Annotated in this window: 47 protein-coding genes, 1 other RNA gene and 1 CRISPR repeat array; of the genes, 7 read left to right on the top strand and 41 right to left on the bottom strand. The window is 47.8% G+C overall.

Translation table 11 applies throughout. The features are described from left to right. The first annotated feature begins 96 nt into the window (after window positions 1-96). From RDW05_RS08445 to RDW05_RS08425, 5 genes are all read left to right on the top strand, one after another. Window positions 97-783, top strand: coding sequence for a LytTR family transcriptional regulator DNA-binding domain-containing protein (locus RDW05_RS08445; protein ID WP_307978657.1), 687 nt, complete (start codon window positions 97-99; stop codon window positions 781-783). 18 nt (window positions 784-801) lie between these two features. After that, complete coding sequence (locus RDW05_RS08440; RefSeq protein ID WP_307978656.1) at window positions 802-1,299, top strand: hypothetical protein; 498 nt, start codon at window positions 802-804, stop codon at window positions 1,297-1,299. A gap of 269 nt (window positions 1,300-1,568) precedes the next feature. Beyond that, a complete protein-coding gene (locus RDW05_RS08435; protein WP_307978654.1) occupies window positions 1,569-3,185 on the top strand; it encodes a carbon starvation protein A in 1,617 nt (538 codons plus the stop codon). Window positions 3,186-3,318: 133 nt separating this feature from the next. Further along, entirely contained in the window at window positions 3,319-3,564 is a 246-nt protein-coding gene (locus RDW05_RS08430) for a type II toxin-antitoxin system HicA family toxin (RefSeq protein WP_210684405.1), read from the top strand. Window positions 3,565-3,570: 6 nt separating this feature from the next. After that, a complete protein-coding gene (locus RDW05_RS08425; protein ID WP_307978652.1) occupies window positions 3,571-3,945 on the top strand; it encodes a toxin-antitoxin system HicB family antitoxin in 375 nt (124 codons plus the stop codon). A gap of 115 nt (window positions 3,946-4,060) precedes the next feature. Here the strand turns inward: RDW05_RS08425 and codY are convergent, their stop codons facing one another. The 41 genes from codY to RDW05_RS08220 all read right to left on the bottom strand — a co-directional run bounded on the left by codY (window position 4,061) and on the right by RDW05_RS08220 (window position 42,200). Beyond that, window positions 4,061-4,831, bottom strand: a complete 771-nt coding sequence (codY, locus tag RDW05_RS08420; RefSeq protein ID WP_021720820.1) for a GTP-sensing pleiotropic transcriptional regulator CodY — start codon at window positions 4,829-4,831, stop codon at window positions 4,061-4,063. A 21-nt stretch (window positions 4,832-4,852) separates the two neighbouring features. Continuing rightward, window positions 4,853-5,764, bottom strand: a complete 912-nt coding sequence (gene xerC, locus RDW05_RS08415; protein ID WP_307978651.1) for a tyrosine recombinase XerC — start codon at window positions 5,762-5,764, stop codon at window positions 4,853-4,855. Window positions 5,765-6,053: 289 nt separating this feature from the next. Continuing rightward, window positions 6,054-6,683 carry a precorrin-8X methylmutase gene (locus RDW05_RS08410; RefSeq protein WP_293721989.1) on the bottom strand — a complete coding sequence of 210 codons (630 nt, stop codon included), beginning with the start codon at window positions 6,681-6,683 and terminating at the stop codon, window positions 6,054-6,056. A 36-nt stretch (window positions 6,684-6,719) separates the two neighbouring features. After that, a complete protein-coding gene (locus RDW05_RS08405) occupies window positions 6,720-7,250 on the bottom strand; it encodes a cob(I)yrinic acid a,c-diamide adenosyltransferase (RefSeq protein WP_307978650.1) in 531 nt (176 codons plus the stop codon). Then, entirely contained in the window at window positions 7,251-8,783 is a 1,533-nt protein-coding gene (locus RDW05_RS08400) for a cobyric acid synthase (protein WP_307978649.1), read from the bottom strand. Between the two features lies 1 nt (window position 8,784). Then, entirely contained in the window at window positions 8,785-9,912 is a 1,128-nt protein-coding gene (locus RDW05_RS08395) for a hypothetical protein (RefSeq protein WP_307978647.1), read from the bottom strand. After that, a complete protein-coding gene (locus tag RDW05_RS08390) occupies window positions 9,897-10,979 on the bottom strand; it encodes a pyridoxal phosphate-dependent class II aminotransferase (RefSeq protein WP_307978646.1) in 1,083 nt (360 codons plus the stop codon). Before RDW05_RS08390 ends, RDW05_RS08395 begins: the two co-directional genes overlap by 16 nt. Window positions 10,980-10,991: 12 nt before the next feature. Next, window positions 10,992-11,960, bottom strand: a complete 969-nt coding sequence (cbiB, locus tag RDW05_RS08385; RefSeq protein WP_304080991.1) for an adenosylcobinamide-phosphate synthase CbiB — start codon at window positions 11,958-11,960, stop codon at window positions 10,992-10,994. A gap of 36 nt (window positions 11,961-11,996) precedes the next feature. Further along, the gene (locus RDW05_RS08380) at window positions 11,997-13,358 is read right to left on the bottom strand and encodes a cobyrinate a,c-diamide synthase (RefSeq protein ID WP_307978645.1); all 1,362 of its coding nucleotides are present in this window, start codon (window positions 13,356-13,358) and stop codon (window positions 11,997-11,999) included. A gap of 1 nt (window position 13,359) precedes the next feature. After that, on the bottom strand, window positions 13,360-14,583 hold the full coding sequence (gene cbiE / locus RDW05_RS08375) for a precorrin-6y C5,15-methyltransferase (decarboxylating) subunit CbiE (RefSeq protein ID WP_307978644.1): 1,224 nt from the start codon (window positions 14,581-14,583) through the stop codon (window positions 13,360-13,362). 27 nt (window positions 14,584-14,610) lie between these two features. Then, window positions 14,611-15,375: a precorrin-6A reductase gene (gene cobK / locus RDW05_RS08370; RefSeq protein ID WP_307978643.1), complete on the bottom strand. Its 765-nt coding sequence runs from the start codon at window positions 15,373-15,375 to the stop codon at window positions 14,611-14,613. Further along, window positions 15,372-16,103, bottom strand: a complete 732-nt coding sequence (gene cobJ, locus RDW05_RS08365) for a precorrin-3B C(17)-methyltransferase (RefSeq protein ID WP_009144629.1) — start codon at window positions 16,101-16,103, stop codon at window positions 15,372-15,374. Before cobJ ends, cobK begins: the two co-directional genes overlap by 4 nt. Window positions 16,104-16,115: 12 nt before the next feature. Then, entirely contained in the window at window positions 16,116-17,183 is a 1,068-nt protein-coding gene (locus RDW05_RS08360) for a cobalamin biosynthesis protein (protein WP_307978642.1), read from the bottom strand. A gap of 3 nt (window positions 17,184-17,186) precedes the next feature. Beyond that, entirely contained in the window at window positions 17,187-17,972 is a 786-nt protein-coding gene (gene cobM, locus RDW05_RS08355; protein ID WP_307978641.1) for a precorrin-4 C(11)-methyltransferase, read from the bottom strand. Further along, complete coding sequence (cobI, locus tag RDW05_RS08350; RefSeq protein ID WP_021720833.1) at window positions 17,972-18,673, bottom strand: precorrin-2 C(20)-methyltransferase; 702 nt, start codon at window positions 18,671-18,673, stop codon at window positions 17,972-17,974. The genes cobM and cobI overlap by 1 nt, the downstream gene beginning before the upstream one ends. A 4-nt stretch (window positions 18,674-18,677) precedes the next feature. Next, on the bottom strand, window positions 18,678-19,814 hold the full coding sequence (gene cbiD / locus RDW05_RS08345; RefSeq protein ID WP_307978639.1) for a cobalt-precorrin-5B (C(1))-methyltransferase CbiD: 1,137 nt from the start codon (window positions 19,812-19,814) through the stop codon (window positions 18,678-18,680). Window positions 19,815-20,172: 358 nt separating this feature from the next. Then, window positions 20,173-20,805 (bottom strand): NlpC/P60 family protein, encoded by a 633-nt coding sequence (locus RDW05_RS08340; protein ID WP_210684390.1) that lies wholly within the window; start codon window positions 20,803-20,805, stop codon window positions 20,173-20,175. Between the two features lie 125 nt (window positions 20,806-20,930). Continuing rightward, on the bottom strand, window positions 20,931-21,890 hold the full coding sequence (locus RDW05_RS08335) for a glycosyltransferase family 2 protein (protein ID WP_307978637.1): 960 nt from the start codon (window positions 21,888-21,890) through the stop codon (window positions 20,931-20,933). Window positions 21,891-21,977: 87 nt separating this feature from the next. Beyond that, window positions 21,978-22,330: RNase P RNA component class A (gene rnpB / locus RDW05_RS08330), an RNA gene on the bottom strand. A 176-nt stretch (window positions 22,331-22,506) separates the two neighbouring features. Beyond that, window positions 22,507-24,114 carry an AAA-like domain-containing protein gene (locus tag RDW05_RS08325; protein WP_307978636.1) on the bottom strand — a complete coding sequence of 536 codons (1,608 nt, stop codon included), beginning with the start codon at window positions 24,112-24,114 and terminating at the stop codon, window positions 22,507-22,509. Between the two features lie 91 nt (window positions 24,115-24,205). Then, window positions 24,206-25,726, bottom strand: coding sequence for a YifB family Mg chelatase-like AAA ATPase (locus tag RDW05_RS08320; protein WP_307978634.1), 1,521 nt, complete (start codon window positions 25,724-25,726; stop codon window positions 24,206-24,208). A 19-nt stretch (window positions 25,727-25,745) separates the two neighbouring features. Next, window positions 25,746-26,117: a YraN family protein gene (locus RDW05_RS08315; RefSeq protein ID WP_307978633.1), complete on the bottom strand. Its 372-nt coding sequence runs from the start codon at window positions 26,115-26,117 to the stop codon at window positions 25,746-25,748. Then, window positions 26,095-26,934, bottom strand: a complete 840-nt coding sequence (locus RDW05_RS08310) for a ribonuclease HII (RefSeq protein ID WP_374111027.1) — start codon at window positions 26,932-26,934, stop codon at window positions 26,095-26,097. The genes RDW05_RS08315 and RDW05_RS08310 overlap by 23 nt, the downstream gene beginning before the upstream one ends. Window positions 26,935-26,999: 65 nt before the next feature. Next, window positions 27,000-27,860: a ribosome biogenesis GTPase YlqF gene (gene ylqF / locus RDW05_RS08305; protein WP_303707007.1), complete on the bottom strand. Its 861-nt coding sequence runs from the start codon at window positions 27,858-27,860 to the stop codon at window positions 27,000-27,002. After that, window positions 27,857-28,429 carry a signal peptidase I gene (lepB, locus tag RDW05_RS08300; RefSeq protein ID WP_009145923.1) on the bottom strand — a complete coding sequence of 191 codons (573 nt, stop codon included), beginning with the start codon at window positions 28,427-28,429 and terminating at the stop codon, window positions 27,857-27,859. Before lepB ends, ylqF begins: the two co-directional genes overlap by 4 nt. A gap of 192 nt (window positions 28,430-28,621) precedes the next feature. Continuing rightward, window positions 28,622-28,963, bottom strand: coding sequence for a 50S ribosomal protein L19 (rplS, locus tag RDW05_RS08295; protein WP_009145924.1), 342 nt, complete (start codon window positions 28,961-28,963; stop codon window positions 28,622-28,624). 89 nt (window positions 28,964-29,052) lie between these two features. After that, window positions 29,053-29,667, bottom strand: coding sequence for an RNA methyltransferase (locus RDW05_RS08290; RefSeq protein ID WP_307978630.1), 615 nt, complete (start codon window positions 29,665-29,667; stop codon window positions 29,053-29,055). Further along, on the bottom strand, window positions 29,660-30,481 hold the full coding sequence (gene trmD / locus RDW05_RS08285) for a tRNA (guanosine(37)-N1)-methyltransferase TrmD (protein ID WP_021719180.1): 822 nt from the start codon (window positions 30,479-30,481) through the stop codon (window positions 29,660-29,662). The genes RDW05_RS08290 and trmD overlap by 8 nt, the downstream gene beginning before the upstream one ends. After that, window positions 30,478-30,981 (bottom strand): ribosome maturation factor RimM, encoded by a 504-nt coding sequence (gene rimM / locus RDW05_RS08280; RefSeq protein ID WP_009145927.1) that lies wholly within the window; start codon window positions 30,979-30,981, stop codon window positions 30,478-30,480. Before rimM ends, trmD begins: the two co-directional genes overlap by 4 nt. 3 nt (window positions 30,982-30,984) lie before the next feature. Then, window positions 30,985-31,389 carry a YlqD family protein gene (locus RDW05_RS08275; protein WP_021719181.1) on the bottom strand — a complete coding sequence of 135 codons (405 nt, stop codon included), beginning with the start codon at window positions 31,387-31,389 and terminating at the stop codon, window positions 30,985-30,987. A gap of 19 nt (window positions 31,390-31,408) precedes the next feature. Further along, entirely contained in the window at window positions 31,409-31,636 is a 228-nt protein-coding gene (locus tag RDW05_RS08270; RefSeq protein ID WP_009145929.1) for a KH domain-containing protein, read from the bottom strand. 20 nt (window positions 31,637-31,656) lie between these two features. After that, a complete protein-coding gene (rpsP, locus tag RDW05_RS08265) occupies window positions 31,657-31,929 on the bottom strand; it encodes a 30S ribosomal protein S16 (RefSeq protein WP_009145930.1) in 273 nt (90 codons plus the stop codon). Between the two features lie 51 nt (window positions 31,930-31,980). Continuing rightward, window positions 31,981-33,327, bottom strand: coding sequence for a signal recognition particle protein (ffh, locus tag RDW05_RS08260; RefSeq protein WP_307978628.1), 1,347 nt, complete (start codon window positions 33,325-33,327; stop codon window positions 31,981-31,983). A 5-nt stretch (window positions 33,328-33,332) separates the two neighbouring features. Further along, entirely contained in the window at window positions 33,333-33,686 is a 354-nt protein-coding gene (gene ylxM, locus RDW05_RS08255; protein WP_009145932.1) for a YlxM family DNA-binding protein, read from the bottom strand. A 93-nt stretch (window positions 33,687-33,779) separates the two neighbouring features. Then, window positions 33,780-34,334 (bottom strand): GDSL-type esterase/lipase family protein, encoded by a 555-nt coding sequence (locus tag RDW05_RS08250; protein ID WP_307978627.1) that lies wholly within the window; start codon window positions 34,332-34,334, stop codon window positions 33,780-33,782. Between the two features lie 112 nt (window positions 34,335-34,446). Beyond that, on the bottom strand, window positions 34,447-35,274 hold the full coding sequence (locus tag RDW05_RS08245) for an Rpn family recombination-promoting nuclease/putative transposase (RefSeq protein ID WP_307978625.1): 828 nt from the start codon (window positions 35,272-35,274) through the stop codon (window positions 34,447-34,449). A 603-nt stretch (window positions 35,275-35,877) separates the two neighbouring features. Further along, window positions 35,878-36,204: a CRISPR direct-repeat array (repeat unit 35 nt; unit sequence GTTGAAGGCCAGATTACCGCTTGCGGTTTTGTAAC). A 607-nt stretch (window positions 36,205-36,811) separates the two neighbouring features. After that, window positions 36,812-37,243 carry a very short patch repair endonuclease gene (locus RDW05_RS08240; protein ID WP_293722032.1) on the bottom strand — a complete coding sequence of 144 codons (432 nt, stop codon included), beginning with the start codon at window positions 37,241-37,243 and terminating at the stop codon, window positions 36,812-36,814. Further along, the gene (locus RDW05_RS08235; protein WP_307978624.1) at window positions 37,227-38,483 is read right to left on the bottom strand and encodes an LlaJI family restriction endonuclease; all 1,257 of its coding nucleotides are present in this window, start codon (window positions 38,481-38,483) and stop codon (window positions 37,227-37,229) included. The genes RDW05_RS08240 and RDW05_RS08235 overlap by 17 nt, the downstream gene beginning before the upstream one ends. 5 nt (window positions 38,484-38,488) lie before the next feature. Then, window positions 38,489-40,375, bottom strand: a complete 1,887-nt coding sequence (locus RDW05_RS08230; RefSeq protein WP_307978623.1) for an AAA family ATPase — start codon at window positions 40,373-40,375, stop codon at window positions 38,489-38,491. Window positions 40,376-40,500: 125 nt separating this feature from the next. Beyond that, the gene (locus RDW05_RS08225) at window positions 40,501-41,565 is read right to left on the bottom strand and encodes a DNA cytosine methyltransferase (RefSeq protein ID WP_374111026.1); all 1,065 of its coding nucleotides are present in this window, start codon (window positions 41,563-41,565) and stop codon (window positions 40,501-40,503) included. A gap of 314 nt (window positions 41,566-41,879) precedes the next feature. After that, window positions 41,880-42,200 (bottom strand): helix-turn-helix transcriptional regulator, encoded by a 321-nt coding sequence (locus RDW05_RS08220; protein ID WP_307978620.1) that lies wholly within the window; start codon window positions 42,198-42,200, stop codon window positions 41,880-41,882. A gap of 183 nt (window positions 42,201-42,383) precedes the next feature. Between RDW05_RS08220 and RDW05_RS08215 the strand changes: the two genes are divergently transcribed. Together RDW05_RS08215 and RDW05_RS08210 are read left to right on the top strand one after the other, a co-directional pair. After that, a complete protein-coding gene (locus tag RDW05_RS08215; RefSeq protein WP_307978619.1) occupies window positions 42,384-42,818 on the top strand; it encodes a hypothetical protein in 435 nt (144 codons plus the stop codon). Next, the gene (locus RDW05_RS08210) at window positions 42,811-43,008 is read left to right on the top strand and encodes a sigma factor-like helix-turn-helix DNA-binding protein (protein WP_307978618.1); all 198 of its coding nucleotides are present in this window, start codon (window positions 42,811-42,813) and stop codon (window positions 43,006-43,008) included. The genes RDW05_RS08215 and RDW05_RS08210 overlap by 8 nt, the downstream gene beginning before the upstream one ends. Window positions 43,009-43,327 lie beyond the last annotated feature (319 nt).

The raw sequence follows: 43,327 nt of genomic DNA, 5'->3' as shown, positions 1-43,327 counted from the left end.
GATAAATTGATTTTTAGATAATTTATTGTCTCATCATGCATCCTGTGCTATAATTAGAACAATAAAATCAGCGAATGCTAAAAATGGAGGAAAAAAATGACAGACTGGAACAAGTGGCTTAAAAAGAGAAAGCTTTGTGCGGATAATATTCTCTATATCTATCGACGTGACCGCAAAACCATCATCCATCGAGAGGATGGCGAGGAATTTGCGCTGTTCGCTCCCGTATATACACTTTTAGCGCTCTTCCCGGAGGATGCCTTTCTGAACATCAACAAGGGAATTGCCGTGAACAAAGCACGAATCGTAGATATCAGCAGCGATGGCGTCTATACCATATCTGACGGGCAAACCTTTCAGGGACGCAAGCGCAACCTCAGCGCCCACCGCCAGCTGCGCAAGCAAATGGGCATCAATGCTCTGCCGGACGCACAGCCGCAGGCAGCACCCATGAGCTTTCTGGCATATTGCATCATCGAGCTTGTTTTTGATGCCAATGGCCATGGTGTAGACTTTGTCTTCCGTTACTGCAACAAGGAAATGGCACACATTGAGGGAGTTCCCGTAGAAAAAATGTTAAACCGTTCTTTCTATGAGGTTTTTCGCAACGGTGACAAAAAATGGCTGGTAACCTACGCTGATGTGGCCCTCAACGGAACAAAACATCTTATCCACGATTACAGTCCGGAGATAGGCCAACAGCTCAACATTTACTGCTATCAGCCGGAGCAGGGTTTTTGTGCCTGTATCCTGCAGGTTGCTGATAATATTGATCATGAATAACAAAGGAAGTAAGCAATAATGAACGGACAGGAATATTTACAGCAATTGGAGCAGCGCCTTGCTCACTATTACGATAAGAAGCCATTACCGAAGGCTCCGGCGTTCGTCCTTGCGGCAGAGCTGAACGCTGCGGACGAAGGCTATTTCATCATACCTGATTTAAAGACCTACAGTGTGCAGCACAACGAATATCTTTATGCAGCACGCTTCGACAAGCAGCTCACTGCAGAAATGGCTGCGCCCTATCTGCAGTTCACCAAGGATGCTATGGCGGCGCTCAAAACCACTACTGAGCACATGAGCAGCATCTATGCCCTGTTGTTTATCTGCGAAGCAGGAGTTGATGACAAAACTCTTGCAGACCTGCAGAAGCTCAGGCAGCACAAGGACTACTGCTTCACTCTGAAGGGCTGGTCGGACCTGGCTTTATATATTGTAGACATCCCGGCGCAGAGGCTTTATTGCAACAAAGCAGGCGCCAAGGAAAAGGCGCTCTTTGAGTTTGCCAAAGCTTGATTTTTGTCACTTCACACTAGACAAGTTATTCCTCCACGGAAAAAATAAATCGTATACAGCTGTTAAGTATTTGCACATTCTGTACAAATCTTAACAGCTTTTTCTTTTTTTTAAGTTAATAAATAATTCTGTGACAATTCGTTGACATTAGAAGCAAATGTGTTATACTATTTCTATGTTGCACACGAGATATAGAGTGCACTAGTAGTTATTATTTTCTAAATTATTTATTTTGCAATGATGCAAAAGGGAAAGAAAGGATGTTATTTATGAGTGGTTTATTGTTGCTTGTAGGCTCAATGGTTATCTTCTTTGTTGCCTACGTAACCTATGGTTCCTGGCTGTGTAAAAAGTGGGGTGTTGACCCTACCCGTAAGACTCCGGCTGAGAGATTGTGCGATAACGTCGACTATATGCCGACCAAGCCCGCTGTATTGATGGGCCATCACTTCTCCTCCATCGCCGGTGCCGGTCCTATCGTTGGTCCTATCACCGCTGCTGTATTCGGTTGGGTTCCTGTAATGCTGTGGATTTTAATCGGCAGTATCTTCTTCGGCGGCGTGCACGACTTTGGTGCTCTGTACTCCTCCATCCGTTTTGACGGCAAAACTATCGGTCAGATTATCGATGCAACTCTGGGCAAGAGCGGTAAGTTTCTCTTCTCCATTTTCGCATATGTAACTCTGCTGGTTGTTATCGCTGCTTTCGCTAACATCGTAGCCGCTACCTTCGTAGCAAGCCCGCAGGCTGCAACCGCTTCTCTGCTGTTCATCGTGCTGGCTGTTATCTTCGGCTTCTCCGTATATCGCTGTGGCCTGAGCCTCGGCGTAGGCACCGTTATCGGTGTTATCATGCTGGTTGTAGCAATTGCTATCGGCAACATGTATCCGCTGCACCTGTCCAAAAACGTTTGGGTTTGCATCCTGATGGTTTACATCTTCATTGCTTCCATCGCTCCTGTTTGGATTCTGCTGCAACCGCGTGACTATCTGAACTCCTTCCTGCTGTATGCCTGCATCGCCTTCGCTCTGGTTGGTATCGCAATTTATCAGCCGTCCATGCAGCTGCCGGCATTCACCACCTTTGATCCTTCTGGCAAAGGCACCAACCCGATGTTCCCTATGCTGTTCGTAACCGTTGCCTGCGGTGCTATCAGTGGCTTCCACTCCCTGGTATCCTCCGGTACTACCTCCAAACAGCTCGATAGCGAAGGCAATGCTAAGCTCATCGGCTACGGCTCCATGCTGCTTGAAGGCGTGCTGGCTGTAGTTGCAGTTGTTGCTGTAGGCTATGTTGGCGGCGACAAGCTGACCGAGCTGCTGAAAAACGGTGGCCCTGTAAACGTATTTGCTGATGGCGTTGGTACCTTCATGACTAAGCTCGGCTTCTCCTTCGGCGTTGCTAAAGGCTTCGTTGCTCTGACCATCTCCGCTTTCGCTATGACTACTCTGGATACCGCAACCCGTCTGGGCCGCTTCATTTTCCAGGAGCTGTTCACTAAGGTTGATCCGAAAACCGGCGAAGCTCAAGGCAATGTTCTCACCAACCCGTTTGTTGCTACTCTGATTACCGTTGTACTGTCCGGTTATATGTCTCTTGGCTCCTACCTCACCATCTGGCCGATTTTCGGTGCTGCTAACCAGCTGTTGGCTGCCCTCTCCCTGTTGGCTGTCGGTGTATGGCTGAAGAGCGTTGGCCGTGACAACCTGATGGTTCTCATCCCGATGGCATTTATGTTCTGTGTAACCTTGGTTGCATTGGCACAAATCATCTTCGCTAACATGGCAACTCATATCATTACCGCTGCATTGGGTTCTGTACTCTTCATCCTGGCAATTGCACTGTTCCTGGAATCAAGAAAGTATCTCTTCGGTGGTGCAAAATAACCAAATATGCTCTAAGCATTAAACACTGAACGTGTTCAATGGCTGTTACGAATTTCGTAATGAAGTACGTAACAGCCATTTTTTTGTTGATATTTTATACTATATATAGTATCATAAAGAAAGAAGGTATATTATGACATCCCTCGAGAAAAAACTCCGCGCTCTGGCCAACGGCAAGGATTTGCCTTGGGACCAGACCAAAGCTCTTTTAGAAAAGTTAGGAGCCGAAGTTAAACCGCCTACTGGTGGTGGCAGTCATTTTAAAATTCGTTATTCAGACAGGCAATCTTTGAGCATCCCAGTCCATAATGGGAAAATCAAAAAAGTCTATGCTCGTATTATTGCAAATTTAATTGATGATATTCAGAAAGGAGAGTGATTTAACATGAAAAAAGATTTAAATTACTACTTATCTTTAAATTATGCTTCTGAAATCAGCGTTATTCCCGAAGATGAAGGCGGCGGCTATCTCGCCTGCATTCCCCTGCTCCCTGGTTGTATGACCGATGGTGAAACAGTCGAAGAAGCTTATACAAATCTGCAGGATGCTAAACGTGAATGGATTATTGATATGCTCGACCGCGGTTTGCCCATCAACGAGCCAAATATGAAGCCTCGCTTCAGCGGCAGGTTCGTAGTGCGTGTACCTAAAACACTGCACCGCCTGCTGGCCGAAGAATCGGAACGTGAGGGCATCAGCCTGAACCAGTTCGTCAATAACTCGCTGGCCTTTGTTGTTGCCCAAAAGCTTGCACACTAAAAACAGCTCCCCGATACGACCGTATCCGGGAGCTTTAACTTCCATAAGAAAAGCCAGTCTGCCGCAACTACAGTTACAACAGACCGGCTTCATTATATATAATTTATCAAAAAAATTAGGATCTCTTCTTCAGTTCTTCAAACAGCATAGGATTCAGCACGCGGATGTAGGTACCCTTCATGCCCAAGGATTTGGTCTCGATCAGGCCGGCACTTTCAAATTTACGCAGTGCATTAACGATAACGGAACGGGTAATGCCAACGCGGTCAGCAATCTTGGAAGCAACCAGCAGGCCCTCGTTACCGTGCAGCTCACCCATGATGTTGACAATAGCTTCCAGCTCGGAATAGGACAAGGTGGAGAAAGCAACCTGTACAGTAGCCTTCTTGCGGATTTCTTCGGAAACAACTGCTTCGCGGTCATGCAGAATTTCTACGCCCAAAACAGTAGCAGCATATTCTGCCAGCAGCAGGTCGTCATCATTAAACTCTGCATCATATTTAGCAACAATTAAGGTACCAAGACGTTCACCATTGCCATAAATAGGTACAACGGTAGTCATCTTGCCATTGAAAATACATTTTGTATCAGCAACAAAGGAACAGTTTTGGTTCTGATGAGGAATATTAGCTAATGTTTCCTTAACGCTCATGATGAAGCTCAGATAGTCTTCCGGAAAGCGCATATCATCAAGCACCTGCTCACGCATGATGTCGCATTCAAACTCGTGAATCAGCGCGTAACCCTTTACGCCGCCCTTACGGCCTACGATGTAGGTGTTTGCTTCGATAACGTCACGCAGGAGCTGCGCAATAGCGTTAAACTCAACCTTATCTCCCTTTTGTAAAAGCTTGTTAATCTTTCTTGTCTTTTCCAACAATTTCATACTTTTCCCTCCTAAAAAAAATTATGCCCTCGGATGATTCTTCTTATAAACATTAGTCACATGTTCATTTGAAACGTGCGTATAAATTTGTGTTGTTGATAAATTCGCATGGCCTAAAAGCTCCTGTACTGCTCGCAAGTCAGCACCATGCTCCAAAAGATGCGTCGCGAAGGAATGGCGTATCGTATGCGGACTGACATTTTTATGCAGCGCCAGCATATTAATATATTTCTCTAAAATACGTCTTACACTACGGTCCGTAAGCCTGCCGCCGCGGTTGTTGACAAAAATGAACTCATGCTCCTCATGATACTTGAGCATCAGCTGCTGTCGTACGGGATAATAGCTGCTTAGTGCTGCGCAGCAGGTATGTCCCACCGGCACAACTCTTTCCTTATTACCCTTGCCCAGCAAAAGCACAAAGCGATTGCTGAGGTCTACCCTTTCCAGGGTAAGGCCTACAAGCTCAGATACACGGCAGCCGGTTGCATAAAGCATCTCCAGCACCGCCTGATCACGAACGCCTAATACTTTGCTTTTATCAGGCATTATCAGTAGCTCGTTGACTTCAATTTCGTCTAAAAAAACTGGCAGCTTCTTTTCCAGCTTAGGCGTGCGCACCTTGGTCAGCGGACTATATTCAATAACCGCTTCACGCACAAGATATTTGAAGAAGGATCGTAAAGCAGATATTCTGCGTGCAATTGTCCTGCGCGCATACTGCTTTTCGTTAAGCTCTGCGAGATAGCCACGCACATCTAAAGGACCTACCTGTTGCCAGAAAAAATCCTGCTTCGCCTTGCGGCGCAACATAAACTCGGCAAAAGCAGCTAAATCCTTCTGATAGCTTTCAATAGTATGCCAGGAACAATTTTTTTCAACCTCCAGATAGGTTAAGAACCTTTCAGGAAAGTTAATAGTCGTTCTACTCATCTTCTTAAAATACCTTTACTTATTTTATCACACAAAACCGCAAGAATCAAGACAATATTGCTATTCTTTCTAATTTTCTAATAGTTTACTCTCAGTAGAAAAAAACAGTGCCAGAGAAAGCACTGTTTCATCCTTGAACCAGCAGTCATATGTTATAAAATCTATCGTATACCATAAAAACTGATTTGTCAAGTTATTATAAATTATTTTGCTATTTTGTCAAAATTAACGCCATAATTGTAGCTTACTATACAATTATGGCGTATGAATTATAATTCTTAATAAGAATTTATTTGCGAGTCAGCTTATAGATGAGCGCATTGCAGATAGCTGCAGCAACGTTGCTGCCACCCTTGCGACCGCGGGCAACGATATAAGGAATACCGGTCTTCATGATGATTTCCTTGGATTCTACAACGTTAACAAAGCCAACGGGCACGCCGATAACCAGCTCCGGTTTAATCTTGCCTTCTTTTACCAGCTCGTCCAGACGAACCAGTGCAGTCGGTGCGTTGCCTACGGCAATAATTACCGGACCTTCGATGGTGCAGGCCTTTTCCATGCAGGCAGCGGCTCTGGTGGAGCCGGCCTCCTTAGCACGTGCAGCCACGTCAGGATCTGCCATGAAGCAGACAGCCTTAGCGCCCAGCTTGCTCAAGCCCATTTTGTTGATGCCGGTGCAGGCCATATTGGTATCAGTAACAATGGTAGCACCCTTTTGCAGTGCAGCCAGTGCCTTCTCTACTACGCCGTCAGAAAACAGCATATTGCGGGCATAATCAAAATCTGCGGAGGTATGGATAACGCGCTTAACGATATCAATTTTCTCCTCATCGATATGAATTTGGCCTAATTCCTCACCAATAATTTCCATACTGCGTTTTTCAATGTCAGCGGGTAAAACATTTTGTAAATGCATTATTTTACACTACCTTTCTTCATGATATACTGCAAATTATTTTTCAATACCTACGCGCGCCGGAATGCCTCTTTTGAAGGGATGCTTGCGCATGCAGACCTCGGATACATAATCAGCCAGCTCCACCAGCTCAGGCGAAGGGTTACGTCCTGTCATAACAACCTCCAGCTCCTGCGGCTTGTTCTTCAGAAACTCGACCAAAGCAGCCTGGTCAAAAACGCCGGTGTTGCAGGCACCGATGATTTCGTCGAAAATCAACAGATCGATATGCTCGTTAGCGCATTTTTGCTTAACCTTGTCGAAAAGCACCATATGCTCGCGCTTAACCTCAGCCTTTTCCTCATCGTTCATCTGGAAGGTGAATTTCTTGGTTTCCTTGCCGCGCATTACCTCAATATTGGGCAGCAGTGCTAAGCTCGCAAGCTCGCCTGTCGGTCTGCTTTTGAGGAACTGCACAATCAGCACATGGTTGCCATGGCCTGCGCAGCGGATTGACAAGCCCATAGCAGCGGTAGTTTTTCCCTTGCCATCGCCACAGTAAATATGAATCAGTCCACCGTCTTTCATTTAGACACCTGCTTCCAAAATCTCATAAATTTTCTTCATATCCAGGTTCTCACGAATGCTGTCGGCAAGAATATCATATTGCTGACGTTTGTATTCCGCAAAGTTGATGGTTTGGATGTCCTCCATCTTTTTGCCCTTCTTAGCCAGCAGCGCTTCGACAATCTTCACAGCAATGCCGTCGCCATCAAAAACGCCATGTACATAAGTGCCGTAAACATTGAGCTTGCCCTCGGTGTTCTGAGAGCCTTCAGCCATAATCTCACCATCCTCGTGAATCGGGCTGATAGAGGTCAGTGCTGCCTCCTCCGGGAATTCGGTTACACCGGAGTGAATCTCGTAGCCATAAAGCGGCTGACCGCTCAGTGCGGAGAAGATGCCCTGCACCTTGCCGAATTTGCCGGCCATCTGGATGGTACGTTTCTTTTCGATAAAGGTGGTTTCAATGTTCAGCAGGCCCATGCCAGGAGTAACGTTGGCCTTGCCGGTGCCGTCCTCTTCGCCGTACGGATCGGAAATCTGCTTGCCCAGCATCTGGTAACCGCCGCAGACACCGAACACTACGGTACCGCTGTTGGCATGCTTCAAAATAGCAGCCTCCATACCGCTCTGGCGCAGCCATTTCAGGTCGCCGGTGGTATTTTTGGTACCGGGGATAATAATCATATCCGGCTGGCCCAGCTCGCGTACACTTGTTACGTAGCGCAGGGATACGCCGGGAATCAGCTCGAATACGTTGAAGTCTGTATAGTTAGACATACGCGGAATACGTACAACCGCAATATCAATCAGCTTAACCTCGCTGCGGCCGCTGATACGCTCGGAGAGGCTATCCTCGTCCTCGATATCAACCTTCAGCATCGGCAGCACGCCTACGATAGGTACGCCTGTTTTTTCTTCAATCATCTTCAGGCCGGGGCGCAGGATTTCTACGTCACCGCGGAACTTGTTGATGATAACACCCTTAACCATGGCTCTTTCGTCGTCCTCCAGCAGCATCAGCGTGCCGTAGATGGAAGCGAAAACGCCGCCACGGTCAATATCTGCTACCAGCAGCACAGGAGCCTTGGCCATTTTAGCCATGCCCATGTTGACAAAATCGTCCTTTTTGATGTTGATTTCCGCCGGGCTGCCTGCACCCTCGATGCAGACAATATCGAATTGGGACGCCAGCGTATCAAACGCCTTCTGTACTTCCGGACGTAATTTATGCTTCATAGCATAATATTCGCCGGCCTTCATGGTACCGATTGCTTCGCCGTTGACAATAACCTGGGAACCGCTGTCGCTGGTAGGCTTCAGCAGAATAGGATTCATCAGTACGCTGGGCTCAATGTTGGCTGCTTCAGCCTGCACAACCTGTGCTCGTCCCATTTCCGCACCCTCGGCGGTGATAAAGGAATTCAGCGCCATGTTCTGGGATTTGAACGGTGCTACCTTGTAGCCGTCCTGATTGAATACACGGCATAAACCTGCTGTTACCAGGCTTTTGCCTGCATTGGACATGGTACCTACTATCATAAGTGCTTTTGCCACTTTAATCACTCTCTTTCATCAAAAAGTCCAGTATGTCACGATAGCTTTGCAGCCGGATACTGTGACCTGTGGTATTAAGATAGCCTGCAATCACAGGCGTGCAGCCATCACCGTGCTTACCTGTTATCGAGCTGGTAACATGGTCGCCGCAGATGATAAGCTTCAGTGGTTCATGATACTTTGCTGCTATAGTCTGTAAAAACTGGGTATCTATTCTGCTGATAAAATCAGCCTTGCCCTGATAATCATAACGGTGGGCAGCCTCGTCACTGCCGTTGAAATGTGCAATAACGAAATCATCCTGCTGCAGCATAGCAAGCGTTGCTTCAGCCTTCGCCATAATGTCAGTATCAACATCGCCGGTTGCATTCGGCGGTGTTATTACATCCATGCCCAAGGCTTTGGCAATGCCGATGACAATCTCCGCCTTGCACACCGCCCCGCCGCGCAGTCCGTGCAGACTGTCGAAGGAAGGGAGCACCTGGCGGGCTGAAGGTCCCCAGGGATACAGAATATATTGCAGGCCATCACGGGCAAAGGGCTGCAGCCGTTTTGCCGACTCCTGCAAAAAATAGTTAATGGACAAGGACTTACTGCGCAGCTCCTGCAGCAAAGCGCTTACATCCCCGCCTACACTTTCGTGCGGCGGCTCTACAGCGCAGTTCAGCACGCCGGCCTCCTTGTTCATCACTAAAAGATTACGATATTCAGATAGATGGATAAATTCTATATCTTTAAGGATACCGTCACACTGTTTGGCAGCTTGGTGCATCTCCAGCGGCGTCAGCCCCTGCCCGTTAAAGGCAGCAAGACGGCCGGATGCATCAACAGCAGCCAGATTGCAACGCAGCACCATTTCATATTCGGAAATATCACGGTTGTGCGCCAACAGCTCCAGATAAGCACGGTTGTGCGGTATATCCTTTTTATCTACACCCAGAAGCCGCAGAATACAACTGCAGCTTTCGGGAATAATGTCATTTTCACATATGCTGAGGCTCCCAAGTGTCCCGGAAGCAGCCAGCGCATCCATCGCAGGATGCACTGCGTGCTCAAAGGGAGTCTGTCCCTGCCATGCAGGAATCGGGGAATCGCCTAAGCCATCAATTAATACTAATAAAGAGCGCATGTTTTTATTGCTTCCTTAAGTGCTTTAATTAGACCGCGGTTCTGCACTCTCGTTTTGACCGCGATACGGTAATAGCCTGCCTGCAGATTGTGGTAGTTGGCGCATGAACGTATCAGATAGCCACGCTCATGCAACAGCTCCGGAAGATTTTCCGGCTGCGGCAGATAAAAGAAAATATAATTGGCCTCCGAGCCGTATACCTTGGCACCCAAAGCCGTAAGCTGGTTACGCAGATAGCTGCGCTCCTGCTCAATCAGCTTAAAGGATTTAGCCAAATATTCGTGCTCCCTTAAAGCAGCCTTGCCTGCCTCCTGCGCCAGAATGGAAACGTTCCAGTCCTGACCGCTCTCATGCAGCGCTGTGTTCAGCTCATTGCTGCCGCTGAGGCAGTAGCCTAAGCGAATGCCGGGCATCGCAAAGGTTTTAGTGAAAGCCTTAAGGATAACCAGCTCAGGATAGGTTGCCAGCAGATCACGCATGCTGAAGGCCTTTTCCTCACTGACAAAATCCATAAAGCATTCATCTATCAAAAGATGGGCTCCTACCAGACGGCATTTGTCGAGAATCTGCACCAGCAGCTCACGGCTCGTCAGCTGGCCGGTAGGATTATTGGGATTACAGATAACAACTAAATCTGTTTCAGGCGTAATTGCATCGACAATATCATTGTCAGCAGCAAAATCACGCGCCTCCTGCAGATTATAATAGCTTATTTTGCAGTCTACCGTACGCAGAGCCTTTTCGTAATCAGCAAAGGTCGGTGCCAGAAGCAGTGCACGTCCGGGCTTCAAGGCCAGCGCCAGACGGAACAGCACATCGGCCGCACCGTTACCGAAGAAAATATACTCCTGCGGCAGCTGCAGATAGCTTGCGGTCACCTCTGCCAGCTCGCGGCAGAAGGGATCAGGATAGTTGATACAAAGCTTTAAAGCCTGTTGAACGGCCTGCTTTATACCAAGCGGCAGGCCAAGAGGATTGATATTGGCAGAATAATCTACAAAGGGGCAACCATCCTTGGTCAGCTTTTCCGTATAGATATCTCCGCCGTGTTCGTATTTATACATCATCTTCTACCTGCTTCATTTTAAGATAAGACTGTTCACCAAAAAAATCAAGGAAAACAGCAACAGGCTGAGAACAGCCGTCATATACAGTAAATTGTTGGTGGTAACTATATCCTCGGGGCACACCGGGCGGATGTCATCGCCGATGGTTTCCTTGTGGACAAGCTTACCGAAATAAAAATGATCGCCGCCGAGCTGAATGTTCAAGGCACCGGCCGTAACTGATTCCGTCATTGCGGAATTAGGACTGAGATGATGATAGCGGTCGCGCCAGAATGTCTTCCACGCTCTCTTGGCATCAAGATTAAGAAAATAAGATGCCACAATCATTACCAGACCGGTAATACGCGCGGGAATCAGATTGGCCAAATCATCCAGTTTGGCAGCACAGCGTCCAAAATAAAGATACGTGTCATTTTTATAACCGACCATGGAATCCATAGTGTTGATGCCTTTGTATAAAAAGGCCAGCGGAGCGCCGCCGATGAACATATAGAACATCGGAGCGATGATGCCGTCGGCAGTATTTTCCGCAACGGTTTCTACTGCTCCCTTAGTCACCTCTGCAGCATCAAGTTCTTTTGTATCACGCCCAACGATCCATGATAGCTTCAGTCTTGCATCCACAAGATCGTTATCCTTCAGGGCAGTGTATACCTTCATGCTTTCGTCACGCAGACATTTTGTAGCAAAAATCTGGTAGCACATAACGGTTTCCAGAGCAAAACGCAGCCAGGGGTTAACCTGTTCCGCCAGCGTCAGCACAGCATACGGCACGGCAAAGGTAAGAACCAGAACGATTATTACCATCAAGGCACCGCCGAGCAGTAATGCTGTCTCGCCGGGAGCAAGCATACGCCGCAGTTTTTTATCCAGAAATCCTATTAAATTGCCAATTAAGCAGATTGGATGCGGCAACCAATGCGGGTCACCGAAAATCAAATCTAAAATAAAACCTGCTACAATTGCGCCTAAGGTCATCATCTAAGCAAACTCCCCTTTTCAGCAGTCTGTCGACTGCTATTTAGCAGCATACGCTGCACATTGTTTGATAAAGCTGCGGGCAAATTCAGGATTGCCCCACAGATGGATGTGCGGATAACCGGCATAAAGTGTCGGCGTAGTATTCGCGCATTCCCAGCTGCCGCGGCCGGAAGCCTTGGCAGCTATAAAGCTTGCACCATTGTTGGTGCTGTCAGAGTAATGGAACTCGTGTCCGTTGATTGTTCCACCGGCAGGACACAGCAGATTATCCTGCTGCGCCGTCAGGTGTACATATCCGAAGCGCGTCAGCTTTTTAGTCATGGCCGATTCGCCCTTCAATGCACCAACCCAGCTGTAAAGCTTATCGCCGTCACGATAATGCTCCAGCAGATACATGAAGCCGCCGCATTCTGCAAAACAAGGCATACCGCCGTCGATGGCAGTTTTCAGCTCCTGCAGCAGCGTTTTGTTATCCGCTAATTGCTGTGCGTAAAGCTCAGGATAGCCTCCGCCCAATACAAGGCCGCTGATGTTCTCCGGGAGATGCGCATCAGCTATCGGGCTGAAGGGTACGAGCTCTGCACCAAGCTCAGCTAAGAGGTCAAGAGCGTCCTGATAGTAGAAACAGAAGGCTTTGTCCATAGCGACCGCCACACGCATACGTCCGACGGGTTCAAGGCTTACCTCGTCATATGCAAGCGGTGCAGCTTGCGCCGCTACCTGCAGCAGGCCGTCCAAATCGACAGATTTGGCTGCCTGAGCTGCCAGCTTGGCAACTATCTGCTGCAAATCTCCTATTTCCTCGGCTGTAACCAAACCTAAATGACGGCTTTCAAAGTTACAGTCCTGCATCACCGGGAAGTAGCCTAAAAGCTTCACACCGGTTTCGCGTTCAATTACATCCTTATAGAAAAGATAGCTCATCGGATTAACATTGTTCAGAATAGCGCCGACAATGTGGCTGTCACTGCGGAATTCCTTAAAGCCCTTGATGGTCGCAGCAATGGATAAGGCGGCTCCCTTGCCGTTGACAACCAATACTACCGGAACATCGCAGGTGCAGGCCAGCTCGTAAGCACTGGCTTCCGTGGTTTTACCCATGCCGTCGTAAAAGCCCATCGCACCTTCAAAGACAGCTACATCCGCACGGCGTGCATTTTTTGCCACCAGATAACGGGTTGTCGCCTGCCCCAGCATGAACAGATCCAGATTGCGGGATTTTGCTCCGATAACACGAGAATGAAACATCGGGTCAATATAATCAGGTCCTGATTTGAAGGCTGCCACAGACAGCCCTTTTTCCATCAGCGCCTTCAGCAGGCCGCAGACGATAGTAGTCTTGCCACTGCCGCTGCCGGGAGCACTGATCATAAAACGTGGAACTTTTACTTCAGCCATGTTAATCTTCCTTCTTCAATGCAGTCATTACATATACAGGGTTTTGTGCCATCATCAGGTTGTAGCTGCCCAGATGCTTGCTGCGCGCTACAAACACATTGACAATCTCCAGACTGTAATCAGAATGCTCCTTATAATAAGTAGCAACCTCTGCCAGGGTTTCTACCGTAATAGCATTGATTACAATACGGCAGTCACTGTTCTTGGCATAAATTACGTCCAGCATTTCACACAAATCGCCGCCGCTGCCGCCTACGAAAACACAATCGGGAGCAGGCATGGCTTTGATGTTCTCCAAAGCCTCACCGGCAATAACCTCCAGATTGTCAACGCCAAACAAGGCCTTGTTCTTTCCGAGGAGCTCAACGGCAACAGGGTTGCGCTCAAAGGCCCAAACCTTACCTTGGCTGGCAAGCAGAGCCAGCTCAATGGAACAGGAGCCTGTACCGGCGCCGATGTCATAAATAATATCTGTAGCCTTCGGCTGCAGCTTGGACATCGATACGCTGCGTACCTCCTGTTTGGTCATAGGCACCTTGCTGCGCTGGAACAGGTCATCGGCAAGGCCGTGTACGGTAGAGGTAAAGCTTTGCGCATCCTCGTTCAAAATCATCATAACGGACAAGGACGGGAAATCCAAGGCACTAATTTCTTCCGCCGTACCGCTGGTGATTTTTTCTTCGGGATACGAAAGGTTTTCACCGACATAGACCTGAACCTGACCAAGACCATGCTCGCACAGCTGCTCGCACAGCTTTTGCGGAGAATTATCTCCACCGGTCAAGGAAAATACTTTTTTGTTACGGGCAACTGCCGCTACCAGATTTTGTGTGCGTCCGTGCATGCTGACGATTTTAGCGTCATCCCAGGACAGCTGCAGCTTGGAGGAAAAATATACCAGGCTGCTGATGCCGCAGTAGCGGACACATTCACAATCCGGCAGCTTACCGCTGATGGTTTTGGCGAGGCTGAAAAATCCTACATCGCCGGAAACCAGCACCGCCAGCACATCCTTTTCAGGCTGTGCCTGCGCTGCTATTTCAGCAATAGCAGCTGTTTTAATTGTATCATATACAGTTTTGCTGCTGTCTGCAAAAGCAGCCAGCATGCGTTTGTCGCCAATCAGGATATTACTTGAAGCAATAGCCTGACGTGCTTCGCCGGTCAGCAAATCGGGGTTACCGGGGCCGATACCGACGATGTTTACGCGCAATTTTTGCGACATAGGAAGCAAGCCTCCTTTTTATTTATATCAATTACCGGCAGCAAAATGCTGCTTAAGGTAATCAACAATCTCACTATAGCCGGCACCGGTTTCCTCCTGTGCACGGCCGATGACTATCAGCTTGGCGCCGGCAGCTGCCGCTGCCTCCACCTTTTCATCAAAGCCGCCGACAGCACCGGAATCCTTGGTCACCATGAACTTGCTGCCATATTTTTTCAGCATAGCGACATTCAGCTCCTTGCTGAACGGTCCCTGCATACAGATAATATGCGCAGGCTTATAACCAAGCTTCAAAGCAATCTGCAGACTGCTTTCCAGCGGCAGGATACGCAGAACGATACGCTCGGCGTAATCATGCACAGCGGTGAAGTCCGGCAGATTCTTGCTTCCGGTAGTCAGGAAGATGCCGCCGTCCAGATGATTCAGAAGCTCGACGGCTTCCGCAAAATCGTGGACGGTAATGTAATCGCCGCCCTCGCCCGCCGGACGCACCAGGCGCAGATATTCAACCTGCTCGGTGCTGCAGGCCTCCTGCACCGTTGCGGTAACAACGGTAGCATAAGGATGCGTAGCGTCAATAACGCAGGCAGGACGGTGCTCCTGAATAAAGGCACGCATAGCTGCAAGGTCCATACGCTCTGCCATGACGGTCATTCCGGGCTGCGGCTCAATCAAGGACGCACCGTAATCCGTAGCAACAGAAACATACAGCTCCACCGGCAGCTTAGCCAGCTCCTTAATCAGGCGGCGTCCCTCACTGGTACCGCCGATAAGCCAAATTACCGGTTTCATGCCAGCTTGTAACCACGCGGGGTTACCATACGGCCATTGATTACTTCGGTCTGGGTGTTGCCGATAATAACAGTAGAGAACATGTCTACCTGTTTATCGCGCAGCTCTGCCAGAGTAGTCAGCTCAAAGTCCTGACCATCACGGCCGATGTTGCGTACAATGCCTGCAGGAATAGTACCAGGCTGATTTTTCAGCATGATATCGCAAGCCTTTTGCAGGTAATCATGACGCTTGTGGCTGGAAGGGTTATACAGGCAGATGCAGAAATCGCCTTTGGAAGCGCAGTCAAGACGCTTCTCGATTTTTTCCCACGGAGTCAGCAAATCGCTGAGGGAAATCAGGCAGAAGTCGCTGATCAGCGGTGCGCCCAATACAGCAGCGCCGGAGCATGCTGCGGTAATGCCGGGAACAACCTCAATTTCAATTTCAGGGTGGTCCTTGGCAACCTGGCACATAATGCCGGCCATGCCGTAAACACCTGCGTCACCGCTGGAAATCATAGCAACGGTTTTGCCCTTCAGAGCTTCATCCAAAGCCAGCTTGCAGCGGTCAACCTCTTTACGCATGCCGTTGGAGAGGAATTCCTTCTCCTTGAAATCTTCCTTAATCAGGTTAACGTATACATTGTAGCCTGCAATAACATCACAGGACTTCAGTGCGTCGTAAGCTCTTTTGGTCATTTGCTCTACGCCGCCGGGGCCAAGGCCCACAACAAATAATTTACCCATTATCTTGTCTCCTTAATCAGTCTTTAAGCCTGTTCTGGCAAAATCCAGGACCAGGTTTTCGGCTGCAACAGCCAGAGTTACACCATTCAGACTTGTCTTGCGCAGCAGTAGCCTGCCGCCCTTGCTGTCTTTCACAGCACTGCGCTCGCATACGTTGCTTACACCAACTACGCTCTGCACAAAGGACGAAGGCGTGAAATCGCCTGCTACGCTATTTAATTCATCAGCTGAATAGAAATTAGCAGCAAAGTTATATTTTTTGGCAAAGGCCAGTAAACCCTGCTCGTCTTTTTTCAAATCTACGCTTGCAATTGCCACAACGGAACGCTTGTCCAGCTGCAGCTTTTCCAGCTCCGGCAGTACCAGAGCTTCAATATTTTCCAGAGGCGTATTGCGGCGGCAACCGATTCCCAGATGCACAATCTTGGGAAGCAGGCACACCGTAGTAGCAAACGGCTGCAAATGCTTTTGCAGTGTAACAGCCATGCCGACAGGCAAGCTGCTGTCCTCAACTACCAGCTTGGGCAGCGGGCCTGTAAGCTGAAATTCCTTGTCATAATACAGGCCTACCTTTTCATCCCCCACCAGTGCTGCAGCAAAATCCTTGGCTGCTGCCAAAGAGCACAGCACCATGCGGTTGCGGGCCGCCCATTCGTCAACAGCAAAAAGACCGTTGACATCCGTCGCTGTGGTCACGCAGGCAGTTGCGCCCAGCGCTGCCGCCAGGCAGCGCGAAAGCTCATTGGCTCCGCCGATGTGACCTGCCAGCAGAGGAATGACAAAGCTTCCGCGCTCATCTACAGAAATCACAGCGGGATCCGTCAGCTTGCTTTTGATAAAGGGCGCGATAGTACGCACCGCAATACCCACAGCGCCAACATACACCAACGCCTGACATTTGTTGAAAACAGCTGCGCAGGCACCGTTATGGTCCGGCAGCATCGGGGCAATGCCCGTCTGCTCCGCATACTTTGCTACAGTCTGCAGCTCCGTTTCATAACCGATGCTGTGCAGATATTCGGCAACCCTTTTGCTCAGCTCCGCGCCACGCGCCGAAAAGGAAAATATAGCCGCGCGCATAGCTTATTTAACCTCGGGCTTAACGTCCAGTTTAGTCGGGTCTGCTTCACGGAAGCCGTGAGCGAAGGTCGGGTTGTACAGCTCGCTGCGGTCATAAGCGTTGCCCAGGAAGCCGCCGACGGTAATCAACGCAGTTTTGTTGATGCCGTATTTAGCAGCGTTTTCTGCCAGAGTACCAACGGTGCAGCGGATAACCTTTTCATCCGGCCAGGATGCTTTGTAAACAATAGCAGCCGGAGTATCGTTTCTGTAACCGCCTCTTACGAGCTCTGTCTGCAGTTTTTCCAGCATACCGCTGCTCAGGAAGATAACCATGGTTGCCTTGTGGGCAGCATAGTCGGCAATCTTCTGGTGGCTCGGAACCGGAGTACGGCCTTCCATACGGGTGATAATAACAGATTGGCTTACGTTCGGCAGAGTGTATTCAGCCTTCAGGCAAGCAGCAGCAGCGCAGAAGGAACTTACGCCGGGAACAATCTCGTAGTCAAGGTTGTAGCTGCGCAGCAGGTCAATCTGCTCGCGATGTGCACCGTAAACGCTGGGGTCGCCGGTGTGCAGACGTACAACCAATTGGCCAGCCTGAGCGGCGGGAACCATAGCAGCGATAACCTCTTCCAAGGTCATAGTTGCACTGTTCATAATAGTACATTCCGGTTTGCAGTATTTCAGCAGTTCCGGGTTAACAAGGGAGCCTGCGTAAATAACCAGGTCAGCCTTTTCCAAAAGCTCTTTACCTTTTACAGTAATTAAGTCAGCTGCACCAGGACCAGCACCAATAAAATAGATCATTATTCATCAAACTCCTTTTCTTTAACCAATATTACAGAGAAATAGCTGCTCTTAGGATCTACTTCTTCAAGGTTACGATAGATTTTTTCGCCCGGCAGGCCGCATCTTTCAACCATACCGGAATTTTTGATGAGCTTGCGCTCACGCAGCTCGTCAACTACACGGCCGATTTCGCTTGCAGATTTCATCAGCACCTTGTTGCCGGGGCCATCAAGGAACGCTGCGGACTGCTTGTAGCTGCCGGGCAGAACAATCAACGGTTCCGCTCTTTCGCACAGGGAAGTGTTCAGTTTAGCAGCAACAGCGCAGATAGAGGTTACGCCGGCAACCAGCTCTGCATCATAGCCATCTTTCAATACCAGCTTGTGTACGTAAATGCAGGTTGCATATACGGTAGGACAGCCGAGGGTAATGAAAACAACGTTTTTGCCTTCGTCAAGCAGCTTTTCAATAGCATCTGCACCCTCGCGGTGCGCCTTATCCATTGCAGCCATGTCCTTAGTCATAGGCATGTAGATAATCAGCTGGGGTTTAGCATCCAGGTCTACTACGTGATTAACGATTTCCTTTGCTGTCATCACATCAGTATCTCCCTTGGGCAGTGCAACAACGTCGCACTCCTTCAGCAGACGTACTGCTTTCAAAGTCATTAATTCGGGGTCTCCAGGACCGATACCAACACTATAAAGTTTGCCTCTCATTCTCTCATACTCCTTTTTGCTTATGTAGCTGAATTAATTCGTCTGCGTACTTAGTCTTGCCCAGAATGCCATAGACATTGGAAAACATCAAAGCAGCCGTTTTTATTTTGCCATGCACTCTATGCTGCATGTAAAAATCAATTTTTTCTGTAACCTTATCCATAACAGGCTCAAAGATTTGCTCCCGCTTCAGGACCTTGGTCACCTCATCGGTAGTCAGGCAGCCGTAAATCTCACGACCGACATCAACCGAAGCACCATGGAACATCGCCTCCAGAGCAAACAGCTCCGTGCGGCAGTCCGCATATTTGGAATGTGTATTCATTACGCCCTGCGCCACCTTCACCAGCTTACCGGAATGACCGATAAGCAGCAGTGTTTCAAAGCCGCAGTAAACGGCATAATCCAAAAGCTCGCCCACAAAGTTACTGCAGGTAACGTGACCTTCAAGGTCAAGCTTCATCTCATCACGCGTAAAATCCTCGCCGTAGTTGCCAAAGAACACCAGCAGATTCTTATTGCCGCGTGCCTTCTGCGCTCTGATTTCCACATACATCGTTTCAATCAGTGCCTTTTCACTCATCGGCTCAACAATACCGCTAGTTCCTAAAACCGACAGGCCGCCGATAATACCAAGACGGGGGTTGAAGGTTTTCTTGGCAATTTCTACACCTGCGGGAATAGAAATCGTCAGCTTAATGCCGCCGTTATAACCGGCAGCCTCCATAGCCTTGCCAACCTCCTGCGTAATCATTCTGCGCGGCGTGGGATTAATCGCCGGTCCGCCGACAGCACACGCCAAACCGGGCTTAGTCACCCTGCCGACGCCTACGCCGCCCTCCAGCTCAATACCGCTGCGGTCAGTCTTTTCGGCCCTGGCATAAACAAGCACACCGTTAGTATCATCAGGATCATCGCCGGAATCCTTGCGGATAGCACAGCTGACGTAATCCGGAGTCATCTCAACGTCTAAGGGCTCCAGGTCAAGCACTATTCCCTTGGGAGTGTCGATACGCACAGTCTCAACACGCTCGCCTGTAAGCAGCATCGTAGCTGCTGCCTTGGACGCAGCCGTTGCACAACTGCCGGTAGTATAACCACAACGCAAAACCTTTCCTTGCGAAAACTGATATTCTTCCAAAGCGCAGCTCCTTCACAATTAAATTTCCCATATAATAGGGATTATCAATAATAAAAAAAGACTTCTGCCGAATCCGACAAAAGCCATAAAGACAGAATTAACTAACGCTAATTATTCCTTGCAATTAGTAAACCCAACTGCCTCCATCACCCGTGGATTCAGAATAAAGCATGGGCTGACTGCTGACTTAGACACAAGGCCTTCACAGCGGCGGGACCGTCAGGAGTTAACCATCTTGTCAATTAAGAATGAATCACCCACACCAATAACCTGCTTTATTATATCATAAATAAATAAAATTTCCAATACTTTGCCCAATAAAAAAGCAGATAAGCCGAAGCCTATCTGCTTGAACGTCTTAAAGAACGCGGCAAGCGCCGTAATAACGTGCGCCCCAATAGCCGGTGAATGCGGAAGAAACCGTTACGCCGGTGCTGGTGCCTGCATGAATGAAGTTGCCGTCGCCAACATAAATACCAACATGAGAAGCACCCGGTTCATATGTGGTAAAGAAAATCAAATCGCCGGGACGAAGCTGGCTCATGGAAATCTGACGGCCGGAGTAAAACTGGCTGTCAGCCATACGCGGCAGATATACACCTGCTCTTGCGAATGCATACTGAGTAAAGCCTGAGCAGTCGAAGCCATAAGGAGTAGTTCCGCCAAATACATATGGAGTACCGATGACGCTGTAAGCAGAACGCAGTACGTTGCGTACAACGGAATTACTACGGTTAGGAGGCATCTCCCTGTTCATCAGCGCTCTATAGGTAGCTGAACCAACAATACCATCAACCTCTAATCCTTTATCAGCCTGGAAGTTTTTAACAGCTCTTTCAGTTTCAGGACCGAAATCACCATCTATATTATTAATAGAATAACTTAATTCTACCAATCTCTTTTGAATTGCCACTACTTCCTGTCCATCGTCTCCGCGTTGGAAGGAAGCCAAAGCTGTTACGGCACAGCTAAGACTAAATAAAACTGTCATACAGAAAACTAATACTTTGCGTTTGACCACTGGCACCTACATCCTTTCTTCTTTCTTAAGACATACCTATTATACCACAAAATATCGTTTCTGTAAAATCTTAATTTGTTATAATATTAATGCGCTTATTTAGCTTTATTTTCGTTTATTTTGTTACATTTTTGCAGGTGGCGAGCCACTAAATATAGTGGTCTATGCTTGATTTCTTCAAAGATACGCCCTATATATTCACCCAGGATGCCTATCCCTACAAGCTGAATTCCTCCAAGAAACAATACACTGACAGTAGTAGTTGCCCACCCCGGAACGGCATCGTTGGTCACAAATTTCACATAAAAAACATGGCCTAAAAGCAGAATACTGCACATGCCAAAAACAATACCTACGTAAAAAGCCCAACGCAGCGGCAGGTTGGAAAAGGCCGTAATACCGTCCAGCGCAAAGTGCAGCATTTTGTTCAGATTAAACTTGGAATGACCGGCAAAGCGCGGCGGTGCCACAAATTCCAGCACAGCAACATGAAAGCCCAGCGTATTTACCAGTCCACGGATAAAGCGTGCACGCTCACGGTAAAGCTTGAAGGCATCAACCGCAACCCTGTCCATCAGGCGGAAATCGCTGCCGCCGGGAGTAATTTCTACTTTAGATAAGGTGTTGATGAGCTTATAGTAGGCTGCAGATGTCAAATTTTTAAAGAAGCCTGCATCCTCTGTAGCCATACGCTTGGTCTGCACAATCTCGTTGCCTGCTTCCCAAAGGCGCAAAAGCTCGGGAATAAGCTCAGGCGGGTGCTGCAAATCACCGTCCATGGTAATCACGGCATCACCATCAGCGTGGTCTAGTCCGCAGGTAATTGCCATCTGGTGGCCGTAGTTGCGGCTCAAAAGGTAAGCCTCTACGTGCTCGTCCTGCGCAGCCAGCTCTGCCAGAATCAGTGCGCTGCTGTCACGCGAGCCATCATCAACAAAGATAATATTATAATCGTAGTCCTCCTGTTTCATTACAGCAGAAGCACGCTTGTGAAATTCGTGCAGGTTATCCTCTTCATTGAACACCGGCACTACTAAAGAAATTTTTTTCTTCATTATATTACACCACTTATTCTTCTGTCTAAAAAATCTGCCAAAATAAAATCAGACAAAAAAGGCTGCCTATAGGCAGCCGTTTTGCAAGGTATGAGTACTCAATAAGCCGAGTTCTGTTCCGCGAAGCGGTGATGATCATTTATCTAGTCTTACAGTTACCTGCAAGCTCAAGCGACACAACCCGGAAGGCTCAGCGGGCAGCTTCATCCCTCCCCTATTTGGTCTTGCTCCGGATGGGGTTTACCTAGCCAGCCTGTTACCAGACCGCTGGTGCGCTCTTACCGCACCGTTCCACCCTTACCTGCAAATGCAGGCGGTACACATTTCTGTGGCACTATCCCTGAGGTCACCCTCGCCGGACGTTATCCGGCATCCTGCCCTGTGGAGCTCGGACTTTCCTCATCTGGCTTAAAGCCAGCCGCGATCATCTTTCGTACTCAACTGTAGATTTTAGCATATTATTTCCGCTTAGTCAATACCAGCGGCTGCAGTTTTATTGTCGCAGGTATAACTGAAATGAAGCTGAAATGGTTATATATAGATGTTCAACTGCTTAACAAGCAAAAGCGCCCTGCGTACTACCGTCAGTAATACGCAGAGCGTTACAAGACCAAACTTAAACTACTGCCTCAATGATAACCTTATCCCCTACATTGATCCGCTGTACTCCTGCCTGCTTATTTTTGTTAAAGCTAAAGCTCAGCAGATAGCCAACCTTGGTATGATAAGCATCAAGATAAGCAGCTAATTGGCTTTCACCGCGATTATTATATTCGCTTCCGCGCCAAATTTTCATTTCGATAATATACTGCTCACCATTATAATCAACTATCACATCTGTTCTGCATAAATCCCTTGTACGCGCTTCGATATAATAGTTGCCGGTTCCGTTGATTATAGGACGCAAGTACAGCAAAAAGTACTTTCTTCCCTCCTCCTCCAGAAAGCGCTCATCACACGAACCGAAAACATCATTAAAATGCACAATGAATTTTTGGAGCACCAGCTCCATATCCAGTCTGCCATTAGTTATAAACTGATTCTTATCCTGAAGAGATGCTTTGTAAAGCTCATTCTTCTGCAGCTCATCCTCCGCCAGATAATAATTATAGAGTCTGGTTTCAAAAATTCTGTTGGCAATCGCTACATACCCGTCTTTATTTTTTATAAAGCCAAACATCGTAGCCATATCAATAGCTACTTCATCGGCGCTGTAAGGATACATATTGCCGGAGAAAAGCACTGCCTTCAGCATCCGGTTCAGCTTGGGGTAGGCGTGCAGCTTCCCTATCAAGGATTCAAACAGGGTATTTTTCTCCTGCAAAAGCAAGCGTACTGCCGCATTAAAGCCATCCTTGGTCCAGGCAGCTTTTTTAGAAGCATATTCCGGCATTAAGCAAACCTTTTCGTCGAGCAGCTGGCACAATCTGGAAACCAAAAACGGATAGCCTGCCGTATAATCGTAAATCCAGCCTGCAAAGACCTTGGTATCAAAAGCAAGTCCGTAATCCTTGGCATATTCATTAAGCATAGCAGCAATCTCGACTTGTGAAAAGCTCATGTCTATCGTAAAATCCGCCGCTATGTTCCAAGGACTGTTATATTTATGCTCTTCATCGGCACGCAGCTTTTGTTTAAGATTTTTGATGTCATATACTCCGGCAAGAATAACAGATTGAAACGCAGGCTGCCAGGCACGTTCGATATATTGCGCCCTGAGCTGTGCCAAAAAATCTAAAAACACCTGATTATTGGAAGCACTGTCCACCTCATCAATCATTAAAACAATCGGTTTATCGCTCGCTGCACAGATATCTCTCAGGCATTCAAAAAGCTCCTTCAGACTGAAAATACTGTTACTGATTACAGCGGCATTTTTCAAATCCGCACAGGCCTTTTCCAAGGCTGTATTTTCCGACAGGCGGTTACGCTTCAGCGCATGCAAAAAAGAGCCTGCGAAAGCAATAGAAAATATATTGCCGTCCTTAAATTTAGAAGCATCAAAGGTTTGAAAGTCCAGCAAGACGGTGTAATATTCACTTTGCAGATAGCCGAAAAGTGCCTGCAGCGTTGTTGTCTTACCATACTGGCGTGCTCTGTTGATGGTGAAATACTTTTTTGTAGCAATCATTTCTTTAATCTTTTGCAGTCGTCCACTGATATCAACCATATAATGCTCGCCGGGTATGCAAACAGCTGTCGTATTAAAGGTCTTACGCATCATTCCATCTCCTTGCTTCAAATATTTCTTCTTAAATTATAGCATATTTGCCAAGAAAAGCATATCTTGCAGCTACACAAGACTTCTCTGCTCCTTACGGACGCACGCTGGTGCGCAGCTGAATAGCCTCCGCCAGATGCACCGCCTCAATGTTCTCGCTGCCCGCAAGGTCGGCAATCGTGCGTGCCACCTTCAGAATGCGGTCATGGCTGCGGGCACTGAGGTTGAGCATATTAAAGTAGCGCTCCATAACATTCTGCGCCGCCGCGTCCAGCTGGCAATATTTAACAACCTCGCTCCGTCCCATCTGCGCATTACAATGAATGCCAACTGCCTCCAAGCGCTCCTGCTGCACTAATCTTGCCTTCACCACGCGTTCGCGGATGGCAGCAGAGGATTCACCCTTTTCCTTCGTTTTCAGCTCACTGAATTCCACCCTGCTCAGATTAATCTGCATATCAATTCTGTCCATCAAGGGACCGGAAATCTTGCGGCGGTAGCTGTCAATTTCCGATTGTTTACAGGAACAGCGGTGCACAGAATCGCCGAGATAGCCGCATGGACATGGATTTTGAGCTGCGCACAAAATAAACTTGCTTGGAAAGGTCATCGCCGCCCTGACGCGCGAAATGCTCACCTCGCCATCCTCCAGCGGCTGACGCAGCATCTCCAGCGTAGCGCGTTCAAATTCCGGCAGCTCGTCCAAAAAGAGTACGCCGTTATGTGCCAAAGTAACCTCACCCGGGCGTGGTGTACTGCCACCGCCCAGAAGCGCGCTGCCGCTGATGCTGTGATGCGGACTGCGGAAGGGGCGCTCCAGCATCACGCTGTCGGCCTGCGGCAAGAGTCCCACAATACTGTAAATCTTGGTTACCTCCAGCGCCTCTGCCTCCGTCATCGGCGGCAGAATCGTTACCAAGCGGCGCGCCAGCATCGTCTTGCCGCAGCCCGGAGAGCCCACCATCAGGATACTGTGACCACCGGCGGCGGCAATTTCCAAGGCTCTGCGCGCCACGAGCTGTCCTTTGACGTCAGCAAAATCCACATGATAAATCTTATTATTGTTCTGCAGAATATTTTCCTTCGGCAGGGGCGTCAGCGTGTTCTTGCCCTGCAGGTGCTCCACCAGCTCCTTTAAGGTCGCCACCGTATATACCTTGATACCCTGAATCAGCTTGCCCTCCGCAGCGTTGGCCTGCGGAATAAACACCTCCTGCGCCCCGCACTTCTTGTCGTCCATAATCATGGAAAGCACGCCGGAAACCTTGCGGATTCTTCCGTCCAGTGACAGCTCGCCAATGAAAACCTTGTTCTCCAGCTTATCCGTATCCAGGATTCTGCCGCAGGTCATAAGGCCGACGGCAATCGGCAGATCAAGGCCACTGCCCTCCTTACGCAAATCTGCAGGCGCCAGATTGACCGTAATACGCGTCATCGGGAAGGGATAATTGGAATTGCGCAGCGCGGCCTTCACGCGCTCCTTAGATTCGCGCACGGCCATCGCCGGCAGGCCTACCAGGTCGAAGTTGGGCATGCCGTTGCTTACGTCCACCTCTACCACAATTTGTACACCATCAATACCACAGGTTGTTTCGCCAAGAATTTGTGCAAACATTATCAACACTCCATTTCTTTTAAAAGCAGTGCGGCCAATGATTGATACTGATAGCCGCAGTGCTTTCAATGATAATTTCTACTACATCAAAGGAAAGCACCGGCGGCCGCTCCAGCAAACCATTGCATTGGAGATAATATTCAGCGCAGCGATGAATTTTTCTTTGCTTTGCCAGTGTCACTGCCTCTATCGGTCTGCCGAACCGGGTAGAAGCACGCGTCTTGACCTCTATGAAGCTTATACAGCCCTTTTTTTCAGCAATAATATCAATCTCACCATAACGGTGACAGCGAAAGTTGCGGGTCAATATTTTATAACCCATATTTTGCAGATAGCGGCAGGCAAAATCTTCGCCGTATTTCCCAAGACTACTCCTCGACGGGGTACTCATAGTTATCAGTCTGCGGAGCATAGAGGATATTTTCCTCAGCAGCCACCGGCGGCAGCTGCATGCTCTTCACAGGCTCAAAGCTGCGGCGGTGCCAGCGTGTGGCTCCCTGCTCGCTCACAGCCTGCATATGCGCGCCGCTGCCATAGCCCTTGTTATGCGCAAAGCCGTAGGCAGGATAAACAAGATCAAGGCGCTCCATGATGCGGTCACGGGTAACCTTCGCAATAATGGAAGCAGCGGCAATAGAAGCGCTCAGCGCATCACCGTGCACCACGGATTCAATTTTCATACCGGGAACCTTCACCGGCATTGCGTCAATCAGCGCTGCCTGCGGACGGCAGTGCAGGTTTTCCAGCACCTGCGCCATGCCCTGCTGCGTAGCGGCATAGATATTCAGCTCATCAATATTGCTGACACTGACGATGTTTACCTCGATATCCAGCGCCTTGGCCATAACCTCGTTATACAGCATATCGCGTTTGGCAGCGGAAAGCTGCTTGGAATCGTTCAGCCCGCTGATAAACACATCCTTGGGCAGAACAACGGCAGCGATAACCAGAGGTCCTGCCAGCGGTCCGCGTCCTGCCTCATCAACACCGGCAATCAGCTCGTAGCCTTCAGCATACAGCTCGCGTTCCAATTTCAGCATCGCCGTGAAGCGCTCCTTCTCCACCGCCGCCTTCTCCAGACGCTTATGGTATGCTGCCAGCAGCTTCTGTACTCCCTTGCGCTCATCCGCTGCCAGTGTCGCCAGCTGCTCCGCAGTCGGCTCGCCTGTCAGCAGCTCCTTGATTTCGGTAATATTCATCTTCTGTATCCCCCTTAACATTTATTTCTGCATAAAGAAAAACCGCCTCGCGGCGGTTTTTATGGCACGACAAATCAAGGCTCGTCGATTGTAAACCGCCCTAAACGTCCTGCTCGGAAGTCTCTGAGTACAAGCTGAATAACCTTATCAAGGTCCAGCAGTCCACCAGACTTCAGACAACCTCTGGCAACGGCAATCTTCGCCATAACGGCGTTAACATCATCACCCTGCTCGAGGCTTACTGCATATTTAGTTTGCAAATCCTGAGGATATTTGCGTATCAACAGATCAAGCAGCAGCTCTACGGCCTGCTCCCTGTCGAATACATCCTCCTTGATGGCACCGGTCACAGCAAGCGCAAAGCCCACCGACGGGTCCTCAAACTTAGGCCAGAGCACACCAGGCGTATCCAAAAGCTCTAAGCCCTTGGCAATCGTTACCCACTGCTGTCCGCGTGTTACACCCGGCTTATCGGCAGCCATTACCTTGTTCTTGCCTACGAGGCGGTTAATCAGGGTAGACTTGCCGACGTTCGGAATACCTACAATCATAACGCGGACGGGACGGTTGCGCACGCCCTTCTTCAGCCATTTATCAATCACCGGCTTCGCAGCCAGCTGAACTGCACTGATAAGCTGCTTAACGCCCTTACCGGTAGCGCAGTCAATCTTGCACACAGGCAGACCGCTGTGCTTGATTTTTTCAAGCCACACATCAGTCTGGGCCTTGTCTGCCATATCAATCTTGTTCAGTGCGATAACCTTCGGCTTGCTGCCAAGGATATCCTGCAGCATGGGGTTGGTACTTGAGCGCGGAATACGTGCGTCCAGCATCTCCACAACAACGTCAACCAGCTTAATCTGGCTTTCCATCATGCGCTTCGCCTTGGTCATATGGCCGGGGAACCACTGAATCTTAAAATCCTCCAGCATCATTCGCCCATACCCGTATCAGCCTTCAGCACGCGCATCTTGTCCAGCGGCCAGAAGGCAACCAGCGCACGTCCCTTAACAAGCTTCAGCGGCACAAAGCCAACATCGGCAAAACGGCTGTCCTCAGAGTTATTACGGTTATCACCCAATACAAAGATGGTATCCTTAGGAACAACTACCTTGCGGTAATCGGAAATATTTTTGCCCTTCGGGTCATTGTGGTAGATATAGGTTTCGTTCAGCTGCTTGCCGTTGACAAATACCTTGCCCTGCTGCATTTCCACAGTGTCACCGCCAACTGCGATAACACGCTTGATAAAGTCACGCGTCTGGTCCTTGGGGAAGCGGAAGACTACGATTTCGCCCTTCTTCGGGTCGGTAACAAAGTAGCTCAGCTTATCAACGACAAGACGCTCATGATTTACCAGAGTAGGATACATAGAGGAGCCTTCTACCATGTAAGGCTCTACCAAAAAGGTGCGGATGCAGAATGCCAGTGCAACCGCAATAATAATCGAAACAAGCCAGTCACTGGCAGAATCCTGCCAGGAGGTTTCACTTTTCTTGCTCAACTAATGAGCCTCCTCTCTATTGCCGGCACAGGCCGGATTTTTAACTACAATAATATAGATATATTGTAGCATAGATTGCAGCTTCAGTTATGACATAATTGTAAATTTGCTTTATTTTAAAGCATAAATGCTTCATAACGTAATAAAAGGGACCGTACTACTACAGTCCCTTTTACTATAAACAAAGATTGATTAGCGTTTTTCTCTGATACGAGCAGCTTTACCAGTCAGTTTGCGCAGATAATACAGTTTAGCACGGCGAACGATACCAACGCGTGCTACAACGATTTTCTCAATACGCGGGCTGTGAACCGGGAAAGTTCTTTCTACGCCAACGCCGTAGGAAATACGACGAACGGTGAAGTTTTCACGAACGCCGGAGCCACTGCGGGAAATTACAACGCCTTCAAACAGCTGAACGCGCTCGCGGGTACCCTCGACGATTTTGCAATAAACTTTAACGGTGTCGCCTGCTTTAAACTCAGGGATGTCGGAACGAAGTTGTTCTTGTTCCAGTACTTCAATAATGTTCATAGTTTCCTCCTAAATCATAGACGTTCATGTGCGAACTCCACAGCGGACCGTCCGTATTACACAACGTAAATTGTATCATAGACAAACAATTAATGCAAGAGAAAAGTGTATAATTTCTTGCATTTTTCTTTATTTTTTTCCCACCAGGCCTCGCCTGCAAGCCTGTCCAGAATAATGGCGGCGGCACTGCGCACGCAAAGATGATTATAGTCGCAGGGGCCGTAAACAGGCTCCAGAATATAATCAAATTTGGCCATAGTTTCCGCCTCGATGCCAAAGCCTGTGCCGAACAAAAGCAGCACCGGTCTGTCACCCTCCTGCAGCTGCTTGCGCATAAAGCTGTAGGAAACGGTGTTGGGATAAATGCGTGCATCCGTAGTGACAACGTAAGGTTGCTTGCCTGTGCGCTCTGCTATCGTCTGCACCGCACTTGCGATATCAGGCTGCCACAGCACGCGGCTCAGCGCGTCGGCACGGTCGGGGTTATACACCTTGCCATAGCCCTCCTGCCAGTAGGAAAGTATCTTGTCGATAATCTGCTTCTGGACCTCCAGCGGATGGATGATGTAATAGCCCTGCACGTTGTAGGTGCGGCAGGTACGCGAAATATCGTGGATATCAAAGTTAGTCACCGCGCCGGCGATAACATTCATGCGCTTGTTGTAGATAGGATAATGGACCAGGCCAACATATAAATCAGCCATTCGCCTCATCCTCCTTCACCTCGGCGCTTGCGCGTTTTTCCTGCTCGGCAGCTATTTCGGCACGCAGCTCCTCATAGAAGCGGCGCTCCGATTTTTTCATTTTATAGGGCAAGCGGCCTGTCAAAAGCTCCTTCTGCTCCGCACTCAAAAGGTCGGGACGCAGAGCGAGCGTTGCCTTGAGCGACTGCTTCAGGCGCCAGCTGTTAATCAGCGCATGGTTGCCGCTGCGCAGCACCTCAGGCACCTCCATGCCCTCAAAGTTCACCGGACGGGTGTACTGCGGGTATTCCAGAAGACCGGTGCTGAAGGAATCCTCCTCCGCACTTTCAATCTTGCCCAATACGCCGGGAATAAAGCGGGAAATTGCATCCATCACGATAATGGCAGGCATTTCGCCGCCGGTGAGCACATAATCGCCAATAGACAGCTTTTCATCAACCCAATGGAAGATGCGCTCGTCAAAGCCCTCGTAATGACCACAGACGAAGATAAAATCCTGTCCGCTGTGGGCATATTCCTCGACAATACTCTGTTTGAGCGTGCGTCCTCCCGGGCACATCGCAATAACGCGGGCGTTCGGCAGCTGCTCCTTCGCCTTGCGAATGGCTGCCACCATCGGCTCCGGCTTCAGCACCATGCCGGCGCCGCCGCCGAAGGGAGAATCATCCACCGTGCGATGCACGTCATGCGTAAAATCGCGCGGATTGATGCAGCTCACCTCAATCAGGCCCTTGGAGGCAGCGCGCTGCAGAATGCTATGGCTTGCGGCCTGCTCAATCTGTTCGGGAAATAAGGTTACAAATAAAAACTTCATTCTGCCTCAACCCATTCCGGCAGCTCCACGACAATGCGCTTTTCTGCCAGATTGATTTCCTTGACATATTTCTTCAGTGCAGGCAGCAGGTAATCCTTCTGTCCGGGGACAGCGATAACATAAACATCGTTGCTGCCGGTGCTCAGTGCATCCTTAAAGGTGCCGATTTGCTCGCCCTGCTCGTCATAAACAGGCAGGCCGATGAGATCAGCAACATAGAAGCGTCCTTCCTCCAGCTCAGGCAGGTCTTCAGCGTTAATGCTTACCTCCATACCGCGCAGCAGCTCGGACTCGTTCATGCTTTTGATTTCGGCGGTGGTCACCAGCACCATTCTTTTATGAAAGCGTGCTGCTTTAACGGTCAGCTTGCGTCCGTCCGGCAGCAGCAGATAATCCAGGTCTAAAAATTGTTCCGGCTTATCGGTTAACGGCAATATACGAATATCGCCCCGCACACCGTGCGGAGCGACAATTTTGCCAATAACTATTTGGTTTTCCATGGATTATTCGCGGAAAGCGATAATCTTACCGTCTTCGGTAAGGATTTCTGCGCCCATCAGGGTATCGATATTGGTGCCTACGGTAATTTCTACAGTACGCTCCAGGGTACCATGACCAATTTCAGCGCCCAGCTCCAGAGCTTCCGCTCTTTTCAGCTTAGCCTCTGCTTCTTGTTTGGCAGCAGTACGCTTATTTCTTTCGATGTCAATTTGTTCGCGCAAAGCCGGAAGCACGCTCAAATCGCTGGCAGCCTGATGCAATGCTTTTTTAGCCTGGAACTCGAATTGTTCCAGATCAAGCTCCATATTCTTTATGGTATTTTGGAGATCTCCAACAATTTTCAACTTTAAATCTTCAGTAACTTTTGCTTTAACAGCGACGGGAACCCTAACGATCATTTTATCCATAGCGATATACCATCCTCAATCAAATAATTTCGACAATGACTTTCACATTTTCACGGGTTGCTACTGCTTTCATAACAGTTCTGATAGCTTTTGCGATACGGCCCTGTTTTCCAATAACCTTACCCATATCTTCAGAAGCAACATGGAGGCGAAGCACCGTTGTTGTACCGGTGGTCTCCTCCTCCACTACTACTGCAGAGGGATCATTTACAAGAGATTTGGCCATAACTTCTACCAATTCCTTCATGTAGATCACGCCCCCTCAAATTATTTTGCTGCTTTAGCTTCAGCAAATTTTTTCATGATACCATCCTTGCTGAACAGGTTTTTAACGGTATCGGTCGGTTGAGCGCCTTTGTTCATCCAGTCGATAGCTTTCTCAGCATCGATTTTTACGCTAGCCGGTTGAACGGTGGAATCGTAGTAACCGATGGATTCGATGAAACGACCATCACGAGGAGAACGAGCGTCTGCAACAACAATACGATAGAAAGGAGCTTTTTTAGCGCCCATACGTTTTAAACGGATTTTAACTGCCATGTTGATTTTCACCTCCTTAAATTAATATCTCACAACATGGAACTTTCTTTATTATCTGCCAAACGGCAGCTTGAAGCCGCCTTTGGAAGCAAACTTTGCCATACCCTGCATACGCTTCATCATCTTCTTGCTTTCTTCGAAGTTCTTCAGAAGCTTGTTGACATCCTGTACACGCATGCCGCAGCCTGCAGCGATACGTTTACGACGGCTGCCGTTGATGATTTCGGGTTTTTGTCTTTCCTTCTTGGTCATGGAACGGATAATTGCTTCAATGCGGTCGAATTCCTTTTCGTCCACATTAGCTTCCTTCAGCTTCTGGCTGATGCCGCCCATGCCGGGGATTAAGCCTAAGATGGTTTCCAGAGAACCCAGCTTTTTAACCTGCTGCATCTGGTCCAGGAACTGCTCTAAGGTGAATTCGTCCTTACGCAGCTTTTTCTCCATCTCCAATGCCTTGGCGAGGTCAGTTGTAGACTGGATTTTTTCTACCAGAGTCAGGATATCGCCCATGCCCAGAATACGGGAAGCCATACGATCCGGATGGAAGGGCTCCAAAGCATCCAACTTTTCGCCAAGACCGATTAATTTAACCGGCTTGCCGGTAACAGCCTTTACGGAAAGCACCGCACCACCGCGGGCATCGCCGTCGAGCTTGGTAACAATCAGGCCGTCAATGCCCAATTCCTTGTCAAAGCTCTCGGCAACAGTTACTGCGTCCTGACCGGTCATAGCATCTACAACCAGCAGAATTTCCTGAGGATGAACAGCGCCTTTAATGTTGCGCAGCTCCTTCATCAGCTCTTCATTTATATGTAAGCGGCCTGCGGTATCGATGATTACCGTATCGCATGCCAGGCTATGTGCTTTTTCCATGGCCTTTTGGGCAATCTCTACAGGAGAAACCTTGTCGCCCAGAGTAAATACCGGCACATTCAGCTGCTCGCCCAAAACCTGCAGCTGGGTAATAGCAGCAGGACGGTAAACGTCGCCTGCAACCAAAAGCGGTTTTTTGTGCTTGCGCTTCAGGTAGTTGGCCAGCTTGCCGGCGGTAGTGGTTTTACCTGCGCCCTGCAGACCAACCAGCATAATAACTGTCGGCGGTTTGGGAGCAACAGTGAGCTTGCTTTGGGTACCGCCCAAAAGCTCAATCAGTTCTTCATTAACTATCTTGATAATCTGCTGATGCGGATTCAGGCCTTCGCCAATCGCTTCACCAACAGCACGCTCTTTAACCTTGGCTACAAAGTCCTTAACAACCTTGAAGTTAACGTCGGCCTCCAAAAGCGCCATACGCACTTCGCGCATAGGAGCCTTTAAATCTTCCTCAGTCAGCTTGCCGTTGCCACGGAACATCTTTAATGCATTTTGTAATCTTTCAGATAAACTTTCAAATGCCATTCTATCTACCTACCTTCACTGCAAAGCTCTTTCAGCATTTGCACGGCCTCGTCTTTTTTTGCCTCATCCGGAGTTGCCAGCAAATCTATTGCCTGCTGCAGCTTAGCATGCAGCTCCTCCTCGCGGCTCAGCACCTTCAGTGATGCTTCATATCGTTCTAGCAGCTGCTCAACACGCTTGAGCAGGTCGTGGACAGCCTGACGCGAAACGCCCAGCTCCTCCGAAATCTCGCTCAGAGACAAGTCGTCATAGAAATACAGTCCCAGGCATTGCTTCTGCTTAGCTGTCAGAAGTCCGCCGTAAATATCAAAGAGCCTGCCTAAGCGCATACGCTGCGCAAAAATTTCTTCTGCTGACATTTTTATCCCTCTCGAAATTTAGTCGACTATGTAAGTATAAAGCATAAAGCGATGCTTGTCAAGTATTTTTACTTGTCACCTTAAAAAAATTTTTTAAGCCTCTTTTTCTTCCTTCAGCCATTGCCAGATCCGCGGCGCTGCGTAATTCCCCATCGCCTCATACGTCTGCGATTTGGGATGAATACCGTCAACGTAGGCCTTGAAGCGTGCTCCGGCGTCCATGCCGATGGCAGGCTGCAAATCCAGCAGGAAGGCCTTACCGCCGCAGATATGCTCTGCCTCCTGCCGCAGGTTCAGCAGCTGACGATTGAGCGCCTGCTCCGTACTGATGAACGGCAGCACTACGCACAGACTGTAGTGCTTTTCCTCGCACCACTGCAGCACACGCTTATAATCGCGGCTGATATCCTCAAGGCGGCGCCCCTGCAGAATATCGTTGGCACCGCCGAGGAAGAGAACGTGATGCACATATTCCGGCAGTGCATACTGGCGCATGCGGTAGATGATATCGTCGCAGCAATCACCGCAGACGCCGTAATTGAGCATTTTAATCTGCGTCAGCTTTTCCACCTGAGCGGTCCAGGAATAACGTGGGCCGAAGGGAAAGCCCTGCACCAGAGAATCGCCGTAACAGGCAACGTATTTCATGATAATCGCTCCTCACGTTGTTTTTTCTACATATTATTATAGCATAGATGGCACCAGAATAGTAAAGGCGTTCTACCGCAGTTCGGTAGAACGCCTTGAGTTTTATGTGCTCTTATGCTGTCAGCTTGGACGCCAGCTCACGCACCTCTGCTTCCGAAAGCTTGGAGTGACGCACAGTGAATTCGATACTCATACCGTCAGCCAGAAGGCCTTTGGCAAGCTCGACTTTGTTTGCTTGTGCTTCTTCCGCTGCTTTTTTCGCAGCTTTCATAGCAGCTTCTTTTTCTCTCTTTGCAAGTAATTTTTCAAATACATCGCCCATGTTCGTCAACCCCTTTTCTGTTTTCTTAAAATATCTTGCCTTTTCTGCTAATTCCGGATAATACATATCATTCGGATTACTACAGTTGAAATCGTGCATCAGACGGCCAAGTGGTGTGTTATCCTGAATTTTATTATTTACATAGATGATGTGCGAACCATCAGCAAAAGCTGCATTGTTTTCTTCTATTTTTCTACTGATGTGATATATCGGTAACCCGCCCTTCAGCACGTCATACTGCGTGATAAAGATAACGTAATTATCAGGTAGCCTTTGGTATACTTCACCCTTTGGCAGGCTGTGAGCGTCCAACAGGCTCAGATGATAGCGTGCTCTGCGTGCTGCAGCGCCACTACTGCGGTTCTGTACTTCTACATTGAAAAGCCTGCCGTTTTCTTCCTGCGCCAGAATGTCCAGATGCAGGTCATATCCTGACAGGTTTTTCAGCTTCTGCTGCGTTACTGCTTTTATTACCTTTATCTTATCATTATTTAAGATAATTCGCAACAACAACGCTGTACGCTCCGTATCATTTTCAAAGACCTTGTTCATGAAAATGTCATCCATTAAAGTTAATTTGGCAATAGATTCTCTGGTATCTTCTCTCAGATTTACCATTCGTTCAACTCCCTTCAAAAAAACGCCTTATGTACTACTCAATAATACATAAGGCGTTCGTGACGCTGCAGTGACCGTGCTCCAGGCAGGTGTGCAAAATCTTATGGATTTATATTATCAGATAGTCGCGATAACGTCAAGAATAGTATGAAAATTTGCTAAATATTTTTCTGGAGGACGCCAGCTCACGCACCTCTGCTTCCGAAAGCTTGGAGTGGCGCACGGTGAATTTGCTTTGCATGACGCTCTACTCTACATGCAGGAAACACCCTCGACAACTGCTGTGCTAATTTTTTGATAGCTTTAATTTTGTTTGCAAATACTTTTTCATATATTAAATATAGGTGCTGTAATGCGTATAATATAGGCGGATTTGCAGAAAGTGCTTGTCAAATTCTGTTCGATGTGTTATAGTAAATTTATTACAGGAGGCAAACGGTTTGCCAAAATGCTGTAAGGCTTGCGCCAGGCGCGTTTTGCTTTTGACGGAGGCGTAAATGTACCGCTCTTGTGAGCATTTTTGCTGTTTTTGCTATGAACAGCGTTTTGATTTTCCATTGTAGGGCTTTAAGCCCGCTCTGTGAGCCGTGTGCGAGCCACAGGGTTGAAGGCCAGATTACCGCTTGCGGTTTTGTAACTTTCAGACTGATTCCATTATTGGATACTTGCACATCGTTGAAGGCCAGATTACCGCTTGCGGTTTTGTAACAATTGATCAGTTGATCTTTTCTGGGATAAATGCCGTTGAAGGCCAGATTACCGCTTGCGGTTTTGTAACAACTCATATAATATTGTATGTCTCTCAAGTGCATAATCCCATGTTGAAGGCCAGATTACCGCTTGCGGTTTTGTAACCATTTCACGGTCATTACTCATTAACAACTTGCAACAGCGAGTTGAAGGCCTGATTACCGCTTTAAAACAACCCTCAGTCATCGCCTGCGGCGATGCCAGCTCCCTTGCAGGGAGCATATAAAGTTAAGCGATAATTTTAAGGTTTGCCAAATCGCAAACCTTTTTATATCTCCCCTGACAGGGGAGGTGGCTGCGAGCTTTGCGAGCAGACGGAAGGGTTGTGCCAATGACCACCACCGCTTGCGGTTTTGTATGTTAGCGCAAAGCGACACTAAGAGGCTCCCCTTGGGGGGAGCTGGCGCCCGTCAGGGTGACTGAGAGGGGTTTGCTGTCTTTACTCTTGCTATCATTCCCCCTCTCCCCTCCTCAGAGAGGCTTTCTGCTACCGAAGCTTTTAGCACCCCCTTTAGTCGCCTACGGCGACAGTTCCCCCAAGGGGGAACCAAGGTAAGTCAGCTTTAAACCTGACTTCTTGCCTGCACCTTGGGGAAGGTGGCTGCGAACGCAGTGAGCAGACGGAAGGGGGTACCTGATTACCGCTTGCGGTTTTGTACAAAAAAAAAGACCTGAAGTCCCTATTCTTGCGGACCTCAGGTCTTTTCGTTTGCGTAAAAATATATTGTGTTAGATAAAAATAAGGCGTTCTACCTCAGTCAGGTAGAACGCCTTTAGTGTTGGTGTTTCATATTAATTTTGTAGCGATAGCTCTTCTCACTTCTATACAACGCTTTACTTCTGCCACGCAATCGTCAAGGTGCTTTTTGATTTCCGTTTCCCAGAAGCGCAGCACAATCCAGCCGTTGTCGCGCAGTTCAATGGTGTTTTCAAGGTCACGCTCCACATTACGCTTGATTTTCTCGTGCCAAAATTTGACGTTAGTCGCTACATCGTAGCGCTCCAAACTTTTTCCATGCCAGAATTCCCCATCGCAAAAAACTGCAATTCTGTACTTAGTGATGACGATATCAGGATGGCAGCTGCACACCTTGTAATTCTTGCGGTAGCGTATGCCCTCGTGCCACAGTGCCTTACGCAGGAGGATTTCTATTCTGGTGTCCCTGCTGCGGATGGCCTGCATGTTTTTGTGGCGTTGTTCCTTAGTCAGCTTGTCCATAATCGCGGCAATGCTCCTCGATGATTTCTGCCAATTGCCGAATATCGGTTTCCGAACGCTTTTCGGCAATCTGCATCAAATGCTTCACGTCCAGCAGAACGCCCTGAATATGCTCGTATTCCTTGTCCCTGCCCTCGCTCTTGTTTTCCTTCCACAGCGCCACAGCCTCACCTGCATAATGCAGCGTGCCTGCGTTCTCCCCTGCCCATTCGTTTTTGTCAAATGGCATGAGGAAGGCGTTGTAGATAACGCTGTCCGGATTTTTGAGGTCCGCCTGCGCATCAATATATTCACCATAAGTGATTTGCTTGTTGATTGACGATGATTTGGGCAGATCAAAAGGATTTTTTGTGGCACCGTACTTATAATACTTTGCATCAAGTACGTAAATATTATTGTTGTGCAGCATAATCGTATCAGGCTCCAGCTGGGAATTATCGTACTCCCTATTGCTGCCTAATAGCTTCCACTTCGTTTTCGGGAAGTAGCGTTGCTTGTCGCTGATGCCGAAGACTGTGTCAATCATCTTTTCCCAGGCGTATTCAAATCTGTTCGTGCCAAAGGTAAAGCTGGTATGCTTAATGCCCTCGTCAGGCTCGTTGTTGATGATCTTCAGCATATTGGCAAAGAGCGTTTTGTTGGCATCATTGAAGGTGCGGCAAAGCTTTTCCTGCAGCGCAGCACTGAACCATTGACGATGGAATAGGATTTGCGGCTTAGGTGGCTTATAGTCAGTGAACAGCCAACCGAAGCGGATGAAGCTCAGATAGACGCAGTATTGATGAATCAAGGTTATCAGGTCATTTTCGTTGATAACGTTCTTCTTCGTGATAAAGTCCAGATAATAGACATCTGTGTCCTGAATAACCGGCTTCTTCTGCTTGATTGTGCGGTTCCAATGGATTTTACCGCGCTTGGAGGATGCATATTCTACAATGCCTTCCTTGTAGTAGCCTCGGGTGACAAAGTCCTGGATGATGTAGATATAGGCGTACAGCGGCGTGTCGGTCGCTGCGTTTTTGTTATGCACAAAGCCGCTTTTGCTGTCCTGCTGGTTGCTGTAGAGAGCAAGCGTGTGGAACAGCAGCAGCAAATCCTCGCGCAGCAGCTTGTCATTATCCTCGTTGGCTATGGCATAGCCTAGCGGAAAGGAAACCTTGTAATCCTTGCCGTCAAATTCCAGTCCGACGAAGGTGTCCGCTTCTCTATTGGTGTTTATATGGCATCTGTCCTTGAGCAAGCTGCTCACTCCTCGTCTGCCGGTGTTTCAGCCGGTTCATTCTCCGCATCATCTGCCGGTTCTTCACCGGACTGTTCATTCTGTGCTTCTTCTGCTGCTTTGCGTTCTGCTTTTGCCATTTCATCCTGCATTTCCTTGTAGATTTCCTGCAGCAGCACAGCCTCCAGCGGATCACCCTTGGCCTCTTCGTAGGCTTCAATCACGGATGACAGGCCTTCGCTGCAGTTACTGAAAAGCGCCTGCCTGCCCAGCTTAAAGGCATCGTCCCACAGGTATTTGAGCACCTTTTCTGCAAAGCGCTTTGCATTGTCCAAATCGTTGTCCGTGGCGAAGTATACGCCAAGGCTTTTGTCGTCCGTACTGCCGAAGCCGGAATTGACGGTGTGCATTTTTTTGTTGACGATCTGGGCGAATGCGCCCCAGCTGATTTTGCTGTTGGGGAGATGTTTATTGACGTGAGCGGTTTTGAAGTCGAATTTATTGGGGATGTGCTCCATCTGCCAGCGGCGTTGGAAGGCAGTGTCCATGGTGAATACGTTTTGGTCGGAGGTGTTCATGGTGGCGACGATGGTGAGGTTGGGGGGAAGTTTTATAGGACAAAGTTTGTCTTTATGCACTTCATTGGCGATATCACTGTTATAGATAGCATATTTACTGCTACCATCGTCGTTTCTGTCAAGCAATTGGAAGATTTCACCAAAGATTGCAGGTGCGTTACCACGGTTCAATTCCTCGATAATAAGCAAACATTTTTCTTGATGATTTGCATAAGCAACATCTAAAATACGTGTAAACGGACCGGGAACGAATTTATATTGCAATTTTTCTTCTTCCGTGCCGTCATTCTTTTTTACTTTTTCCAGTACAGGCATTACCTGGCCAACAAAGTCGGAATAAGTGTAATCCGGATGAAAGACAACGCGCACTTTGCATTGCTTGTAAGTTATTTGGCTTTCGTACCTTTGCTCTACCGAATAGCTTTTGCCGCAACCGGGAACGCCGTAAAACAGAACATTTTCTGCAAAAAACGTAAAATCATCCGCCGTTTGTGTTTTAATCAAATTAGAGTTTAATTTTCTGCATAAAGCTGCTTCATCTGTTTCACCATGATTAACCATTACAGAAAGTAATTTTTCGGTAGGTCCGTAAACCTTATTCATAAATGTTGTTGAGAAAATCTTCTCTAAACTGTCTTTAACTTCAGGGAATCTGTCCAATGCGCATCTTACAACGGCAACAGCTTCATTATAGGTTATTGAACCGACAGCTTGCGTCGGATCTCTTTTAAGTTCCGGACCAATGAAGGTTACATTCCATGCACTCTTATAATCAAGAAAATCATTTCTTGTCATAGCTTCCGGCAAAACTACATCCAGTTTTATATCAATCTTAAAATATTTTGCTTCGCTTCTGTAACCATGTCCGTAGGGCGCTTTAACTACATGAGCAATAGCTCGGAAACCCGGTTCCCAATCTACTTCGGAATTTCCCCTATCGCCACCAAGCGTCAAAAAGACGGTGTTATTCAGAGTAAGTTTGTCTGCTAAGGTGTAGATATCGCTTATTGTTATTACAGGCTCACGGCTAAGCACTGCATGAGCAACATCAGGTTGAATACATTTCAAAGAAACAAGATTATCATAGTTCTTATTGCAGTTACGAGCATACATAGCAATAATTTTTTCAACAGCCTTTTCCAGTATATCGACGTCATAGTCTTTGTACTTTTCATAGACAGCTTTATGAGCAATACCTATGCCATCTACACTTTCGCGTTCCCAACCTTTTCTTCCGTTAGAATCGAAAAAATAGTCATAAGCATCTCTGTAATTTCTATATGTGTAAAATGTTTTGCCAAAGAAAGATTCTAAAACAGCAAAGTCATCTTTCATCTTTTTACTTCTGGGGTCAGAACTAGGTAATTTCGCATAATACATGCAAACTAAGGCTTGATGTTCTTCTGCGCTGAGGTTTTCAATTAAAATGTCATCTATCATATTCACCATTTCCTAAAAGACTATTTATCTAAATCTGTGCTTTGATTAGCCTCTACAAAAGGATAGTCAATATTTGCAAACGTCTTAAGAATTGCTTCAAAAATAATTTGCGCGCCACGACAAGGAACTGCCATACCGATTTGTCTGCGTACAGATTCTTTCGGACCTTGGAATTCATAATTGTCAGGGAAAGTTTGCAATCTTGCGCGTTCTCTGTTGGTAAGCGCTCTGTTCTCCGAATAGTGATAGATATGAGTACCGCCACCACCGGAGCCTGTAACAGTATAGGCAGGTTTTGACGGATCTAAGCGCTTGTAAATTTGGCTGATTTTAGCACCTTTTACTTTCAATTTAAGCTCTTCCGGCAAATCTGCTGTAAAAGCATTTTCGCCAGGTTTAATATAGCTCAATCTTTCAACAACTTTGGCTGATTGTTTTGTAAGCTCGTTATTGCAAGCATCTTCCGGAATAGGCGGACATTCCAAGGCAGTTTTGCAAGTGTTATCAATATTTTCGTAGGGTTTCGGAGAAGGAACTTTGAACTCAAACGGCAAATCTTCTCGGATGCCTACGATAATCATTCTATGTCTTGCTTGCGGTACGCCGTAATCTTCAAATTTGTACAAATGCGGATAAATCTTATATCCCGCATCTTTCATATCTTGAAGAATCTTTTTGAATGCTTTGCCTTCATTGGCGCTTCTTAAACCACCAACATTTTCGGCAAGAAACCACTGAGGCTGATGAATCTTTAAGATTTTGATACCGTATGTATAGAGCGGCCCGAAGGTACCGTCAAAACCTTTTTGTTCGCCAACTACTGAAAAGTCGTTGCATGGGAAACCGAAAGCGAGTGCATCAATCGGAGTTGTTGCATCTAAATCAAGTTTTCTTACGTCCCCACACATAACGCTGTCAGGCGCATCAGGGCAAATATTGTGAATATAAGTATCACAGGTAGACCTATCATAATCATTTGCCCATGCATGTACAATTTTAAAATCAGTGTTTCCGATATCGGCGTGTGTTGCGCCATATGCAAGTCCTCCCGGACCGCAGAACAATTCACCTAAGCGAAAAATCATAAATTTATACGCATAATGCTGCAAGCAACACTATGCTACCTCCCTTGCTAGTAGCAAAGAATTCTCAAGCAAGGAATCTGTTTTAAGGCAAAACAAAAACCCCCAAGGCTGAGAAAATTTGCATCAAATTTCCCCAGCCCCGGAGGTTGGAATGGCATTGGAACTACCGCCCGAATTTTGTCCCCGGGGGGGAGTTACATGTCTATTATACAATTTTTGTCAAAAAAAGGAAACAAATTTTTTGTCATAAAGCAAAATTCGCACGTTCTACGTAGGCATCACCCTTTCATTTACGCCTAATAAAATCCATTTTATTATTTTTTATTATCCCTATCCCTCAACACTTTATCCGCAAGCCTCTTGCGCACCTTTGGAAACTCCTCTCCCATCACCTCCATATTATTTTCCACAATCCTCCAAAACTCCGTCATCTCCTCACCAAGCGCAAGCACCACCTGACGCAAAGAATACACATTCACGCTCACCTCACCCCTTTCAATTCTCCGCAGCGACCGCAAAGGTATTCCCGACCGCAACGCCAGCTCCTGCTGATTTATCCCCTTGTCCAGCTCCAAAGATTTAATACATTCGCCAATCACGTTGGCCAATAAAATACGTTCGTTATACCTTTCCACGTAACCGCCTCCTCACTAGGATAGCGTATTACATAATTTTATTTTAACGCCAAAAGAGGCCACTTCTGTCCTTTTTGACAATCTTTATAATTTTCTGTGCTACAATAACCCCATCACTCTTGATGCAAGTCAAGATATTTGCGGCCACCAGACCGCCACAGAAAGGATATGGTCATTATCGAAATGCAAAACAACCAAAGCGACAGCGAAGAGCTTAATCTTCCTGAAGCTCTGCCCGACAATCAGGCAGCAGAAGCAAACCAAACCTGTACCTTTATCCGCTACACTCCTAAAGAGCTCAAGGAGCTTGTACTTGCAGCACAGGCCTTCGATGACAAAGCCATTGAAGCACTCTGCGAAGCATTTAAGCCTCTTGTACTCAGGGAAAGCCACTGGCCAAGCATCATTGACCGCTTAGGCGAAGATGCTGTAAGCATTGCCTGGGTTATCTTTCTGGAGCTTATCAAAAGATATGACGACGATGACTTTGAGCATTTACCCGGACTTATCCGCAGCTATCTGCACTTTGAGCTGGTACACGCAGCCACCGACCGCAATACATACAACGATGAGCTGGCTTTTGAGGATATCCTGAACATCATCGGATATTATGGATAAGCCAACCTTCAAGATGGCTTATAAGCAGGCGTATGCAAGCCTTAACGACAAGGAAAAAATTGTCCTGGGCTATTGCTATAACTGCATGTTTACGCAGGAAGAAACGGCTCTTATGATGGGCTGCGACGCAAGAACAGTACGCCGGTATAAAACAATGGCACTGGACAAACTGAAAAAAGCATTAGCTTAACCTTTAAGGCGTTCTGCCCAGCTTTGGGTGGAACGCTTTTTATATTGCAGTGCTGCTAAAAAACAAAAGTGTCCAGGTTTTGGGGTTTCACCAAAAGAGAACTGTCCAAAACAGGGGGCTAAGCAAAAACAAGTGTCCAAAGCAAAGCTAAAACTACTCATTTAGGGTATCCTATCTCTTAATGCTAAAAAAAAGAATACTGTCAAGGATTTGGGATTTTACTTTCTAATTTTGTCAAGTAAATGGGATTCAGCCTTTTCTTTTTGTCAAGGAAGTGGGGCTTGCGCCTTTTCTTTTTGTCAAGGATTAGGGTTTTGGC

The organism is uncultured Phascolarctobacterium sp., assembly GCF_902463975.1.
In the GTDB taxonomy this organism is placed as follows: domain Bacteria; phylum Bacillota; class Negativicutes; order Acidaminococcales; family Acidaminococcaceae; genus Phascolarctobacterium_A.
This window is presented reverse-complemented; position numbering and strand designations above follow the sequence as displayed.

Excerpts from the sequence above, each read along its gene's own strand:
- cobM (WP_307978641.1), bottom strand. The coding sequence starts at position 17,972 with ATGATCTATTTTATTGGTGCTGGTCCTGGTGCAGCTGACTTAATTACT.
- rplS (WP_009145924.1), bottom strand. The coding sequence starts at position 28,963 with ATGAACATTATTGAAGTACTGGAACAAGAACAACTTCGTTCCGACATC.
- RDW05_RS08380 (WP_307978645.1), bottom strand. The coding sequence starts at position 13,358 with ATGGCTGAAGTAAAAGTTCCACGTTTTATGATCAGTGCTCCCGGCAGC.
- RDW05_RS08390 (WP_307978646.1), bottom strand. The coding sequence starts at position 10,979 with ATGATGTATAAATACGAACACGGCGGAGATATCTATACGGAAAAGCTG.
- cbiB (WP_304080991.1), bottom strand. The coding sequence starts at position 11,960 with ATGATGACCTTAGGCGCAATTGTAGCAGGTTTTATTTTAGATTTGATT.
- ylxM (WP_009145932.1), bottom strand. The coding sequence starts at position 33,686 with ATGTCAGCAGAAGAAATTTTTGCGCAGCGTATGCGCTTAGGCAGGCTC.
- codY (WP_021720820.1), bottom strand. The coding sequence starts at position 4,831 with ATGAAATTGTTGGAAAAGACAAGAAAGATTAACAAGCTTTTACAAAAG.
- RDW05_RS08435 (WP_307978654.1), top strand. The coding sequence starts at position 1,569 with ATGAGTGGTTTATTGTTGCTTGTAGGCTCAATGGTTATCTTCTTTGTT.
- RDW05_RS08410 (WP_293721989.1), bottom strand. The coding sequence starts at position 6,683 with ATGCATTTACAAAATGTTTTACCCGCTGACATTGAAAAACGCAGTATG.
- RDW05_RS08270 (WP_009145929.1), bottom strand. The coding sequence starts at position 31,636 with ATGAAGGAATTGGTAGAAGTTATGGCCAAATCTCTTGTAAATGATCCC.
- RDW05_RS08360 (WP_307978642.1), bottom strand. The coding sequence starts at position 17,183 with ATGCGCGCGGCTATATTTTCCTTTTCGGCGCGTGGCGCGGAGCTGAGC.
- RDW05_RS08425 (WP_307978652.1), top strand. The coding sequence starts at position 3,571 with ATGAAAAAAGATTTAAATTACTACTTATCTTTAAATTATGCTTCTGAA.
- RDW05_RS08445 (WP_307978657.1), top strand. The coding sequence starts at position 97 with ATGACAGACTGGAACAAGTGGCTTAAAAAGAGAAAGCTTTGTGCGGAT.
- rimM (WP_009145927.1), bottom strand. The coding sequence starts at position 30,981 with ATGGAAAACCAAATAGTTATTGGCAAAATTGTCGCTCCGCACGGTGTG.
- RDW05_RS08240 (WP_293722032.1), bottom strand. The coding sequence starts at position 37,243 with ATGGACAAGCTGACTAAGGAACAACGCCACAAAAACATGCAGGCCATC.
- RDW05_RS08290 (WP_307978630.1), bottom strand. The coding sequence starts at position 29,667 with ATGGCTGATTTATATGTTGGCCTGGTCCATTATCCTATCTACAACAAG.
- ffh (WP_307978628.1), bottom strand. The coding sequence starts at position 33,327 with ATGGCATTTGAAAGTTTATCTGAAAGATTACAAAATGCATTAAAGATG.
- RDW05_RS08405 (WP_307978650.1), bottom strand. The coding sequence starts at position 7,250 with ATGAAAGACGGTGGACTGATTCATATTTACTGTGGCGATGGCAAGGGA.
- RDW05_RS08315 (WP_307978633.1), bottom strand. The coding sequence starts at position 26,117 with ATGAGTACCCCGTCGAGGAGTAGTCTTGGGAAATACGGCGAAGATTTT.
- rpsP (WP_009145930.1), bottom strand. The coding sequence starts at position 31,929 with ATGGCAGTTAAAATCCGTTTAAAACGTATGGGCGCTAAAAAAGCTCCT.
- RDW05_RS08225 (WP_374111026.1), bottom strand. The coding sequence starts at position 41,565 with ATGATTTTTCGCTTAGGTGAATTGTTCTGCGGTCCGGGAGGACTTGCA.
- RDW05_RS08245 (WP_307978625.1), bottom strand. The coding sequence starts at position 35,274 with ATGGTAAATCTGAGAGAAGATACCAGAGAATCTATTGCCAAATTAACT.
- cobI (WP_021720833.1), bottom strand. The coding sequence starts at position 18,673 with ATGAGAGGCAAACTTTATAGTGTTGGTATCGGTCCTGGAGACCCCGAA.
- RDW05_RS08440 (WP_307978656.1), top strand. The coding sequence starts at position 802 with ATGAACGGACAGGAATATTTACAGCAATTGGAGCAGCGCCTTGCTCAC.
- cobK (WP_307978643.1), bottom strand. The coding sequence starts at position 15,375 with ATGAAACCGGTAATTTGGCTTATCGGCGGTACCAGTGAGGGACGCCGC.
- RDW05_RS08275 (WP_021719181.1), bottom strand. The coding sequence starts at position 31,389 with ATGGATAAAATGATCGTTAGGGTTCCCGTCGCTGTTAAAGCAAAAGTT.
- RDW05_RS08215 (WP_307978619.1), top strand. The coding sequence starts at position 42,384 with ATGCAAAACAACCAAAGCGACAGCGAAGAGCTTAATCTTCCTGAAGCT.
- RDW05_RS08335 (WP_307978637.1), bottom strand. The coding sequence starts at position 21,890 with ATGAAGAAAAAAATTTCTTTAGTAGTGCCGGTGTTCAATGAAGAGGAT.
- RDW05_RS08230 (WP_307978623.1), bottom strand. The coding sequence starts at position 40,375 with ATGAAAGATGACTTTGCTGTTTTAGAATCTTTCTTTGGCAAAACATTT.
- RDW05_RS08430 (WP_210684405.1), top strand. The coding sequence starts at position 3,319 with ATGACATCCCTCGAGAAAAAACTCCGCGCTCTGGCCAACGGCAAGGAT.
- cbiE (WP_307978644.1), bottom strand. The coding sequence starts at position 14,583 with ATGTCGCAAAAATTGCGCGTAAACATCGTCGGTATCGGCCCCGGTAAC.
- RDW05_RS08325 (WP_307978636.1), bottom strand. The coding sequence starts at position 24,114 with ATGATGCGTAAGACCTTTAATACGACAGCTGTTTGCATACCCGGCGAG.
- cobJ (WP_009144629.1), bottom strand. The coding sequence starts at position 16,103 with ATGGGTAAATTATTTGTTGTGGGCCTTGGCCCCGGCGGCGTAGAGCAA.
- RDW05_RS08250 (WP_307978627.1), bottom strand. The coding sequence starts at position 34,334 with ATGAAATACGTTGCCTGTTACGGCGATTCTCTGGTGCAGGGCTTTCCC.
- ylqF (WP_303707007.1), bottom strand. The coding sequence starts at position 27,860 with ATGATGCTGGAGGATTTTAAGATTCAGTGGTTCCCCGGCCATATGACC.
- RDW05_RS08320 (WP_307978634.1), bottom strand. The coding sequence starts at position 25,726 with ATGTTTGCACAAATTCTTGGCGAAACAACCTGTGGTATTGATGGTGTA.
- RDW05_RS08340 (WP_210684390.1), bottom strand. The coding sequence starts at position 20,805 with ATGACAGTTTTATTTAGTCTTAGCTGTGCCGTAACAGCTTTGGCTTCC.
- RDW05_RS08210 (WP_307978618.1), top strand. The coding sequence starts at position 42,811 with ATGGATAAGCCAACCTTCAAGATGGCTTATAAGCAGGCGTATGCAAGC.
- xerC (WP_307978651.1), bottom strand. The coding sequence starts at position 5,764 with ATGAGTAGAACGACTATTAACTTTCCTGAAAGGTTCTTAACCTATCTG.
- trmD (WP_021719180.1), bottom strand. The coding sequence starts at position 30,481 with ATGAAGTTTTTATTTGTAACCTTATTTCCCGAACAGATTGAGCAGGCC.
- RDW05_RS08395 (WP_307978647.1), bottom strand. The coding sequence starts at position 9,912 with ATGCGCTCTTTATTAGTATTAATTGATGGCTTAGGCGATTCCCCGATT.